The organism is Viscerimonas tarda, assembly GCF_054601255.1.
This window is the reverse complement of record NZ_BAAHWV010000028.1, coordinates 1-46,777: the sequence shown is the minus strand read 5'-3', so window position 1 is coordinate 46,777 and position 46,777 is coordinate 1. Positions and strand designations below refer to the sequence as shown.

The 46,777-nt window shown below is 43.4% G+C and carries 38 protein-coding genes and 3 pseudogenes; 21 read left to right on the top strand and 20 right to left on the bottom strand.

The features are described 5' to 3' along the window. Positions 1 to 242: hypothetical protein (locus tag ACYPWY_RS11990; protein WP_459684207.1), on the top strand; the 242-nt coding region annotated here is incomplete at its 5' end. Positions 243 to 272: 30 nt separating this feature from the next. Here the strand turns inward: ACYPWY_RS11990 and ACYPWY_RS11985 are convergent. The 3 genes from ACYPWY_RS11985 to ACYPWY_RS11975 all read right to left on the bottom strand — a co-directional run bounded on the left by ACYPWY_RS11985 (position 273) and on the right by ACYPWY_RS11975 (position 3,019). Next, on the bottom strand, positions 273 to 1,496 hold the full coding sequence (locus ACYPWY_RS11985; RefSeq protein ID WP_459685764.1) for an ABC transporter permease: 1,224 nt from the start codon (positions 1,494 to 1,496) through the stop codon (positions 273 to 275). Further along, positions 1,493 to 1,855, bottom strand: a complete 363-nt coding sequence (gene rbfA, locus ACYPWY_RS11980) for a 30S ribosome-binding factor RbfA (protein WP_459685763.1) — start codon at positions 1,853 to 1,855, stop codon at positions 1,493 to 1,495. Before rbfA ends, ACYPWY_RS11985 begins: the two co-directional genes overlap by 4 nt. 315 nt (positions 1,856 to 2,170) lie before the next feature. Next, positions 2,171 to 3,019: a helix-turn-helix transcriptional regulator gene (locus ACYPWY_RS11975; protein WP_459685762.1), complete on the bottom strand. Its 849-nt coding sequence runs from the start codon at positions 3,017 to 3,019 to the stop codon at positions 2,171 to 2,173. An 83-nt stretch (positions 3,020 to 3,102) separates the two neighbouring features. On the opposite strand from ACYPWY_RS11975, the gene ACYPWY_RS11970 reads away from it, so the two are divergent. Beyond that, positions 3,103 to 3,948 (top strand): phosphatidate cytidylyltransferase, encoded by an 846-nt coding sequence (locus ACYPWY_RS11970; protein WP_459685761.1) that lies wholly within the window; start codon positions 3,103 to 3,105, stop codon positions 3,946 to 3,948. Here the strand turns inward: ACYPWY_RS11970 and ACYPWY_RS11965 are convergent. The 3 genes from ACYPWY_RS11965 to ACYPWY_RS11955 all read right to left on the bottom strand — a co-directional run bounded on the left by ACYPWY_RS11965 (position 3,941) and on the right by ACYPWY_RS11955 (position 5,582). Further along, the gene (locus tag ACYPWY_RS11965; RefSeq protein WP_459685760.1) at positions 3,941 to 4,669 is read right to left on the bottom strand and encodes a biotin--[acetyl-CoA-carboxylase] ligase; all 729 of its coding nucleotides are present in this window, start codon (positions 4,667 to 4,669) and stop codon (positions 3,941 to 3,943) included. The genes ACYPWY_RS11970 and ACYPWY_RS11965 overlap by 8 nt on opposite strands. Further along, positions 4,666 to 5,034, bottom strand: a complete 369-nt coding sequence (locus ACYPWY_RS11960; protein WP_459685759.1) for an MmcQ/YjbR family DNA-binding protein — start codon at positions 5,032 to 5,034, stop codon at positions 4,666 to 4,668. The genes ACYPWY_RS11965 and ACYPWY_RS11960 overlap by 4 nt, the downstream gene beginning before the upstream one ends. A 185-nt stretch (positions 5,035 to 5,219) precedes the next feature. Continuing rightward, the gene (locus ACYPWY_RS11955) at positions 5,220 to 5,582 is read right to left on the bottom strand and encodes a YraN family protein (RefSeq protein WP_459685758.1); all 363 of its coding nucleotides are present in this window, start codon (positions 5,580 to 5,582) and stop codon (positions 5,220 to 5,222) included. 84 nt (positions 5,583 to 5,666) lie between these two features. On the opposite strand from ACYPWY_RS11955, the gene ACYPWY_RS11950 reads away from it, so the two are divergent. Together ACYPWY_RS11950 and ACYPWY_RS11945 are read left to right on the top strand one after the other, a co-directional pair. Further along, a complete protein-coding gene (locus ACYPWY_RS11950) occupies positions 5,667 to 5,882 on the top strand; it encodes a C-type lectin-like domain-containing protein (protein WP_459685757.1) in 216 nt (71 codons plus the stop codon). After that, positions 5,879 to 6,322: a nucleoside deaminase gene (locus ACYPWY_RS11945; RefSeq protein WP_459685756.1), complete on the top strand. Its 444-nt coding sequence runs from the start codon at positions 5,879 to 5,881 to the stop codon at positions 6,320 to 6,322. Before ACYPWY_RS11950 ends, ACYPWY_RS11945 begins: the two co-directional genes overlap by 4 nt. A 297-nt stretch (positions 6,323 to 6,619) precedes the next feature. Here the strand turns inward: ACYPWY_RS11945 and ACYPWY_RS11940 are convergent, their stop codons facing one another. From ACYPWY_RS11940 to gap, 4 genes are all read right to left on the bottom strand, one after another. Further along, positions 6,620 to 7,618, bottom strand: coding sequence for a Stealth CR1 domain-containing protein (locus tag ACYPWY_RS11940; protein ID WP_459685755.1), 999 nt, complete (start codon positions 7,616 to 7,618; stop codon positions 6,620 to 6,622). Positions 7,619 to 7,622: 4 nt separating this feature from the next. Continuing rightward, a complete protein-coding gene (locus ACYPWY_RS11935) occupies positions 7,623 to 8,723 on the bottom strand; it encodes a glycosyltransferase family protein (protein WP_459685754.1) in 1,101 nt (366 codons plus the stop codon). A 443-nt stretch (positions 8,724 to 9,166) separates the two neighbouring features. Then, positions 9,167 to 12,334 (bottom strand): glycosyl hydrolase 2 galactose-binding domain-containing protein, encoded by a 3,168-nt coding sequence (locus ACYPWY_RS11930; protein WP_459685753.1) that lies wholly within the window; start codon positions 12,332 to 12,334, stop codon positions 9,167 to 9,169. An 869-nt stretch (positions 12,335 to 13,203) separates the two neighbouring features. Beyond that, positions 13,204 to 14,208 (bottom strand): type I glyceraldehyde-3-phosphate dehydrogenase, encoded by a 1,005-nt coding sequence (gene gap, locus ACYPWY_RS11925; protein WP_459685752.1) that lies wholly within the window; start codon positions 14,206 to 14,208, stop codon positions 13,204 to 13,206. Positions 14,209 to 14,719: 511 nt separating this feature from the next. On the opposite strand from gap, the gene ACYPWY_RS11920 reads away from it, so the two are divergent. Beyond that, the gene (locus ACYPWY_RS11920; RefSeq protein ID WP_459685751.1) at positions 14,720 to 15,577 is read left to right on the top strand and encodes an energy transducer TonB; all 858 of its coding nucleotides are present in this window, start codon (positions 14,720 to 14,722) and stop codon (positions 15,575 to 15,577) included. Positions 15,578 to 15,583: 6 nt separating this feature from the next. Here the strand turns inward: ACYPWY_RS11920 and ACYPWY_RS11915 are convergent, their stop codons facing one another. Together ACYPWY_RS11915 and ACYPWY_RS11910 are read right to left on the bottom strand one after the other, a co-directional pair. Next, on the bottom strand, positions 15,584 to 16,633 hold the full coding sequence (locus ACYPWY_RS11915) for an acyltransferase family protein (protein ID WP_459685750.1): 1,050 nt from the start codon (positions 16,631 to 16,633) through the stop codon (positions 15,584 to 15,586). Between the two features lie 214 nt (positions 16,634 to 16,847). Beyond that, complete coding sequence (locus tag ACYPWY_RS11910; RefSeq protein WP_459685749.1) at positions 16,848 to 17,000, bottom strand: hypothetical protein; 153 nt, start codon at positions 16,998 to 17,000, stop codon at positions 16,848 to 16,850. Between the two features lie 276 nt (positions 17,001 to 17,276). On the opposite strand from ACYPWY_RS11910, the gene ACYPWY_RS11905 reads away from it, so the two are divergent. From ACYPWY_RS11905 to ACYPWY_RS11895, 3 genes are all read left to right on the top strand, one after another. Next, positions 17,277 to 18,305: an agmatine deiminase family protein gene (locus ACYPWY_RS11905; protein WP_459685748.1), complete on the top strand. Its 1,029-nt coding sequence runs from the start codon at positions 17,277 to 17,279 to the stop codon at positions 18,303 to 18,305. Positions 18,306 to 18,321: 16 nt separating this feature from the next. Continuing rightward, the gene (locus ACYPWY_RS11900) at positions 18,322 to 19,197 is read left to right on the top strand and encodes a carbon-nitrogen hydrolase (protein ID WP_459685747.1); all 876 of its coding nucleotides are present in this window, start codon (positions 18,322 to 18,324) and stop codon (positions 19,195 to 19,197) included. A gap of 221 nt (positions 19,198 to 19,418) precedes the next feature. Continuing rightward, a complete protein-coding gene (locus ACYPWY_RS11895) occupies positions 19,419 to 20,468 on the top strand; it encodes an MraY family glycosyltransferase (RefSeq protein WP_459685746.1) in 1,050 nt (349 codons plus the stop codon). 6 nt (positions 20,469 to 20,474) lie between these two features. On the opposite strand, the gene ACYPWY_RS11890 is transcribed toward ACYPWY_RS11895, so the two are convergent. The 8 genes and pseudogenes from ACYPWY_RS11890 to ACYPWY_RS11855 all read right to left on the bottom strand — a co-directional run. Beyond that, positions 20,475 to 20,678, bottom strand: coding sequence for a hypothetical protein (locus ACYPWY_RS11890; RefSeq protein WP_459685745.1), 204 nt, complete (start codon positions 20,676 to 20,678; stop codon positions 20,475 to 20,477). Positions 20,679 to 20,744: 66 nt separating this feature from the next. Then, a complete protein-coding gene (locus tag ACYPWY_RS11885; protein WP_459685744.1) occupies positions 20,745 to 21,614 on the bottom strand; it encodes a YitT family protein in 870 nt (289 codons plus the stop codon). A 4-nt stretch (positions 21,615 to 21,618) separates the two neighbouring features. After that, positions 21,619 to 22,779 (bottom strand): annotated as a pseudogene (locus ACYPWY_RS11880) (class I tRNA ligase family protein); the annotation flags it as partial. Positions 22,780 to 22,823: 44 nt separating this feature from the next. Beyond that, on the bottom strand, positions 22,824 to 23,114 hold the full coding sequence (locus ACYPWY_RS11875; protein ID WP_459685743.1) for a hypothetical protein: 291 nt from the start codon (positions 23,112 to 23,114) through the stop codon (positions 22,824 to 22,826). Continuing rightward, a pseudogene (locus ACYPWY_RS11870) lies at positions 23,111 to 23,934 on the bottom strand (virulence RhuM family protein). Before ACYPWY_RS11870 ends, ACYPWY_RS11875 begins: the two are co-directional and overlap by 4 nt. A gap of 71 nt (positions 23,935 to 24,005) precedes the next feature. Further along, entirely contained in the window at positions 24,006 to 25,529 is a 1,524-nt protein-coding gene (locus ACYPWY_RS11865) for a DUF1186 domain-containing protein (protein WP_459685742.1), read from the bottom strand. Positions 25,530 to 25,612: 83 nt separating this feature from the next. Next, the gene (locus ACYPWY_RS11860) at positions 25,613 to 26,068 is read right to left on the bottom strand and encodes a hypothetical protein (protein ID WP_459685741.1); all 456 of its coding nucleotides are present in this window, start codon (positions 26,066 to 26,068) and stop codon (positions 25,613 to 25,615) included. Positions 26,069 to 26,111: 43 nt separating this feature from the next. Next, positions 26,112 to 27,779, bottom strand: a pseudogene (locus ACYPWY_RS11855) (class I tRNA ligase family protein); the annotation flags it as partial. A 313-nt stretch (positions 27,780 to 28,092) separates the two neighbouring features. Between ACYPWY_RS11855 and ACYPWY_RS11850 the strand changes: the two are divergent. From ACYPWY_RS11850 to ACYPWY_RS11790, 13 genes are all read left to right on the top strand, one after another. Next, positions 28,093 to 28,401, top strand: coding sequence for a type II toxin-antitoxin system RelE/ParE family toxin (locus ACYPWY_RS11850; protein WP_459685765.1), 309 nt, complete (start codon positions 28,093 to 28,095; stop codon positions 28,399 to 28,401). A gap of 8 nt (positions 28,402 to 28,409) precedes the next feature. Next, a complete protein-coding gene (locus ACYPWY_RS11845) occupies positions 28,410 to 28,754 on the top strand; it encodes a HigA family addiction module antitoxin (protein ID WP_459685740.1) in 345 nt (114 codons plus the stop codon). Positions 28,755 to 28,869: 115 nt separating this feature from the next. Further along, positions 28,870 to 29,919 (top strand): CDP-glycerol glycerophosphotransferase family protein, encoded by a 1,050-nt coding sequence (locus ACYPWY_RS11840; protein WP_459685739.1) that lies wholly within the window; start codon positions 28,870 to 28,872, stop codon positions 29,917 to 29,919. A gap of 435 nt (positions 29,920 to 30,354) precedes the next feature. Next, positions 30,355 to 32,295: a TonB-dependent receptor plug domain-containing protein gene (locus tag ACYPWY_RS11835; RefSeq protein ID WP_459685738.1), complete on the top strand. Its 1,941-nt coding sequence runs from the start codon at positions 30,355 to 30,357 to the stop codon at positions 32,293 to 32,295. A gap of 15 nt (positions 32,296 to 32,310) precedes the next feature. Next, positions 32,311 to 32,994, top strand: coding sequence for an HmuY family protein (locus tag ACYPWY_RS11830; RefSeq protein WP_459685737.1), 684 nt, complete (start codon positions 32,311 to 32,313; stop codon positions 32,992 to 32,994). 21 nt (positions 32,995 to 33,015) lie between these two features. Beyond that, on the top strand, positions 33,016 to 33,984 hold the full coding sequence (locus tag ACYPWY_RS11825; protein WP_459685736.1) for an HmuY family protein: 969 nt from the start codon (positions 33,016 to 33,018) through the stop codon (positions 33,982 to 33,984). Next, a complete protein-coding gene (locus tag ACYPWY_RS11820; RefSeq protein WP_459685735.1) occupies positions 33,981 to 38,180 on the top strand; it encodes a cobaltochelatase subunit CobN in 4,200 nt (1,399 codons plus the stop codon). The genes ACYPWY_RS11825 and ACYPWY_RS11820 overlap by 4 nt, the downstream gene beginning before the upstream one ends. Position 38,181: 1 nt before the next feature. Beyond that, on the top strand, positions 38,182 to 38,865 hold the full coding sequence (locus ACYPWY_RS11815) for a hypothetical protein (RefSeq protein ID WP_459685734.1): 684 nt from the start codon (positions 38,182 to 38,184) through the stop codon (positions 38,863 to 38,865). 1 nt (position 38,866) lies between these two features. Then, entirely contained in the window at positions 38,867 to 39,466 is a 600-nt protein-coding gene (locus ACYPWY_RS11810; protein ID WP_459685733.1) for a MotA/TolQ/ExbB proton channel family protein, read from the top strand. Beyond that, positions 39,456 to 39,791, top strand: a complete 336-nt coding sequence (locus ACYPWY_RS11805) for a DUF2149 domain-containing protein (RefSeq protein ID WP_459685732.1) — start codon at positions 39,456 to 39,458, stop codon at positions 39,789 to 39,791. Before ACYPWY_RS11810 ends, ACYPWY_RS11805 begins: the two co-directional genes overlap by 11 nt. 564 nt (positions 39,792 to 40,355) lie before the next feature. After that, entirely contained in the window at positions 40,356 to 40,778 is a 423-nt protein-coding gene (locus ACYPWY_RS11800) for a nucleoid-associated protein (RefSeq protein ID WP_459685731.1), read from the top strand. 28 nt (positions 40,779 to 40,806) lie between these two features. After that, positions 40,807 to 41,631: a T9SS type A sorting domain-containing protein gene (locus tag ACYPWY_RS11795; RefSeq protein ID WP_459685730.1), complete on the top strand. Its 825-nt coding sequence runs from the start codon at positions 40,807 to 40,809 to the stop codon at positions 41,629 to 41,631. A 21-nt stretch (positions 41,632 to 41,652) separates the two neighbouring features. Beyond that, a partial coding sequence (locus tag ACYPWY_RS11790; RefSeq protein ID WP_459685729.1) for an FG-GAP-like repeat-containing protein occupies positions 41,653 to 46,777 on the top strand: 5,125 nt, incomplete at its 3' end.

Here is a 46,777-nt window from a genome sequence, read left to right as displayed (position 1 = left end):
TGCAGAACCGCTATGTGATGGAGGGTTGGCTCTTTGCCAACTTCTTGGCAATGATAGCTTACTACAAATTGTATTCGCGCCTGCTGCAAGCCGAACAGTTATCAAAACACTCGCCAAAAGATATTATTGAACTCTCAAAAGCAATTTACAAAATGAAGATAAGAAACCAATGGCGCCTGTCCGAAATCACCCAGAAAACACAGAGGCTGTTCGCCAAAATTCAAATAGACTACCTAAATTAAGCGGAGTTAGGGATTAAATGCACCTCTTTACTATTTCCTCAATTGTTTCTTCAAATTATCCACCGGATACAATACGGCTACAAAACCGATGAGCAGAACCGTAAGAAAAATGAAAACAACATCCATTGCTTGTACCGATACGGGGTAGGCGTCAATAATAAATGCACCGGCGGCGCTGCCGAGCTTGAGCAATCCGAAGTGTTGTTGCAGCAGGCAAAGCGTTAGTCCGATAATCAGGCCGCTCATGGCTCCTATAAAGCATATCAGCCAACCCTCGAACGAGAATATCCGCAGAATCAGCTTTTTGCCGGCGCCCATATTCCTCAGGATGTTTATATCGTCCTTCTTTTCGAGAATAAGCATCGACAACGAACCGATGGTGTTGAAGGTGGCGATGATCAGGATGAAAGACAAAATGAGGAACGTTACCCATTTTTCGATGCTGACCATGTGGAACGACTCTTCTTGTTGTTCAAAACGGTCTTTTACCAGATAATTTTCGCCCAAAATGGCTTTTATTTCTTTTTTTACCCGGTCGGACGATGCTCCGTCTTTCAGCATCAGGTTCAGGTACGAGACTTCGTTTTCGTAGCGAAAGATTTCCCTTGCCAATTCGATGGAAACAAACAGGGTCTGTTCGTCGTATTGCTGCTGATTCAGGGCAAAAATACCACCGGGGTAAGCGTATGAGATAGTGAAATTCATAGCCGGATTGGCCGTGTTTACCTTGGCATTCCGTTTAGGTACATAAATCTCCAGCGGAGTGGAATAACCGGCGCGCAGGCCCAGCGTCATAGCCAATCCCGCCCCGATTACGCTGTATTGCACATCCCCTTCTTTCAGCTTAAAATCGCCGTCGAGGAGAATATCACCGGCATTTATCTGGTCGAGAAATTCGGGCGATACCCCTTTTATTAGCGCCGGAACCTGGCGGTCGGCAAATTTAATTAAGGCGTTTTCTTCGAGCATCCCCGATGCCGATTGTATGCCTTCTGATTTTTTGATTGCCTGAATGTCCGGATCGTCTGGATTAAAAACTTTTCCTTTTGCCGGCGCTATTTGCAATTGGGGGTCGATGGCGCTGAACGACCGTGCGGCAATATCCGTAAATCCGTTGAACACCGACAAGGCGCACACCATTGCCGCCGTAGCAATAGCGATGCCACATACCGAGATCATCGAAATCACATTGATGGCATTGTGCGATTTTTTGGAGAAAATATATCTTTTTGCTATGTAAAACGAAAGATTCAATTCTTCTGCGATTTTTTATCTTTATCCGACTGGAGTAACTTGTCGATATTTTCCAAATAATCGAGCGAATCGTCGATGTAGAATGCCAGCTCGGGAACTATTCTTAGTTGTTTTCCAAGGCGTTGCCCCAAATCGTAACGAATGGCCTTGATGTTTGCCTTGATATTTTTCAAAAGTTCCGCTCCTTTTTCCGATGGGAATATACTGAGGTAGGCTTTGGCCAAGCCAAGGTCGGGGCTGATGCGCACGCTGCTGACGGAGATAAGCACCCCGTGCGTTTGTTTGGTCTGAAGCAGGAATATGTCTCCCAGTTCTTTTTGTATCAACCTGTTTATTTTTTGTTGTCTTTTCGTATCCATTTGTCGTATTTTTATATCGTGCAAAGATAGTGTTGTTTCGCGAATCTCCCTAACCACAGGGTATAAAAAAAGGAAGCCCGCCGTATCACTACGCAGACATCCCTCCCTTAACACAAACTTTACAAAACTAGAATTGATTACATATTAATTTTATAAATTCACAAAATTAATAGTACATCATAATATCATTAACCTGGGCAAGGTGTATTATCATGTTCTGTGGGACAAAGGTATTTCAAATTTTTATAAAAAACGATACAAAAACTTGCCGATAAATTATATATTACGCCCTTTATTTTAAGTCTTTGTTTAACACTATTTTAGGCTTCCCGATCGTAATTTTCCGGGAGTAAGTCCATAGTGTCGTTTGCAAAACTCAATAAAATGGGGCATGGACGAAAACTGGTATTTTTCGCAAATATCCTTAAATGGTAATTCATTTCTGTTTATCTCCTGCAAAATGTGGCTTGCTTTGTAGCTCATAATCCAACGATAGGGCGAATCGTCAAAGCATCTTTCAAATTTTTTAATAAAACCGGATGTGCTATAATTGGCTAAACTGGCCAATTCGGAAACAGTTTTAACGGTAAGCGCTTTCTCCAATACAATTTTTTTGAAAAACAGGTCTTCTTTATTCAGAATCGGGTGGAAAAATGCCGCAAGCGTCTCTTTTGTGTAATAGACGCGAAAAAGATAAAATAACTCTTGTTTTTTCAGCATGTACAAGTGACAGCAATTGACGCCATCCGAAATATAATTATCGAGTAAACACAAATAATCCTTTAGTTGCTGGTTAAATGGCAATACCGAAAACCCGGGTTTTTTGTCCGCACAATACGGATATAGTTGTATCATCGAAAAATTTTCGCACAAACTCACCTGAATATCAAAAGCCAAAGTTACAACATCGGCATCTTCAAGAATATGGATTGCAATATGATTGCTCTCGGGTAAGAATACGATATTGTTCTGTGCCACTTCTTCGTTGAAGAAATTGCCGTACGAAACACTAATACACCCTTTTTTCAAAAAAAGAAGTATGGAATCTTTCAGGGTGGTGAATTCAATTGTTTCGCCATTCTTGTAAGAAAAAGCCTTTGTCAAAGGGCTTTCCCTCTGATAATGGATACATGAAAGATGTTCACTTGCGTATAATAAACTCATAAAACCTAATAATAATATGTCTTTTATTCGGAAATAGCCGCGAATTTATTAAATTTGGACTTTCATTTTAAAACTATTTCAAATTGAAACCAGCGAAAAACCTTATTTACCGTATATTAACCGGTATTGTTTTTGTTTTCATCCTATTAGGCAGTATTTTATACAGCCAGTATTCGTATGGCATAGTATTGTGTACTATCGAAATAGTCGCTCTATTTGAGTTTTATAATCTTATTGCCAAGTCTCAGACTACAAAGATAAATAATTTTTTGACTATCTCAGGTGGTTTTTTTATTTTTGGCGGGACATTTGTCTTTTTTTCGAGTAAAATTCACTCTCTGGCTCCATTCCTGCCTTATATTTTTTCTGTTTTATTGCTGTTTATATGGGAATTGTATCTGAAAAAGGAGAATCCTATCCGGTCTTTGGCCTATTCTGTTTTGGGGCAGGTATATATTGCCGTCCCTTTTTCGTTGCTGAATTACCTGGCTTACAGTTACGACCAGTCCGGGGGCAGTTATCATTATTCTTATCTTTTGGCGCTGTTTATTGTTATATGGGTAAACGATTCTTTTGCTTATACGTTTGGTGTAACATTGGGCAAACACAGGCTTTTTGAACGCATATCTCCCAAAAAATCGTGGGAAGGATTTATCGGCGGAGCTGTTTGCGCCGTGCTTTCGGCTGTTGTTTTTGCGCATTATTTCGATGCCTTGCCCTTGGCCGGCTGGCTGGGCTTTGCGCTCATAGTCGTGGTCTTCGGCACATTCGGCGATTTGATAGAATCCTTGCTAAAGCGGACCTTGAATGTGAAAGATTCGGGTACTATTCTGCCCGGTCATGGAGGCATACTCGACCGCTTCGACAGCATGATATTCGCCATCCCCGCCTTGGTTGTTTACCTCGAGATAATTAACTGTTTCAGATAAACCGGACTTCCTTAAATGCATACCGCTTTTCCAGTCCGGCGGCGGTAAGCAGTGTCAGGAAACCGTTATCGGCAACATCTTTTATCCGGGCATCGAACTCCCCGTTCAGGTCGCTGAAACGAAAGTAGCCTTCCCTCCGGTAAAGACATTGCTTGTACCTTTCCGAAATAGCTTTTTTATTGGTTTGAGACAACTCGTAAATTTCCACCAGCTTGTCCAGTATTTCATTCAATATTTTATCTCTATCGTACTCCTGTCCAGTGATTTGCTTCAAAGAAACAGGGTTCGGAGCATCGCTCACAAACCGTATCTGATTGATATTGATGCCTGCGCCAACAATCGAAGCAGCTATTTTATCGTCCAGCAAGTCGTTTTCGATAAGTATTCCGGCTATCTTTTTGTCTTTCCAATAGATGTCATTCGGCCATTTGATGCAGATGTCGCTCACATACCTGTCCAATGCATCCTTGATGGCAAGAGAAACCAGTTGCGAGAGAATAAACTGCTCGTTTACTTTGATAAAACCCGGGTACAGCACAAAACTGAACAGCAAGTTCTTCGCTTCTTCCGACTCCCAGACATTCCCTTTTTGCCCGCGTCCGGCAGTTTGAAACTCGGCGCACACAACCGTTCCCTCCGCCAGCTCTTTCATTTTACACAAGTCCCTCAGAAAAGAGTTGGTGGATGCAAGTTCATCAACACAAATTATAATCGCATTCATAGCTTCGCCCGATAAAGTTCCCGTTGTTTCTTGGGAAGTTTTTTAATAACCTCGTCCACCGAGTGGAGAATTAGTTCCTCTATCAGTTTATCCGGCACGTCGCTCCGAAGATAGACCGAATTCCACAACAAAGTTTTACCGGCATGATAGGCTTGAGTAATACCTCGATAACGTTCGCGCAGCAGCAGGGTTTTTTCGGGATCGCATTTCATGTTCACAAAAAACTCTCCTTCTTTGGGCGTAAGCGAGAAATAGGCAAACATTTTCCCCATTACCTTGTAAACCAGCGTTGTATCGTCGAACGGCAAACATTCTTCCGCATCCTTTATCGACAGGCAAAATTCTCTAAGGCTTTCAATATTCATATTTCTTTGTTTACGGGTTTATAAAACTTGTAAGAGACGCGGCGTGCCACGTCTGTGTTTGGAGGTGGCTGTCTCAAAAGCTGTCATCCCGTGCTTGACACGGGATCTCCTAACCGAAGCTCAAAATATGTGCCTTTGTTAGGAGATTGCGGGTCGGAGCCCGCAATGACAAACCAATAACAGCTTCACACCGGTGCATAAAAAGCATCGTCGAAATGTTCGATTTCATAATTATCGTTGTTTATCAGTACCGAGATAACATCAAAACGCGCCGGTAAATCAATGCGGCTGTTCTTGATGTAATAATCGGCGGCTTCTACAATGCGCTTGATTTTTCCGTTCGTTATGGCATCTTCGGGGTTTCCCCACATGTCGGATGTGCGGGTTTTTACCTCCACAAACACAAGCATCTCGCTATCGCGGGCTATAATATCAATGTCGGTGTGCCCGAATCGCCAGTTGCGTTCGATAATGATATACCCACTCTCTGCAAGGTAGTTAGCCGCTACATTCTCGCCTTTGTCGCCTATTTTATTATGAAAAGCCATGTTTCCGTCCGTTCTTTCTTTATTTTGAGCATAAATATACAAGTTTTTGTAATATTATTTGCAATTATGATTATTTTTGTAACAATGAAACAGAAGAAAAAAAAACCGGTACTGAACCGCGACAAACATCTGGCATTTTCGCTCAATAGCGAAGAGTATGATTTCGTTTCTTCGTATATCAAAAAATACAAGATTAGCAACAAATCGCGTTGGATTCGCGAGACCGTGCTCAACCATATTCTAAAAACCCTCGATCAGGATTATCCTACCCTTTTTGGCGAAAACGAAATGCGTAGATGACACAGCTATTGGATGATGACTATTTTATGCGGCAAGCCCTCAAGGAGGCTCAAGCGGCTTTCGACAAGGACGAGGTGCCTGTCGGGGCAGTTATCGTTTGCCAAAACCGGATTATTGCCCGCGCTCACAACCTCACCGAAACCCTGAACGATGTTACCGCACATGCCGAAATGCAGGCCATAACCGCCGCCGCCAACGTGCTGGGCGGCAAATACCTGACAAATTGCAGCCTGTATGTTACCGTTGAGCCCTGCCCGATGTGTGCCGGGGCGCTTGGATGGGCGCAGATACCCCAAATTGTGTATGGCGCAAAAGACGAAAAAAGAGGCTACTCTTTCGTCTCACCCAAAGCCATTCATCCCAAAACGCGTGTTATTGGCGGCGTTTTGGAACCGGAATGCGCTGAATTGATGCAGCGTTTTTTTCGGAATAAAAGATAAACGAAGCGTTGAAGTTCAACTTGTCCAGCCGGATTTGTAATCTGGCTGTAAGGAATATTAGGATTTGTAATCCGGTTGCGATTACGGGTGCATATCGGATTGTAAATCCTTATATTCCAAGAGGGGCTGTCTCATAAGTATTTTTGAACGCAAATTACGCAGATTACGCGAATTATCGCAATTTATTTGTTGTTGAATTTCAATTAGATAAAAAAAAGATATAGTGGCTTATTTGCGTAAATTTGTGTAATCTGCGTAATTCGCGTTCTTTCGAGACAGCTCCAACTAGCGTAACAATCATTTCTCGAACACCGATTTTTGGGGTAAAATAGCCTCGAAACTGTTTTGAAGTTCCAGTTTCAGCGTTTCAAAGTCGGTGATGTTATCGCTATCGTTCAGGCAAAGCATAGTGTATTGTTGGTTGACGATAGCCGCACAAACAGACTGCTTGTTTTCGTCGCTTATATCGGTGCACAACGAGCCTTTGAGCCTGTTCACCGGATGAAAGTTCCCCTCAGCCAATTGCCAATACCTGATTAGCCACTGATTCACATCGTTATTCGTCCTGAATTTTGTTTGGCAGGTCTGATTTAGCAAATCGGGTTCGTTCTCCCAGATTTTAGTCAGGGTGGATTTGAGGAATGCATTGGGCATGTGGGGGTCGATAAAACCCGAAAACTCCACCCAGGGATAAAGCAACAGATTGCTTACCAGTCCTCTCCCGTATTTATAGTTGAACCATTTGAAGGGATTCTTTTTTATTGTCCGGTGTTTATCAAAGTGCCTGTCCAAAACGCCCAAATCGTTGATTACCATGTGAATGATGCCTCCACTAACAGGTCTTGCCGTCATTATCGCGCCATCGCAAGGAAGGTCTTTGTAAAAAAACAGCGATTCTTCCACCGGCTTGGTGATAAATGTATCGTCGTTGAAATAGACAAACTGTTCCGACAAGCCTTCGATCCGGTGCAGATTCATCTCGATGGTATTGGCGCTGAATGTCGGGAGGTATTCAGCCGGAACGTAATCCTCGTGTTTTATCCATCGAAGCCGGGGATGATTGAGGTTCAACCACTCGGGAAGTTCGCCCGATGTGATAAAATAGATGTGCCGGAACCAGGGCGCATATTTTTCAATCGACCGAAACCAATAACGCAATAAATCCCAATTGCGGAAACGGATATTTTGCGAATCGCCATCCAATCCGGCATATTGGGCAAAGCGCGCTTGCCACTGGCTGTCGGAACCGTCCACCCAGGGTAGAACGAAGTCGATTGGTTTTGTTGTTTCTTTCATAATCTCAACTGCGGCTTGTCCAAAAATCCAAATATTGTTGCGCTACTTTTTTGTAATTGTGATGCTTATCGACAAACAACCGGCTTTGCAACGATAATTCGGGAATGCGATCTTTATTCAAAACGAGTTGTTCCAATTTTGTAAATATATCCTCTTCGTTGGGCAACACATTTATTATTGGTTTATTCTCCGTTTCGTTCAGTATTTCATACGATTCGGGTTCGGCGCCTCCTACGGCAACAAGCCCTTGAGCCATTGCGCCTAAGGCATTCATACTCGGCGTGTAAGAGTATAATTGATCCAATATCACATCCGAATCATTCATTTTTTGTATGTATTCCCGGTAAGGAAGCGATTCCACTTTTTCAATCGTACATTTCTCCGAATATTTTTGGTGAATCTCCTGTAATATACGGTACAAGACATCGGTGCCTTTAATCTGCGATCTATCGGATTGAATGCCAATAAAGAAGCGGAGAAGATCGGCAACGCCTTTCTGTTTAAACGCCAATTCGTCCGTATTGACCGGTTCGGGGATGAACGTCAGTTTATCTTTGTAAAGATTACAATACGAAACATAATATTCGTACAAACAGGCAATAATCCCATCGCAGGTTTCGGCTATTTCTTCATTCAAATGCTGCTTGACTGTGCCCATCCAGTTTTTTCTGTGGATTTCGGCCATAGCGAAACCGGTGGGCTTATCTCCTGTATAATAATCGGAATAGCGGAATGTTTGTTTATCTAAACAGGTTTTAATCCAATAATAATCGGTGCCGAAAGCGCCTAAAAAAACTTTCCGGTTGTGCTTTTTCAGAAAACGGTAAAAGGACAAATTCTTTTCTGCTTTAAGGTCTAAGAAAATGGGATTCTTTATTTGAACAATATCATAATCTTTAAGCTTCCCCCGGTTTTTATAGATGTCGTACAGATATTTAACCGAATCATAAGCGCCATAACTCTTTCGAGACAAATTTATATCTCTGGGATTTCCCATCCACCGGCTACCATCCGAAACAACGGTTACATCCTGCCCCAATAACCGAAGTCCCTGGGCAAGGGTCCAATGAAGATTGCTGCATTCTCCCAACAAAAGAATTTTCATATCGAATTTCTGTAATTGTTCCCAAAGGTAATCATTATTTCACTACAAACTCAATAGCTTAAAGTTAATTCCAGGACAAACCTTAAAAAGGGTTCACCGATAACACCCCGTATTTAGTCCCGCATGGGACGACACTTTATTAACCGTATGCTTTAGCTTACGGATAGACAATCGCCTCCTGCAAGCAAGTCCCGCATGGGACGACACTTGATACAGCGTCAAAGTGCCGTCCCATGTGGGACTAAACGCCCCATTCGCGGCAACGGGCTACAACTATTTCGCTCCTACGAAACCCGTTCGCGGCAATGGGTTACAGCTATTTCGCCCCTACAATAACGCGGAATACAGACGTGGCACGCCACGTCTCTACAATGTTCAGGTTAATCAATAAAATCAGCTATAATCAACGGTTCAGACATATTCGACATCATTCCCATTCCCCATTACCGCGGCAATATCTCAAACCCGGATATTTGTGGTGCGCCCGATTTTCCGTTCTTTACTTCTATGGTGATTTTTTGTTCGTTATCAGCTACTATGCCGGGGATTTCTTTCACGAGGGCTTTGAGGATGCCTCCTGCCTCTTTTGCCACGTCCAAATCGCTCAGAACGGTTTTGCCGTTGACGACCACGTTGAAACAGCGTTTTCCGACCGGTGTGTTTTTGTCTATTTCGGCAAAGTGCAAACGCAGGGTGTAGGTTTGTCCGGCGCCTCCTTTCATCAACGATGTGTAGGAGCAAGAACCCCAGCGCACCAACCGGTAAAGTTCTTCGGGGCCTGCATTCGGCGCGCTTACATCAATAATGTCGGTGCATTCTCCCACGGCGCCTTCCAAAAAACCGGGGTCTTTTGTGAATATTCCCCTGTTGTATCCGCCACAATTGAGGTGAACTTCGCTTGCCGGTTCGGGCTTGGGCGGAATAAATCCGAATTCGCCTTGCGGCCAACCGGCAACGGCGGCATTTTTATTCGCAGCGACGTAAGTTGACGGGGCTATTTCGATGTTCCAGCCGTCTATCAGCGCCAAGGGTTTTTCGCCTTTCAACCCGGCTTCCGAAGCTTCAATAGTTATCGTTTTTTCTTCCTTTGGCGCCAGGGATATGTAGTTGTCGCTGTAATATACCGGCAATACACGTTCTTTCGATTTGTCGCGATGCAATTGCAGGTGTGTCATCAGGGCGATATGCTTGCTCGGATTGCGCAAGGTTACATCAACAAACACTTTGCCGTTATTGCTACGATAAGTTGCTTTGGTCGAAAGTTTTACAACAGGCATTGTCTCGAGTTGGGTCAGGTCGTCGGGATTGGATGCAATGCCTCGCCAATAGAAATTGTCCGAAATAAGCTTCCCCGCCGGGTCGCGCAATTCGAGTTTGACAAAATGCACAGGCGTTAAAGATGTCGGCCACTGTATATCGTCAAGTTTAGTTACCGAGCATGGCGCCGCCGATACATCATAATCGTGCTGCAAAGCAATGCTTCCATTCAGGTTGTAGAGCGTGATTTTTGCCCGTGCGCCCGAAAGTGGGGTAGCTTGATGATTAACCACCTGCACCACGCCGTTGTTGCTTTCGTTGAATTGGATATGTATCTGCTCGCAGGCTTTTTTTGTGGCAAAGTACGAGGCATTGGGTTCCAAATCGTAATGGTAGATTTGCCAGACAAAACTGGGTTGCGCCGGTTGGCTCATCCAGAGAAGAATGCCTTCCACCGGCGTGTACATCTGCCCCAAGCGGCCTTCGTACATGGCGCGGAATGCTTCGTAATTCATCAGTTGCGATTTGCGTACAAAGTCGGCCACATTCACTACTTTTCCATAGCGTTTAGTCATGGTTTTAAGCAGTTTTCGCCCGCCGCCCGCAATAAAGTTTTTCTCGGCCCAGGCATCGGTAATGCTCGTCCAATCTTTTTCGGGCATCATTCCCTGAATAGATTCCAGCGTGGGAATAGATTGTGCGCCGATTTCCGTTTTAAAAGTTTCTTTCTTGTTAAAGTTGCTTTTTTCGGAGAAGCGGTAATATTCTGTCGGCGTTACCCAATCGTAAGGCCCGCCGGAGTTACATCCTCGTCCGCCACCCGAATTGGCTTGGTACCAGCGTAAGGGGTCGAGCTTGGCCAAGAGATACCGCACCGCATCGTCCAAATATTTGGGCGGATAGGCTTCGTTGCGGCCACACCAAATAACAATGGATGGGTGGTTGCGGAAGCGGAGCGTTTTGTCCCGCACGTTTGCCATAAACAGGTCTTGGTCGAGCGGGTCTGCCGAATTAAACTGAAAGAACTCGTCCCAAAGCATGATGCCGTATTTATCGCAGAGGGCATACAAATCTTCGCTGGTACTTTGTCCGCCCCAATTCCGTATCATATTGAAGTTGGCTTCGCGATGCAGGCGAACCTGAGCCTCAAGCCGTTCTTTGGGGATTCGCTTCAATGCTTCGTCCATGCCCCAGTTGCCGCCTTTGCAGAAAACGCGCAGGCCATTTACCGTTAAGCCCAGGTTATCGCTGCCGGGTCTGTCATACGAAATTTCGCGGATGCCGAATGTTATATCCTGTGCGTCCGAAACTTTTCCATCCAGTTCAAACAACAGCCGGAGGGAATACAGATTGGGTTCGCCAAGTCCGTTTGGCCACCACAGCCTGGGATTGTTCAGTTTAAGCTGCGAAAAACTGCCCGGGTCGAAAGTGTATGTTAGTGTTTGCCAGGGGGCTATTTCGACTTGCTTTTCAAAACGGATATTATCGAAACTTCCCTTGATGAGGCCTTTTTGCAGCTTACCGGTGGTATTCTGAACAGTTGTTTGCACGGTAACAAACGCTATATCTGTTTGAGGCAATGGCAAGTCGGTTGTAATCAGCGGGTCTTTAAGTATCACCGAACCTGTTGCCGATAAATACACCTGTTGCCAGATACCGCTGTTCCGGTCGCGAATGCCCGACAACCAGTCCCAGCCGTTTGCGCAGCCGAAAGTAGGGCCATCGAGCCGACCAACGCCACCGCAAGGGCCGCCAACGCTAGCCATAATGTGCTCGAAAGGAATTCCGGTATGAGGCTGTGGCGAAATGCGAACGGCAATAGCGGCTTCTTTGCTTTGCTTCACATAAGAGGTAATATCGAATTTGCCGCGTATGAATGCCCCTTTAACAGGCCCTACACGGGTTCCGTTTACCCAAACATCGGCTTCGTAGTTAATGCCGTCGAAATTGAGCCAGATGTTTTTATCTTGATACGAATCGGGGATGGCGACAACCGTCCGGTACCACCAGTCGGTATGGCACAACGCCTCCGGTATTATTTCGGGACGGTTGTTTTCGCCATACAATGGTTCGGGATAAACGCCGTTGTTGACAAGCGTGGTCAGCACCGTACCCGGCACGGTAGCGCTATACCAATTCTTCGGCTGGTAGGCAAGTTTCGAGACTTCCCGCCCTTCTTGCGGCACTTTTGCCGAATTTACCATCTCCCAACCGGCCTCTTTCCCCTCGCGATGGACGACAGTAGCATCCTGCATCTGCCAGCCGGAAGAAAGAACAACCTTGTCCAAGCTCTGAGGCTGAACAGAAAAAACAAATAAACATGCCATAGCAATAAGGATAGCGCTTCTTTTCATGATGTATAAGATTAAAACAATAGATTTTACACAAAGAAAACCGTTACCGCTTAATAAATGGCTTACATTTTCATTAATTTTTCATTAAAAAGAGGGAATGGCCGAAAATTAATGTGCCAATGGGTAATGTGGCGCTGTCTCATAAGTCTTATTCCCGAGCTTGTCATTGCGGGCTTCGACCCGCAATTGGAGCGGAGCGTAAATCGGCCTTAGCCAATCTCCTGACAGTTACTGCACGTTTACTCTGGGGATCCCGTGTCAAGCACGGGATGACAGACTTTTGACACAGCCTCTTACGGGAATAGTGTCCTCAAATATATGCTTAATTTGCTATTCAACCAAACTGTTTACACTCTTTTTTTTACAAAATCTATTTGCCTGTTTATTGTGCAGATTCAATATATTGTTTTATTTGCCCTTGCGATAAATAATGAATATGAACATCAGGGCAAACTGCTACTGTTATGGATGAGATTCCTCCCTTTGGTCGGAATGACTCGCCTATTAGTGGTTTAAGGGAGTAGGAAGCGGCGGCGAAGCCGCCGCTTCCTACTCCCCTCTCCTAAAAAGGAGACTGTCATTCCGACCAAAGGGAGGAATCTCCTGCTCCCCTATCAGCAATTTTACCGAAAGGCGTAATTTCAAGGTTTGCCCTATAGGAACACAAATTGCGTGAATTTGCCTAATTCGCGTAATTTGCGTTCTTCCTGTGTTTGGAGATTGGCTAGGGCCGATTTACGCTCCGCTCCAATTGCGGGTCGGGGCCTGCAAAGAACATCGTTTTTTTAGGCGTATCGAAAGCCCTGAAAACAAAAAAAGGAGACGCCAAAAGCATCTCCTTTTCTATTTTTATAGTTAAATCCCGGGGATTAACCGTTGATTTTAGCCATGCTGGCGATAAGGTCAAGCACTTTGTTTGAATAACCCCATTCGTTGTCGTACCAAGATACAACTTTCACGAAAGTGTCGGTCAAAGCGATACCTGCTTTTGCATCGAAGATAGATGTGCGGGCATCTCCAAGGAAGTCGGAAGAAACTACTGCGTCTTCGGTATATCCAAGAATACCTTTCAATTCACCTTCTGCAGCAGCTTTCATAACAGCACAGATTTCGTCGTATTTAGCCGATTTAGCCAGGTTAACTGTCAAGTCAACTACCGATACGTCCAAAGTAGGAACGCGCATTGACATACCTGTCAATTTTCCGTTCAATTCGGGGATTACTTTACCAACTGCTTTTGCAGCGCCTGTAGAAGAAGGGATAATGTTGCCCGAAGCAGCGCGTCCACCTCTCCAGTCTTTAGCCGATGGGCCGTCCACTGTTTTTTGAGTAGCTGTTGTTGAGTGTACTGTTGTCATCAAACCGTCGGTGATACCGAATTTGTCGTTCAATACTTTAGCGATAGGGGCCAAACAGTTGGTAGTACAAGATGCATTGGAAACGATTTGAGTTCCTTTTACATATTTGTTGTCGTTTACACCACAAACAAACATGGGGGTATCGTCTTTAGAAGGAGCTGACAGAACTACATATTTAGCGCCGGCATCAAGGTGGCCTTGAGCTTTGTCCTTGGAAAGGAACAAGCCGGTAGATTCTACCACGTATTCAGCGCCCACTTCGTTCCATTTCAAATCAGCAGGATTCTTTTCGGCAGTTACACGGATAGCGTTTCCGTTTACAACCAGTTTACCGTCTTTAACTTCTACTGTTCCATCGAATCTTCCATGGATAGTATCGTAACGCAACATGTACGACATGTATTCTACGTCGATAAGGTCGTTGATACCTACAATTACAATGTCTTTTCTGCCTTGAGCCGCGCGGAATACCAAACGTCCGATGCGACCGAAACCATTAATACCTACTTTAATCATTTTGTCTTAATTTTATATTGGTTAAAAATAAATTTTGCTTACTTTTCTGTCTGTCTGTCTCTACCGGCTAAAAACTAAATAGTTTCTTCAATTTCCGGTTCCCGGAATTATGTTTTTAAACATAAATTATTTCCGGCGCACAAAATTACAAAAAAAGATTTTGCATGTTATAATATTTTGTAATCATTTCTAACAACTTATCGGCGAATTAGTGTTTTTTAATTGTGTTTTGCTTAGCCCGGTTTACAAATCACCCCGAATCGGTTTAAAACTGTTATCGCGGGCGTGAATAAGGGTTTCTGTTGATGCAGGGATTATAGGATGAAAGATGTTTGAGCCTGCTCGTAAGGCATGGTCGTAAGGTTAAGGCTGAAAGCCTTAGCTTATTCGGACTTTTTTCAAGGTTTGCCCTAACGATTCCTGTTAAAAAATTTTGAGGGGTTTGTTTTTTTAGCTAATATTACGCCTTGCTTAGGGCTGAAACGCCTGTTGTTATTAACTTTTAATTCGCATGATAAACAAACATTCATTTACAAAATACATCCGGCTGATTCTGACCGGAATAGCATTCATGGCCGTAAATACCGTACACGGATTGCCAAACTCGCCGGAGACACCATCCGGTCAGGCAAGCGATAGTGTCTATTCTTTTGTTGACGAGATGCCGCAATATCCGGGTGGGGCGGCGGAGATGATGAAATTTATAAGCCACAACCTGATATATCCCGAAACCGGCCTCGAAAATACCCCGGGAACGCGTGTTGTGCTCCGTTTTGTGGTAACGAAGGAGGGGACGCTTCGGGAGGCCTCTATTGTAAAAAGCATATCGCCGGAAATGGATTCCGCCGTATTGGAGGTAGTGAACAAAATGCCTCAATGGATACCCGGCAAACTACAAGGCAAATCGGTGGATGTTTATTTTACCCTGCCGGTGGCGCTTGAGTTTCGGAAAGAGGCTGAGGCTGAGGTTGAGCTTGTTGAGCCAAAACCTCAATTCGATAAAGCAGCCCTAGATTCTTTGGATGAAAAACCCCAATTCCCGGGTGGGATAGCGCAGTTGAGAGCATTTTTAAAAAACAATCTTCGGTATCCCAAACAAGCAGTTAAAGATAAAGTACAAGGGGATGTTTTTGTTTGTTTTGTTATTGGCAAAGATGGATCGATTACAAATGCAGCCATTGCGATTGGTTTATCGCCCGAAACCAATGCCGAAGCCTTGCGTGTAGTGAAAAAGATGCCCAAGTGGATACCCGGAAAGAAAAATGGTAAACCTGTGCGGGCGCTTTCTACCTTGCCCATCAAGTATAACCTTAGAGAACAGCTGATGGAGGGTGCAAAGTTTGTTCGGCGGGCGAACGGAATAAAATAACCTGCCTTATTCCCAAAAACGCCCTTTGCCTGTAATAAACGGCACATACCGGTTTATCAGGTAAGCAGGGATAAACAGCAGGAGCATTACAAGGGCTGCTAGAATGAGATTGATGCCATAGCTCAGCTCGGGAAAACCGGCTCCGGCAGGAGTGGCTACCAACAGCATAACAATAGCCTGTATGCCGCGTATAACGTAGGTATGCCAGCCCAATACAACCACCGAATTTGTTGATATATAGTCGATGTATTTTCTTTTTCCCAGAAAATCGGCCACAATTTTAATGAGCGTACAACCGGCAAAAATAATTGTTATACTGCCGCCTATTTTGATATAGACTCCTGCAAACGGATTCGTAAGTTCATCCGCCAAATACAAAAACAGCAGGTGAAACAAGAACAAAATCAATGCCACTGCATAGCGTTTCTTTTGTTCAAAAAACGCAAATATCTCTTTCCTGAAAAAGCAGGCCACTCCATAATAGGGCATGTAATTGCACACTCTATCAAGTTTCCACGGAGCATTTTGCATGTCTATCAACACAGGCAACAAAGGGAAAAGCAAGAGGATAAAAACGGCTAAAAATTTGTTCTTTATTTTTTTGAAAAACAAGTAAAATATACATTGCAAAGCAAACAAACAAGCTAAAAACCACAGAGGCCACAGAATGAGGTAGGGAGTACCACATAAATACTCCAGCACAGGCTCGTAAAGCGACAAAGAAGCTTGTCGGTCGGCCGAAATATAGAACTGCTTGGCGCCCAAAAGCCAAAAGACGTAGGCAATGAAGAAAAAGCAAAAATACGGCGCCAATATTTGTTTGGCACGGTGTTTTACAAATCCGGGGAAAGCCGGATATTTCTCGAAGCGGAACAACAATCCCGAGATAAAAAAGAAGCAGGGGATGCGGAAAAGCCTCAATGTCTCATCCATCACCGAGTCGGGCCGGAAAGGAATATGAAAAAAAACGACCAAAAACAAGCAGGTAAACCGGGCATAGTCGGCCCATAGATAGTGGGTTGCTGCTTTCGGTTTCTCTATTTTTGTATCTACCATTGATTCTCGTACAATAAAACGTGCCAAATGTACGCAAAATTATGATGAGAATAATGTGGCGACGGGAATAATGTAGGGTCGTGGCGTGCTGCGACCATTTTTATTTTTGTCATTGCAGGCTCCGACCCGCAATCTCCTAACATTCAGCTGATGTTTGTTAGGAGATCCCGTGTCAGGCACGGGATGACAGATTTTTGACACGCCATTCTTTCCTTTACTGTTTTTTTGTTTTGACAACAATTACGCCATCTTTCACTTTTTCGCCATATGTCTCTATGGCTGTCTGATCGTTTAATACGGATATTGATTCAATCGTTGTCGGATCCATCGTTTTCAGATAATCCGGATCGTGCTCTTCTCCGTCCACAATAACCAAAGAAGGATTTACAAAACACAGGCGAATAATGAGGTCGCATCATTCAATTTAACACATTGCTACTAAGGTTGTTTTGTAATTGAAATTAGGTGAAAATGAGGTTATAATAAAAAGCACAACGGACACAACATATCCGCGCCCTTACATTATTCACATTGGCATATTGGCACATTATTCTTTCATCACATTCTTTCAAAATATCACATAATCCCCAAAAAGATTTGCCGCAATATCATAAAAAAGCTATTTTTGTGAAAAATGTTATCTATGGCTCAGATTTTCTTCCCCCCCGAATGGTATCCGCAGAGCGCTGTGCAACTCACATGGCCGCATGAGGACACGGATTGGGACTATATATTGGAAAAAATAACAGCTTGTTATGTAAGCATCGCTCAGGAAATATTGAAGAGGCAGAAACTGATTGTTGTCTGCAAAAATCCCGATTTGGTCGGCTATTGCCTGGGAAACGATTTTCCGGCAGCGAATCTGCAATTGGTCGAAATTGCCTCAAACGATACTTGGGCGCGCGATCATGCACCTGTATCGGTACTGATTGATGGTCAACCGGTTCTCTACGATTTCACATTCAACGGCTGGGGATTGAAGTTTGCATCCAATCTCGATAATCAAATCAACAAAAAACTTTTCTCGGCGCAGGTTTTCGATAAACGTGTTCTTTACAGGAATAGGAAGAACTTTGTGTTGGAGGGCGGAAGCTTGGAAACCGATGGAAAAGGAACTTTGCTCACCACTTCCGAGTGCCTCTTGTCGCCGAACAGAAATCCCTACTTGTCGAAAGACGAGATAGAAGATTATCTGAAAAGAACCTTCGGTTTAAAGCGCGTTTTGTGGCTGGACCATGGATATTTGGCCGGAGACGATACCGATAGCCATATTGATACCTTAGCGCGTTTTTGCGATGAAAAAACGATAGCCTATGTTAAATGCAACGACCCCTGCGACGAGCATTTCGAGGCGCTTCAGGCGATGGAAAAGCAATTGCAGTCTTTTGTCGATTTTGAAGGGAATCCCTATAAATTGCTCCCTCTGCCGATGGCCGAAAAAGTAATTCTGGACGGAGAAAGATTGCCTGCCACTTATGCCAACTTCCTGATAATGAACAGAGCAGTATTAGTTCCGGTCTATAATACGCCGAGAGACAGGGAAGCCATTGAGCAGCTTACAATTGCTTTTCCCGAAAGGCAGATTGTGGGGATTGATTGCTCTTCCATCATTACGCAGCATGGTTCTTTGCATTGTATAACAATGCAATATCCCGAAAAATTTATTAATTGAAAACAGTGCAAGGAAAATGAAAATAGGGATAATACAACAAAAAAACAGTCGGCATATTGATTCGAATAGAGCGAATCTGAAAGAAAAAATAACGCTTTTGGCCAAACAAGGCGCCGAACTGATTGTTTTGCAGGAGCTACACAATTCGCTGTATTTTTGTCAAACGGAAGATACCAATGCCTTTGAACTGGCAGAGTCGATACCTGGCAAATCGACTGATGATTTCGGAGGCTTGGCCAAAGAGCTGCATGTGGTCATTGTTCTCTCGCTGTTTGAGCGCCGCGCGCCCGGCTTATACCACAATACCGCGGTGGTGATTGAGAAAGACGGAACAATTGCCGGAAAATACCGGAAAATGCACATTCCCGACGATCCGGCATATTACGAGAAGTTTTATTTTACACCCGGCGATTTGGGCTTTCGACCAGTTGAAACATCGCTGGGAAAGCTTGGCATACTGGTTTGTTGGGATCAATGGTATCCCGAAGCCGCCCGTTTGATGGCTCTGGCCGGAGCCGATTTACTCATTTACCCCACAGCCATAGGTTGGGAATCGACCGATAGCGAGGAGGAGAAGAAAAGGCAGCTGGATGCATGGACTGTTTCGCAGCGCGGACATGCCGTTGCCAACGGACTGCATGTGGTATCGGTGAACCGGATTGGCCACGAAGTTGACCCATCGGGGCAGACAAACGGAATTGAGTTTTGGGGTGGCAGTTTTGTCGCCGGGCCTCAGGGGGAAATACTGTGGCAGGCTTCAAATTTGCAGGAAGAAACGGCTGTTGTTGAAATCGACCTGAAACGCTCGGAAGAAGTTCGCCGGATATGGCCGTTTTTCAGGGACAGAAGGATAGAAGCATTTCAGGATATTGTAAAAAGATTTATAGATTAGAGTAAATTGAGGCTCGGAAGTAGAGCTCAAAATATCAGCCAGTTAAACACATTGAGGGATATAAATTGCGTTGAATAGCCAAATCAGGGACGAATCGGATTTAATATTTTTTTGATTTATTGAAAAATATCCCTACTTTTACAGAACTATATCATCAGGATATGAATAACATTTACTTTAACATACTAACTTTAGTTGGGGTTTTTGCAATAGCTGTCATTATGGAGATGATAATATTGCCTCGTTTGATTTATATTGCCAAAAAGAAACGATTATTTGATGTTCCCGACTATCGAAAACTGCACGCTTGTACGATTCCCCGGTTAGGGGGAGCTTCGTTTATGCCTGTTATATTACTAATCACTTGTTTTTTGCTATTTGTAAGAAATGAATTTGGCATATCGGACGATTTGCTTTCGAAATCAGCCCTCAATGTATGGCTTCTTCTTGTCTGTGGAATGCATCTGATTTATCTGGTCGGCATAAAAGACGACATAGTGGGCGTTAACTACAGGGTAAAATTCCTGATTCAACTTATCGCCGCAGTCTGCGTTGTTTGTAGCGGGGTATATATCAATAATTTTTACGGATTGTTTGGCCTTTACGAAATTTCGGATGTGGTTGGAATTCCATTAACTGTTTTGGTCATTATGTTTGTTACCAACTCCATCAATCTGATAGATGGGGCCGATGGACTGGCCTCGGGGTTGAGCTCCATTGCGTTTTTTGTGTATGGGGTATTGTTCTGTATGTTCAATATGTGGACCTATGCCAGCATTGCATTCACTGTTTTGGGGACATTAACGGTTTTCTTTTATTATAATTTTCTTCATCCCACCCGAAAAATATTTATGGGCGATACCGGTTCCCTGACTTTGGGGTACTTACTGGCTTTTATGATGATTCACCTGATTAGTAGCGCCCAAGCTATTGAGATAATGCCGTCCGGATTTCCGCTATTGGTTCTGGCCGCATTATTCATTCCGCCGTTAGATGCTTTCAGGGTGATGGTTTTACGGATGGCAAAAAAACGGGCTCCTTTTTCTCCCGACAGAAGCCATGTACATCACATGTTGATTGATTTGGGTCTGTCCCGAAAAAGAGCTGTTTTCGTGCTTATTTCAGGCGGTGTGCTGTTTTTTGCTTCAAATGCCCTTTTACTTCTCTACATCAACTGCAATATTGTGTTGGCACTGGATATAGTAGCATGGGTTGGCATCACGGCTCTTTTATACAAACTTATAGACAGAAAAGGTAGGGCAAACGCATGAAAAATTTTACTGCTTGTGCCTTTCAGTAAAGTTGCTGATATGAGCAGGAGATTCCTCCCTTTGGTCGGAATGACTGTCTCCTTTTTGGGAGAGGGGATGATGAGGTGGCGGCGAAGCCGCCACCTCATCATCCCTTAAATCACCAATAGGCGAGTCATTCCGACCAAAGGGAGGAATCTCATCCGTAATAGTGGTTCTAAATCTTTTCAAGGTTTGCCCTAACAGAAAAGGAGTTTGCCTTGAAGAGAAACACAACCAAACGGTAGCGTAATAGTTTTATCGTAATCTATCGAATCCTTCGCCATACACCCCTCTGACCGTGCTTTGCGAGATAAAGGCCTTTTCGTCAATGCTTTTGATTAAACGAAACATCTCTATTGACTCGGTGCGCTTAGCCAGTACAACAATTACTTTTGCCGGTTTTTTCGAGTACCATCCTATTCCGTCAAGAACGGTACAGCCTCTTTTTAGCTCTTTATTAATGGAATTGGCAATGACTTCGTATTTCTCCGAGAAAATAAGGAATTGTACCGATTGCCGGAATCCGTTGATAACCATGTCAATTGTATAAGTTGATACACCCATAACGATGAGCGCGACAACAATCTTGCTGTAGTCCTGAAATACAAAATAAGAGGAGCTGATGATAACAAAGTCGCACAGCAATATTCCTCGCCCAAAAGCCAAATTGCGGTATTTGTTAATCAACGCAACAATAATATCGGCGCCTCCCGTACTTCCATTCACACTGAAAACCAGTCCTATTCCCGCACCGCACATCATCCCGCCAATTACGCCCGAAAGGATAGGCTCTTCGGTGATAAGCGGCCGGGTAATCAGCATTCGGAGCAGGGTTAAGAGTATGGTTAAAATGATGACGCTAAAAATAGTTTTGACAATGAACTTTGCGCCAAGTATCCTGAATGCGATGACTAAAAGCAGGCAGTTGACCAGAAAATAGGTGTTTTGCAGCGGAATTTTCCCTTCGGTAGCATATTCTATTAACAGCGAAATACCGGTTAACCCTCCGGTTACGATTCCGCCGGGTTTGATGAATCCAATCAAGCCCACCGCATAAAGTACCAGTCCGACAAGTATTGTCAGGTAATCTTTCCAGTAGAAATTCTTTAAATATATCTTAGTCATAGCTTTATAAAACTACATTGACTATCTTCCCGGGCACAATAATTACTTTCTTGGGTGTTTTATCTTCCAGCCACTTAACCGAACCGGGGTGTTCCAATACGGTTTTTTCTATTTCCTCGTTGGTGGCATCGGCGGCAAACTCAATGCTGAAACGGGCTTTCCCGTTGAAAGAAATGGTGTAGTTGACAACATCTTCCTTCAAGTATTCTTCGTTGTGCACCGGCCACCGGGCATCGCATACCGAAGCGCTGTTGCCCAGCGAATGCCAGAGTTCTTCGGTGATATGCGGGGCAAATGGAGCCAGCAAAACAACCAAATCCGTCAAAATACTGCGCTTATGGCACTTCAACGAGGTCAATTCGTTGGTACAAATCATAAATGCCGATACCGAGGTGTTGAAAGAGAAGTTTTCGATGTCGAAGGTTACTTTCTTTATCAATTTGTGAAGCGATTTCAGTTCCTCCTTGCCCGGTTCCTCTTCCGTAACCAGAAAGCTTCCGGCGTTGTAAAACAAACTCCAGAACTTGCGCAGGAAGCGGTGTACGCCATCAATGCCGTTGGTATCCCAAGGTTTGGATTGCTCGATAGGGCCTAAAAACATTTCGTACAAACGCAAAGTATCGGCGCCGTATTTTTCGACAATATCATCGGGATTAACTACGTTATACATCGACTTCGACATTTTTTCGACACCGTAACCGCAAACATATTTGCCGTCCTCCAGAATAAATTCCGCATCGGCAAACTCAGGCCGCCATGCCTTGAATTTATCCAAATCCAGCACATCGTTCGATACGATATTCACATCCACGTGAAGCGAGGTGGTTTCGTACCGGTCCTTCAGGTTGAGCGAAACAAACTTATTTGTGCCGTTGATGCGATACACAAAATTGCTTCGTCCCTGAATCATCCCCTGGTTAATCAACTTCCTGAAGGGTTCGTCCTCGCACGAAACGCCAATATCGTAAAGGAACTTATTCCAGAACCGGCTGTAAATCAAATGCCCGGTAGCATGTTCCGTCCCGCCGATATACAAATCCACATTGCGCCAGTATTCATCAACCTCTTTGGCCACCAAAGCCTCCTCGTTATGCGGATCCATATAGCGCAAGTAATACGCCGATGACCCGGCAAATCCGGGCATGGTATTCAGCTCGAGCGGGTATTTTTCTGTTGTTTTTTTATTTGTCATATTCTTTTTATTTTTTTTTATTCTGTATAAAATTTATCGTTTAACCATCCAAAGGGATTTGATTCAATGTATGATCCCGATTCACAATTTGAACGTTCACGTAGGGGTCGAATATTTTCGACCCTTGTATCCACAATTACATCCTTTTCGGGTCGAAAATATTCGACCCCTACGTCTTCGGTTATTGCAATTATTCCATGAAAATGATTTGGCATAATAACAAATTCGTCCAGTTCAATATTAAAATAATGCATTGGTAATTCATTCCAAACGTCTTTAACAACTTTTCCATATTTATTTAAAATCATTTTCCCATCAACTCCTCTATTCTCATCTCCATTTTTGTAAACGCAAAAAGTTTTTTTCCTAAATCTTTGAGCGAGGCGCCTATATGATAAATATCATTGTCTATCAACAGAAACCGATCGTGAATACCTGTCTTTTCATTTATCGTTATTGGCGGATATTGAGCGCGTTGTGTTTTGACAAATCAAGTTGTAATTGAGCCGAAACTTTTGCCGTGTAGATAGTAGCGCCAACACCTGCATCGCGTTTTGATAATAGTGTCAGAACACTTTCATCCACATAATTATCAATTAAAACTATTGTCTTTTTAGCTCTCTTTATCAGTTCTGCAACAAATTTATAAGCATCAAATATTTGCCCATCAAAAAAAACGCCTTCTACTGGAGGCAAAGCCGTTCTTACAAAAAAATCTATCTTTTTCTCATTCTCCGTCATTCGATATTCCAAGCGTTCAAAACGCTGGCTTATGGCATAACCGCGTAAGATATAATCTTTCAATACACTATTTGCCCAAGATCGGAATTGAATGCCATGACTTGATTTTACGCGATAGCCAACCGACAAAATCATATCAAGATTGTAATAATCAACTTGGTAAACTTTTCCATCATTAGCAGTTGTCGCAAAATTTGCGACAACTGAAAAATTTGCCAATTCTTCTTTTAAAGCATTGTTAATATGCTTGCCAATGGTCTTAATATCCCTGTCGAAAAGCAATGCCAATTGCTGTCGATTCAACCAAACCGTTTCATTCTCCAACCGAACCTCCAAATTTACTGAATTATCGGGCTGGTAAAGTACTATTTCATTTTTATCAGTCATGCCAACTCAAAGTTCTTTCATTCTTTCCTATACACCCAGTCCTTTGCCCATCCCAGTGGTGGCAAACCTCTCTATTCACCATAAAAATCGTATATGGATTTAATTTTGTAATTTCCCTCGTGTTCAAGCATATTTTCCTTCATTTCCTTTTCTACACTGGAATACGGTCCGCAGGGCATCTCATCCACCAAGCCTGTTTCGTACAGCTCTTTAATTTTAGGTAGCAGTTCTTGGGCGCAAATATCCAGCAGATCAGACATCATCATCCCCACAAAATTGGCATCGTAATAGGCGGTGTCAGTTATATTTTCGTAGTAAAAATCCAACAAGTTGCCATACCATTCAATTACTTCGGCTCTCCTTTCGGGCGTATGATAAATTATCGTTGCTACGGCAGACGAAACGGCGATTTTCAGAAAGATATACAGGTTTGGCTCTTTGGCAAACGAATGCAGCACAGGTAGCTGATTTTGCCCAAGCTGATACAGCACAGGCCGCAATGTCTCCATCGCCATATCTCCAAAGAAGAAATGGTGAAATTCTTCATTTTGCCGTAAAACCTCCAACACTACCGGTAAACTTTCTTCGGCTTTCAACTCAGCCAGCAGCCACAGGGCGTGCGTCAGACTGCCGTAACTATTGTCTTCGTCATTTTTTTCCGAAATGCCTCTACAATTTTGCCCGATTTCGTACAAAATGCAGTTGTTTAAGTCTTTAATCAACGTCTCTCGGGGTAACGACAATATTTTATCAATCAACTGTTTATCTAATCTTTCGTTGTTTTCGGGCAGAAAAAGCGCATTTAACTCTTTATGCGTCAAATCTAACGATTGCGGATAGTTGGGATATTGATAATTGTAGGGAGTATGTGGAAGCGATCGGCTTTTCTTCAACTTTTCCTGAAAATCACTCATTTTTTCCAAGAATACCTCCTTCTCTCCATCCGAAAGACTTTCAAAAAATTTCGTTAACTCATTAGAAACCTCATCAGGAACTTTATCTAAGACATCATCATCTATTTCATCGTCATCATCTACTTCATTGTCAATGAAGTAGTCGAAGTCTCCACCGGTCGATTTTTCAAGCGTCGGCGCATAGCGAGTATATTCGGCGCGGGTCTTGACCATCAGCATAGGTTTGCCGTTGTACCCAAATTCATACTCTATCAGCGGTATGGCATCGCTATCCTCTTCAAGAATGTACTGTGTAACTGCAAAGTCCTTATCGGGTCTAAAACCCAGTTCTTCGGCATACGCATACGCTCCATAAATAATATTGTGTACTTCTTCGTAGCTTACCGATTCTAATTGCTCAAAATAATCTTCCTTAATTTCTTCAAAATCTGTTCCCGGAGTATTGAACTTGTAAAACGACTCCTTAATTCCCAAACAATATGTATCAACAAGATAACAGCCAAACGTATAATTGCCGTTCGTGTGCTGTCGTGCTACGATAATATTACATTCGCCACAATCTTGCCATTCCGGTGTAATAAGACATTCGACAATGGGTAAACTTCGGGCTTTAGTGCGGATGTAATTATCAGGCGACAAAAACTGTTGCTTTACTGTATTCTTTTTGTTCTTCTTCGACATATTCTTAATATATTTTGTTTTTATTCTTCTTTTCCGCACTCCCAATCTTTTGCCCATTTCGGTGGGGAAAATAGAGCGGACATTTACAATAAATCGCCGCTCCAACCGTGTCCGAGTTCCCAATGCTCGTCAACAAATTTTTCTACGGGTTGGTTTTGCAAGTCAAATTCATCAATTACCAAATCCATGATATGTTCGGTCATCCAACTGCTGCACATTATTTCAAATACATTGCCGACTTTGCGCTGAAAAATTCGGCCACGCGGTATTTTTGTGTAATCGTCTTCATAAATCGGATTTTTTTCTTTTCCGGCACGATAGCGCATCTTCTGCTTTGTCCACCAACTTTTATGCAGACTGCTTACCGTTTTACGGGTCATATTGCCAACATAAGCCACGTCCCTGGCATCGGCTTTTACCACGCCGAAAAGTGCGTCTTCATTTTCGTCATACCAAAAAATTCCAAGTTTCGGTTCTTCCTGAAAATCGAAATTGTCTTCCATCAATTTCATCATTTCATCACGTTCTTCATCACTCATATTCTTCGGTTTTTATTTTTATTCTTATTACTCATTCTTCCCCATATTCCCAATTCTTAGCCCGTCCCAGCGGCGGTTCCCCTGTTTCGGTCGGCAAGAATTTATCTACATCGGGCAGTTCGAGGGGCAGTTTATCCAATGGCAGCATGTAGGGCAGGTTGTCCTTGTAATATACGGGGAAAGGTTCGCCCCAGTAGCGTTGGCGCGAGAAGATGGCATCCCGCAACCGGTAATTTACTTTTACGCGACCAATACCTGTTTCTTCGATGTATTCCTTGGCTTTTTTGATGGCTTCTTTGACAGTCAAGCCGTTTAAGAATCCCGAATTGATGACGATACCTTCTTTGGCATCGTAGCTTTCTTCCGACACATCGCAGCCTTCTATCAAGGGGATAATCGGCAAGTTGAAATGTTTGGCGAAAGCGTAGTCGCGACTGTCGTGTGCAGGAACAGCCATAATGGCGCCCGTACCGTAACCGGCAAGCACATAGTCGGCAATCCAGATAGGAATTTCTTTGCCATTCAACGGATTAATAGCATACGAACCCGAGAATACCCCCGATACTTTTTTATCAGCCTGACGCTCGCGTTCGGTACGCTTTTTAGTTGCGGCAATATAGGCCTCAACCTCCGGTTTTTGTTCGGGGGTTGTAAGCTGGGCAACGTACTCGCTTTCGGGCGCCAGTACCATAAATGTTACGCCAAAAATGGTGTCGGCTCGGGTGGTGAAAATAACCACCCCTCCCCGGCCCTCCCCCAAGGGGAGGGAGACGCTCGTATTCCGATCGTTTTCACAATCTTTGGGATTCCCAGCTATCCCCCCTCTTTTGGAGGGGGCCAGGGGGAGGTGTATTTCCGCCCCTTCGCTTCTCCCAATCCAATTCCGTTGGGTTTCTTTAATGGATTCGCTCCAGTCTATTTTGTCCAGTCCATCGAGCAGGCGTTGGGCGTATGCCGAAACGCGCAGGCACCATTGGCGCATTTTCCGCTGTTCTACCGGATAGCCTCCACGTTCCGACAAGCCGTTGATAACTTCGTCGTTGGCCAGTACGGTGCCCAGCGCGGCACACCAGTTCACCATGGTTTCGCCCAGATAGGCAATGCGGTAATTCAACAAAATTTCGTAACGTTCTTTTTCGGTTTTGGCGTTCCACTCTTCGGCGGTGAACGACAATTCTTCGCTGCAGGCAATGTTCAGGCCTTGTGTGCCTTTTGTTTCAAAAACCTTGATTAACTCCTCAATAGGACGGGCTTGTTGCATACCGTAGCAATAATACGAATTGAACATCCTGATAAAAGCCCATTGTGTCCATTTATAGTATGTAGGGTCGCAGGTACGAACTTCGCGGCTCCAGTCGAAAGAGAAGCCTATTTTATCCAATTGCTCGTGGTAGCGGTTGATGTTTTGTTCGGTAGTAATGGCGGGATGTTGCCCTGTTTGTATGGCGTATTGTTCTGCCGGCAAACCGTAGGCATCGTATCCCATCGGGTGCAGCACGTTGTAGCCTGTCAGCCGTTTGTAGCGCGCAAATATATCGGATGCAATATAGCCCAGCGGATGCCCTACATGCAAGCCGGCTCCCGATGGATAGGGAAACATGTCCAGCACATAATATTTAGGTTTGCTTTTGTCTTCGGTTACTTTGTAGGTATTGTTTTTTAGCCAATACTCCTGCCATTTTTTCTCAATGTCCTTAAAATTGTATTCCATGATTTTTATCCGGTGTTTTTTTTGAATCGCAAAGTTAGTTATTTCTTCAGATTTAAACTAAGCTAGCAGAGCTTTTTATTGTTTTTACAAGCATAACAACATCAATTAGTTATATAGATTGATAGTTAAAAATGGGATGTCCGTTTAAAGTAATCTTTCATTTTGGATAAAGTGTGTTTACTTGCATTCTCATTGTACAAGGAAGCAGAAGCACGGATAGTCAATTAATTGGACAATAGTTTTTGCTTGAGCATAATTCATTTTTTGCTAATATCGAAAATTAGCATTACTTTTGCTTTAGAGAAATTGACCAATTTTTGAAAAAGAATACTTGTGTGAGTTGTATGAGGATGGTAAGACAACCGATAAAAAGCATCGGTTTCAGCCTGAAATCGTGCGAAAATATAAACGTTGTATAGATCTAATGTCCGATCTCCCTGACTCAAATGCACTAACAAAGTACAATGGATTGAATTATGAAAAGTTGCAAGGCGATAAAAAAGGTCTCGAATCTATCCGAGTGAATGATAAATATCGAATTGAATTTGAAACTAAAGAAGAGTTTGGCGAGACTATCACAACTATTTGCAATATAGTAGAATTGTCAAATCATTATAAATAAAAAGGATTATGATACACCTTAAAGGGTTTGATCCCGGAATGATAGCAAATAATCTTACGCCGTTTGAACCAACGCATCCAGGCGAAATTCTTAAAGATGAAATAGAATATCGCGGTATTTCGCAGCGTAAACTTGCCTCTCAGATGGGAGTTTCATATACACTTCTGAATGAAGTACTGAATGCCAAGCGTCCAATGGATGTTGAATTGGCTTTTCTTTTTGAAGCAGCGTTAGGAATTGATGCTGAGCCACTCATCAAAATGCAAACACGTTATAATATACAAGTTGTAAGCAAAAACAAAACATTTGCCAAGCGCCTCGCAGAAGTGCGCAAAGTGGCGGCGATACTTTGACATCTCGTCTTTCTCTCACCTATTTGAATAAACACAATATCTAAAAAATTGAAATAGATTCTATTCTGCATTTTTTTTAATATTTTTGCTCTCAAGATAAAATAGATTTTATTTCATGAAAAAATACCTGCTTTTCGTTTCACACTCGTATGCCTATTCCATTTTACGCCCTATTCAAGCCGAAATATGGCGCAGGGGCGATGATGCGGCCTGGTACATCGAAGATACCTCTCCGCTGTTTTTACACGAAAGCGAGAAGCGCCTGAAAACGATAAAGGAAGTGATGGACTACAATCCGGTGGCAACTTTTGCTCCCGGCAATCACATCTACGATTTTTTCCCCGGCATTAAGGTGGAAGTGTTTCATGGCCTGTACTTCAAGCGTGCCGACTTGGGCGATCACTACAAAATCAGGGGATTGTTCGATTTGTATTGCACGACCAGCAGCCTGTTTACGCCAACCTTCAAGGAACTGGAAAAGAAGTACGGCTTTTTTAAGGTGGCCGAAACGGGTTGGAGCAAGTTCGACGGATGTATGCCCGAACAAGAGCCCTCATTGCCCAACAAAAAGCCGGTGATTATTTACGCCCCCACATTCACGAAAAAACTAAATTCTCCAGCCGACTTATACGAAAAGATTGCCGGTTTAGTGAGAACCAAAGATTGGGAATGGCTATTCTCTTTTCACCCGAAAATGGATGCGGAAACCAACGAAAAGTACCGGGAACTGGCCAAGCAATACTGTCATGTCAGTTTTTGCGATACCGAAGATAAAACGCCCCTGTATCGGCGGGCGGATGTGATGCTCAGCGATAATTCCTCGGTGGTTTACGAATTTTTGTGGTTCGACAAACCGGTCGTTACCTATAAAAATGCCTTCCCCGATACCCATCTGATTAATATTAGCGACCCCGCTCAATTGGAGGATGCCATCCAAAAAGCCTTGTCGCGTCCTGCCGGTTTAATGAAAAGCATTCGGGCGTTTATGAACCGGGTTCATCCCCTGCGCGATGGAAAAGCCTCGGCAAGGATACTGGATGCCACCGGTAATTTCATCGAAAACTACCAAGGCAAACTGAAAAGGAAGCCCCTGAACCTTTTTCGCAAGCTGAAACTCAGGAAGAAGGCGGGGTATTTTCCGTTTGGAGGGTGGTATAGGAGTTGAGATATTACTTCGCCTATATCTCTTAGCCCCAATTCAGGCTGGCGCGGACATGTTGTCCGTGTCTTGTGTACCAGCAAATGGATGTCCAATTCGTTGTTGGACACAGGCTGCCAGCCTGATCAATTTTCCCTGCCAAACCGCACTTATTTTTACGACGATTGTCCGTAGGACATCCATATCAATAGAAAAATAGCATTCCGATTCGCCATTTTCCCCGCAGGGGATACACCAATGAGCAGGTGAATGTCCTACGGACAATTTATGAGATGAGCCTGTTTTCTATTGATATGTAAGCCCGATGGGCTATGATTTCGGGTAGCCATCACACATAATGCTACCTACTAATAATGAATAATCATTACCAAAATCCCCATATTTGACGATTGCGCCACTTTACTAAATCTTCGACCTTTGCATCGTCAAATAATTAAAAAAATGTCGAAACATTGTATATTATTTATCCTTGTTTTCTTTCTGTGGAATTATGCACTTCGGGCGCAAAACAATGTTTCCGCACCGGATACTCTCCTGGCTAGCTTGTTGGAAGAAGTCGTCGTTACCGGAACATTCACGTCCCGTGCGCTGAAAAATACACCGGCGCTGACTAAAGTTATTTCCGGCAATGCTATTCGCGAATCGGGAGCGACAACGCTGGTAGAAGCCTTGGAGAACTTTATCCCCGGCGTCAGTTTCGACCCGAATCAGGCTATGGGAGACAACATTCAGATACAAGGATTGGACAATAAATACGTTTTGATACTTATCGACGGCGAGCGTTTAGTCGGCGAGCGCACAGAGAAAGTCAATCTCTCGCGCCTCAATACGACCGACATCAAGCAAGTGGAAATTGTCAATGGCGCATCATCGGTACTATATGGCTCCAATGCCATCGGTTCGGTCATCAATATTATTACGCGCGATGTGGACAAATCCTTACAAGGCGACCTTCGCTTGCGTCTGTCCAACTACCTGACTGTATATGATGCCAATCTGGGATTCAAAATTAAGTCGTTTTCTTCTAAAACTTCCTTTTCGCGGAAAGATATGCAAACCTACGATGTAAAAGAAACCTCCTATACAGCAGACCCTTACGAGGATTACAGCATATCCCAGTCGTTCAAATACAAAAAAGAAAAATGGAATGCCGAACTGAAAGGAAATTACTACAACCAAAGGAACTGGTTGTTGCAAAAAAATCAAACGCGCACCGACAAAAATTATACTATCGGCGGCAAGGCGAATTACGTTTTTTCTCCAAAGAACACACTGACATTAAGCGGAAACAGCGATAATTATAACGGTTATTTGGATTATAAGCTAACAAATGCCTCCACGCTCCACACAAATGGCTCTCAATACAATTCTTTCAAATTAATCAATGCTTGGAATATAACCGGTAAAATGCAGGTAATAAGCGGAACGGAAGTGAATTTTGAGAAAACTTTCAGCTACAATCAGTTCGGCAATGAGCCTGATGAAAGAAATGCCTCCAATTGGAACTTGTTTACGCAAGGGGAATTTAAAACGGGATTCGGATTGGATGTGTTAGCCGGAGCGCGTTATACTCGCCATTCGCAATTTGGAGGATATTTGTCGCCCAACGTATCGTTGATGTACCGCCTTGAGCAATTTCGTTTCCGCGGAAATATCAGTAACGGCTACAAAACGCCAACATTAAAGGAAATGTTTATGGAATTTCCCCATTATATTGGCAACGATTTACCCTTCTGGGTCATTGGAAATCCCGGCCTGTCTCCCGAAAAGTCGTGGTATAAAGCCCTTTCGGCAGAATACATCATCAATGATGTAAATGCTTCTGTTACGTTTTACGACAATGCTATCAAAAACAAAATCAATACGCTTTCGGTTTTCAACACAACCGGAAACCGTTCGGAAATGAGATACGAAAACCTGGAAGAAGCGCAGATTTCGGGCATTGACCTGTCCCTGCAATGCTCTTTCCTGAAATATTTCCGCTTGCGAGGCGGATATGCCTTTACAAATGCGCTTGACAGAGCTACCCGCCGACAATTATCGGGCAATAGCAAACATACGGCAACGTTGAATTTACAGCTCGTTCAGGAACATTTGCCGTTCTTTCCGTCCGCTTCCCGATGGGCTTACAATTTATTATTGTCGGGCAGGGTTATGTCGCCGCGCATCGTTTATTCGGAAAACAGCGGAGAACTAACGGAATCAGCCACCGGAAATTACTATATCGCCAATTTCGTTTATACCCAATATTTTCCCATATATAAAGATTTAAAAGGCGACTTCCAGTTCGGCATAAACAATCTGCTGGATTACATCAACAAGGATTTTGCCAGCTATAATCCCGGAAGAACCTTTTTCACAAGTTTAAGCATTCAATTTTAATTAAGTACAAAAAATATGAATACAAAAAGAACATTTCAATCAATCACACTCGCCTTGCTGGGTTTGGGCTGTTTCCCGTCCTGCGATAACAAGGATGATTTATTTCAAAAAACCGAACCGAAAGAGGGCTTGGCGATAGTAGATTGCACCAGCTATACGCAATGGAATTTCTTTTCCTTTTCCAAAGGGGAAATCATCGGAACTTGCGATGCCGGCAATGATGCCGACAACGAAGTGTGGCGCAATCGCTCCGACTGGGATTTGGCCTTCCACCGTCAGGATGTAAAAACCAACAGCGGCGTATCGGGAACCGGAAAAGCTGGAATCCTCGAATATAATTTCGATAGCCAGCCCTTTGATTTTGAGCGCGTAACCCTTGCGCCTGAGGATGGCTATCTGGTAGATGTTCAAGACTCTATCATCTACGACATGAGCCAGATGATGCAGGGAAAAATCGGCTATGTTCATACCGGGCTAACCCAAGTAACCAAAAGATGGGCGGTATTGGAAGATATGCAGAACAGCAAATGGGTGTATGCCCAAAAAGTATTTATTGTCCGCACTGCCGACGGCAAATATGCTAAAATTTATCTGAAAAACTTCAAAAGCGATGCCGGAGCTTCAGGCGTAGTAACGATGCAGTATGTATATCAGCCGGACGGAACAAGGGATTTGGATATAACGAAAATAAATAACTAATTATAAATCATTTCATTATTTATGAATATCAAAAAAATTACTTTTCTACTGTTGAGCCTTTGCTCAATAACAAGCGTTAGCCTTAAAGCCGGCGAGTTTGCTTACAACAATTTGTATGCCGGACAAGTGAACGTAATGGCTGCGCCGATGGAGCTGCCCGATTTGGGCAGGTGGCATTATTTTGCTTTCGACGAATGGCAAGGCGTTGTATTCAAGGGAACAAGCGACTTTGAACTCGAAAATGTTACTCCGGGTAAAACAGGAACAGAAAAAATCAATACCGGATGGCAAGCGCGTTCCGATTGGGATTTCGCTTTCCATGCCTACGACTTTCGGACAAACAGCGGATTAGCCGGAAACGGAAATGCAGGAGCCATTTTTATTGCCGATGCCGCTTCGGCACAGGGAAGTTCTTTGGATGCCATATATGCCGCATTAACGGAAGCGCCGGTAACAACTTATGCGGGCGATGCCGTTGTGAACGGGACATTCTACCTCAGTTTGACGCAGGGAATGCCGCCTTTACGCGCCACATCGCTTTCTGTTAATTCCGCTACCCGTAGTAGCGCTAAAGCTGCATCATCCGATTTTTCCACCTTGGCAATGGCCGGAGGAGCGACCGACAATCCGATGATTATCGTACTTAAGACCACATCGGGAAAATATGTCAAGGTTTATTTGAAACAATTTGTTGAAGACGGCAAGCCGGGTTTTCTGAAATTTGAGTATGATTTTATTCCACTGGAAACAACAAGCGGCATTTCTGTTGCAGAAACATCAGAATTAGCAATATTATCCGACGAATTGCAGGTAAATTTATCCGAGAATGCAGATATAGCTATTTATAACCTTACCGGCTTGCCTGTAAAACAGGTAAATGCGCAATCGGGTTTGGCTACCATTCCTGTTCACGGTTGGGTAAAAGGAACATATATCGTGAAAATAACTTCAGGCAAAGGATGCCGTATTCAAAAAATAAGCATAAGATGACAAGAAAAAAAATAGGAGCTGTTATTGCTATTGTTACCGTTTTATGCGGGGCATATATTTTGTGGGGGAAGCTGGCTTCTCCCACAAAAATTGCATTAGTCAATTTCCAAGCCTTTCAAACGGCAAGCATCGTAAAATCCAATGCCGATGAGTTTATTGAATACGAAGAGGCGCCACTCGAAGAATTACATAAGCTAAAACGTTACGATTTTGTGCTTGGTTTTGGTATGGGCATGAATATCACCGCTGAACAGCGGAAACAGGTACAACTTGCGGCAGAGAAAGGCGTCCCTGTCCTCATATACGGAGCGACAAATCCCGAAAATAACATTTGCAACCTCGACAGCCTGCAACGCAAAACGATAGAGGGCTACCTCAATAACGGGAATAAGCAGAATTATCAAAGCCTTGCACGGTATATCCGGCATGATATTGACCGGAAAACATTTTTTGTTCAAACGCCCGGCGCCATATTTAAAACCGCATCCGATGTGCTGTATCATTTGGATGAAAATGTTTGGTTTGATAAGGTAGATGTGTATGAGGGTTACTTGAAAAGCAAGCATTTTTATACGGATAATGCGCCCAGAGTAGCTATTGTCGGCGGATTGAATGAACCTTTTGGCGGTAACCGCGCCAATATCGACAGCCTGATTGTTTCCCTGCAACATGCAGGGTTGAACGTTTATCCGGTATCTTCCTTTATGAAACGCCTGGATTTCCTCCGGAAAATACAGCCTGATGCCGTTATTTACTTTGCGCATGGACGTATGGCTATGGGACAAAACGATGCCGCCGTTGATTGGCTGAAAGAACAAAATATCCCTGTATTTGCTCCGCTTTCGCTGCTGCAAACGCAGGCCGGATGGGAAGCCGACCCGATGGGCATGTCCGGCGGATTTATGTCGCAAAGCATTGTGATGCCCGAATTGGACGGAGCCATTTATCCATACGTGCTGAATGTGCAAGAATTAGACGACAATGGCATTTATCTGTTCAAAGCCATTCCCGAACGACTGAAAAATTTCACACAGATTGTGGCTAACTTCATCAAATTGAAACGAAAAAATAATGCCGGCAAAAAACTTGCCATATATTATTTCAAAGGCGCCGGACAGTCCACGCTGACTGCTCAGGGCTTGGAGACCGTTCCGTCGCTGTATAATTTTCTTAAACGCTTGAAAAGCGAAGGATACAAGGTAGATAATCTCCCCGCCGATGTCAAAGGCTTTGAGAAAATGCTGATGACGCAGGGTGCGGTGTTAAGCACGTATGCCGAAGGCGCTTTCGACGATTTCTTGAAGAACGGACAACCCGCCCTTATTGAAAAAAGCGAATATGAGTCGTGGATTAATCAAGCCTTACCCGAAGAACTGTATGCCGACGTGGTAAATACCTACGGTGAAGCGCCGGGACAATATATGGCTGTGCAGAAAAATGATAAGGCCTATCTTGCCGTTGCGCGTATTCAATTCGGAAATGTCGCCCTGCTTCCACAACCGATGGCAGGCTTGGGCAGCGATGCTTTCGCCATTGTTCACGGATCAGAATCTGCGCCGCCACATACTTATATCGCTTCCTATATGTGGTCGCAGTATGCTTTCAAGGCCGACGCCCTGCTGCATTTCGGCACACATGGAAGCTTGGAGTTTACGCCGCAAAAGCAAGTTGCGCTGAGCAATTACGACTGGCCGGACAGATTAGTGGGTAATCTGCCGCATTTCTATTATTATACCATCGGCAATATCGGCGAAAGTATGATGGCAAAACGCCGCGCGTATGCGACAACCATTTCTTACCTCACGCCTGCCTTTATGGAAACCGAAATGCGTTCGCAGTTCAAAGATTTACAAAATAAAATTCAGCATTACTATAAATCCGATGGGAATGCACAGGAAAGATTATCTTTGGATGTAAAGAAAATAGCTGTACAAATGGGGCTGCACCGCGATTTACGTCTCGACAGTATGCTGTCGAATCCATATACGAATGAAGAAATTGAGCGCATAGAGAATTTTGCAGGGGAAATTGCTAATGAAAAGATGACAGGACATTTATACACCTCCGGCATCCCTTACAGCGAGGAAAAAATCCACTCAACTGTTTTGGCAATGAGCGCCGAACCTATTGCATACAGTCTTGCAAACTTGGATAAATTAAACGGGAAAGCAGCTGAAAAGCAAATTAAAAACAACGTTTTCTTCACGCAAAAATATTTGGATCCTGCCCGGCAATTAGTCAATCAAATAGCAGGCGGGAAAACGGTAAATGACGACTTGATTTGCACAATCGCGCATATCACGCCAAAAGATCTGGAAGAAGCAAAAATCATTCTTGCACCTCCCCGCCGGACGATGCCCGCTATGATGTCTTCGGATGCAAAGGCTTCCGGCGCGAAAAAAACATCCGGCGGCGGTCATCCGGCATGGATACCGAAATTCGGTAAAAAACCGGATGAGGCGAACCATCAGTCGAAACCGGCAAGCATGACAGAAAAGCCAAAACCCGAATATACACCCGAGCAGAAGAACCGCGCAAGATCTATCTCTGAAATTGAGCGCGCCATACGCAATATTTCAACGTATAAAAAAGCCTTGGAAGAAAGTCCCGAACAGGAATTTCATTCCTTGCTGAATGCTTTATCCGGCGGTTATATAGCTCCTTCTTCGGGCGGTGATGCCGTTGCCAATCCCAACGCCGTACCCACCGGACGGAATCTCTATTCCATCAATGCCGAAGCTACGCCCTCCGAAGCGGCATGGGACAAAGGCGTTGCATTGGTAAATGCGACCTTGGAGCAGTACAAGAAACAGCACGGCGACTATCCCCGTAAAATAAGCTACACTTTCTGGAGCAGCGAGTTTATCGAAAGCGAAGGGGCAACCATTGCGCAAGTCCTCTACATGCTGGGCGTCGAACCGGTAAGGGACGCTTTCGGTCGCGTGTCCGACTTGCAGTTGATACCCTCTAAACAATTGGGTCGCCCCCGTATTGATGTAATCGTGCAAACATCCGGCCAGTTTCGCGACTTGGCTGCTTCCCGGCTTGCCCTGCTTAGCCGCGCCGTAGAAATGGCAGCCTCGGCAGAAGGCGATGAGTACGACAATCGTGTTACGGCAAGTGTTGTAGAAACCGAACGACTGTTAGTCAAACAGGGTATTTCTCCGAAAGATGCCCGCGAAATGTCCACACAACGAATATTTGGCGGTGTGAACGGCATGTACGGAACAGGCATTCAAGATATGGTAACAAGCGGCGACCGCTGGGAATCGGAAAAGGAAATTGCCGATACCTACATTCATAACATGGGGGCGGTATATGGCAACGACAAAAACTGGGGACAATATCAAGATGGTTTACTTCGCGCCGCACTGCATAATACCGACGTCATTGTTCAACCCCGCCAAAGCAATACTTGGGGTGCATTGAGCCTCGACCATGTATATGAATTTATGGGCGGCATGAACCTCGCTATCCGTAACGTAACCGGCAAAGACCCGGAAGCCTATTTTGCCGATTACCGCAACCGCAACAATGTACGGATGCAGGAACTGAAAGAAGCCATCGGCGTGGAAGCCCGTTCCACTATATTCAATCCGGCATATATCAGGGAAGTGATGAAAGGCAATGCTTCGAGCGCTGCTCAGATTACCGAAGTGATAACAAACACTTACGGATGGAATGTAATGAAACCCAATGTGATAGATAACGAGATGTGGGACAAGCTCTACAACGTGTATGTAAAAGACGAATACAACATGGGAACAGAAACATTCTTTCGCCGCGAAAACCCGCAGGCTTTGCAGGAAATTACCGCAGTAATGCTCGAAACAGCTCGCAAGGGAATGTGGAAAGCAACCGGACAGCAATTAGCCGACATTGCCGAACTGCATACAAGGCTGGTAAAAGATTTTGGTTCGGGCGCATCAGGATTTGCCGGAAACAATGCGAAGTTGCAGAATTTTATCGCCCAAAAAGTAGATCCGTTATCAGCAAATGAATATCGGAAGCAAATTGAAAAAATGCAGACAACTGCCGCCGACAATCATACGCAAGGCCTGAGACTGAAAAAAGACGAAATGAACCAACCGGAAACGGGCGAAACAAATACGCTGAACGGATTATTTGCTGCTGTTGCCGTACTGGTTATTTTTGTTGTTTTGCTTGCTGTTTTGCGGCAAAAGAGAAAGAAATAATATGGAATATATTCTTCAGATATTAATTCTTTTTATCCTGATAAGCTGCCTGCTGAAATTCAGTTTTTGGAAGTTATGGCAGGTTGCGTTATTTGGTTTGGTATGCGCCGTTTTTATTGTCGGAACGTGCCAATGGGCTATTCTGCAATCGAAAACGCAACTGACAGACTTTCTTTATAATACAAAGATTATGCAAGACGGCGCCGTGCTGATTACCATTGAGGCGGCGCTTTGTTTTGCCTTTTGCTTTGCGGAACTTCGGGCAATGTCCGGCATAAAAAAAGAAAACAGGTGGAAGCCCTTACTTTATTGGTACCCCGGATTATTGGCGCTTCCTGTTTTGTTTTACCTGCAAACGCAATTGATTTTCGGGATGCCCGGAACAGACTTCACGGCGCTGTCATACATGCTTGCTTTAGCGGTATTCATCGCATTGCCGCTGTTGAGCCGTTTCTTCAAATGGCTGTGTCCCGAAAAAGAATTGCGGTTGGAAATCTACTTTTTGGTCAATTTGTTTGTTTGCATAGTCGGATTGATAACAACTGTAAATGGAACTACGACTTACGCCACAGTAAAAGAACCTGTCAATGTAAAAGCCGTATTATTGTCGCTTGGCATGTTTGCCGTCTTTTTTATGACAGGAATGTTAGGACACAAATATAAATGGAAATTAAAAAAACAATAAAATGGAAATCATATCAAAAGCATTATTTTGGGTGGCAAACAGCCTTTTAATCCCCGATATTATTATTCTGCTGTTCCTTTTCGGACGGTCGCTGCTGCTCGCCGGAAGTTTTTACAATCAAGTGATGGTAAAACGCCGCAATGATGTACTGTTCGGTCGGAAAATAAAGGAACTGTCCACTACAACGATTGCTGAACTAAAATCCTTGTTGCCGGAAAAGGACAATTCGCTGTTTGTCAAATACCTGCGCGACCTACTGTCTTCATCATCCGGAGAAGCCTATTCGGATTATCTTTTGTCCAATCTCGAAAATGAGGCGGATAAAGACCTGTCATTCTCCAAGTTGTTGGCAAAAATGGGGCCTGTATTGGGACTTATCGGTACGCTGATAGCCATGAGCCCGGCATTGGTCGGCTTATCAACAGGCGATATTTCCGGTATGGCGTACAATATGCAGGTGGTATTTGCCACAACCGTTATCGGATTGGTAGTCAGCGCTGTTGGATTAGTAACTTTGCAGTTTAAGCAACGCTGGTATGCCAAAGACATTTATAATCTGGAATATGTATCACGAGTAATCAACAGCAGAAATGAGAAATAACAGGCGTTCCGGCAAATTTTTCAAGGAAGAGGATACCGACCCGCTAAGTGTGGTAGTCAATCTGTTCGACGTGGCGATGGTATTTGCCGTCTCCCTGATGGTTGCCATGGTTATGCACCTGAATATGACGGAAGTATTTACAAAAGAGGATTTTACGATTGTCAAAAATCCCGGTAAGGATAATATGGAGATCATCACCAAAGAAGGTAATAAAATAAACAAATACACGCCTTCCGACGAACAATCGTCGGAGAAAACAAAAGGGAAGCGCGTAGGCGTTGCTTATGAATTGGAAAACGGCGAAATTATTTATGTGCCGGAATAGAGGATTATGGAAAGGAGGAATGTATGCAACCAATAACACAAAAGAGCTACGAGTAATCGTAGCTCTTTGTCTGTGAAGTGGTCCGTCAAATAAATAGCTAATTATGTGTTTTTTAGTAGGTAGCAGTGGCTGGCGTTTTTTGTATCGCAACTACCTATCCAATTAATCACATTAAAGATAATTTGAAACTACTGTCTCCAAAGACAATACTGCTTTCTCATTTTATTGCACATTTGAATCAATACATGCTATAAAACATATTGTTTTATTTGTATATATCAGAATTATTATGATAGTTTGCATAAAATATCATATTAAAACGGATAGCGCATATCGGTTATTTGTATTTGTTGGCGTACATTGAAAAATGGAATCTCTTTAGAAAATAATCAAAGTGAAACTGCATCAAAAGCGGGAGGGTTGGCATCCAAACGGTAATACATTTGATTATTACTTACATCGGTTTGAATAGCAAAAGCAGAGTCCAAACAAGTTTGGCTCCTGTAATTCTCTAATAAACAAGTAAATTTTTAAACCTTAATTTACTCACCTAAAATGAATAATATGAAAACTCATTTCCGGATTTTTTTAATTAGCGTGTTTTTTATTGGTAGCCTGACTGGAGTAGTTTACGGAAATGTTCCTGTAGATTCTACATCACTAGTACAAGTGGCGAATAAAACGGTGGCAAAATGGACATCGGATGTTCAATTGACAACAGAACAACAAGCTCAATTGCGAGAAAAGATAATGGAATATTTGATAAATAGACAGGCTGTTTTTGGCAATGAAGATAAGCCGGCGAGATTATCGAATGAGCAAAAAACATCTCTGAAAGGAATAGGAGATACTTATCGGGGAGGTATTGAGACCATCCTGACAGAGGAACAAAAAGTAATAGTTGAAACAAAAAAGGAAGAACGTAAAGCTGAGGCTAAAGAAAAAGCCACGAATGCGGTCAACGAAGAGCTATCGAAGAGCAAATAACAGCATGTTACATTTTAATTCAATTATCATGAAAGGTCATATTTTCAAACAAATAGTATTCCTGTTCATCCTTATAAGTTATGTGCCTGTCGTTCAATCGCAAACTTGGATAACAGAGGATGATATGGAATATTCCCCTCAAGATTATCAATATGATACACAAGAACTTTGGTATGTAGATTTGGGTAGCAATAAGTTTGTTCAAATTACCTATACTTTGGACGGGCGACCGTCAGGCGATAGTTTTTATGTGTACAATGTAGATGATAATTGGAACATCGTATCAACTGCTTTTTGGGATTTTGATTACAGCAATGGGGTAATCACTACCGTTATCCCGAACGGAAAAGCGCTTATTGTATATGACATGGGGGATGATTCTTACGGCAGTTTTGACAATTATAGTGGGTTATTATTCTATATACTTGGGTACAATAGTGGAGGAATGTCATATGTTTACGATGCCTCAGGAAATCGCGTATCCCGTACCATCATATTTGCAACAACGAATAATTCATTAAGATCAGCTATGCGAAAAGAAGTTCCCGAAGAAGAAGTTGTGTATGAAGAACAGATAGATTATTCCGATGGTATTGAGAAAAAAGAAGCCACAATTCTTATTTATCCCAATCCTACTCAGGGGGTATTTGCCGTTGAAATCAGGAATGTACCCGAAGAAGAAATATCAGGAGAGATTTATTTATTGAAAGCCAACGGGCAACTTATAGATAAAAAAGGTATTGTAAAGGATAGCAAAGTCGAATTTGATTTAAGCAGGGAAGCGTCGGGAGTTTACCTGGTTAATATACATTTGGGAGAAAATATTTCATCCTGGAAAATAATTAAGAAGTAAAAATCAATAAAGCATACAATTATGAAAAATCACGTATCAGATTATAGGAAGCAGAATTATTTTTTGCGGATTTTCTTTGCCTTATTTTTGTTTACTTGTATTGTAGTAGAAACGCATGGACAAAGCGAAGAAGGCGACAGTATGTCCAATCCCATTGTTGTTGGTGAGCACGGCGACAGTTTCAGCTTTTCCAGTATAAAAGGTACTGCTCTTTTCACTGACCAATATACAGTACGAAGTCAAAAAGACATTATTTATAGATTTACGATAACCAGGCCAATGATTATGACACTCTCTCATTGCGGTTCTTCTTATGTGCTGGATACTTATATGCATTTATTGGATAGTAGTGGTGATTATATTCAGACGAGTGATTATTCTTTCGGCGATGGAGCGTGTTCATCCTCTCAACAAGCTTTTATACAATTACCACTTAACGCAGGAACCTATTACGTAGTATCGGAACTGGGAGATGAGAATGAGGAAGGCTCCGATGGAGTTATAAAAACTAATATTGACGGTTATTCGTATGATTTTAATTATCAGAGTGCACCTAGTGGATATAGCACAGATTTGGAAGCCGTAGGCTCTATTAATGGGGCATTTGATGTATCGGCTATGGGAGGCGCTACTTACTCAATCCCTATTGATGTTCCACAGGGTGTAGGCGGGATGCAACCGGGTTTAGCCCTTGTGTATAACAGCCAAGCCGGTAATGGATTGGCCGGTTGGGGCTGTAACTTGTCCGGAATATCTGTTATCACCCGTGCCCCGAAAGATATTTATCATGATGGGGCAGCCAAAGGATTGACACACATGGCGAATGAAGCTTACTTGCTTGACGGGCAACGTTTAATATATGTTTCAGGTACTGCCGGACAGAATGGCGCTATTTATTCTCCCGAATCCGACCCATTCACACAGGTTATTGTACATGGAACAGATACTGTCTGGTTTGAAGTACATGCTTCCAATGGTATGAAATACTATTTTGGAAATACAACTTCTGCCCGTCAGAGCTATACGGCAGGCAGTTCTTCGAGAATCAATGCGTGGTATTTGGATTATGCGGAAGATCCGCTGGGCAACTATATGGATTATACATATCAGATGGCAGGTTTTTTTGTATATCCAAATTCCATTATTTACGGGAAAAACCAAAATGTAACCGGCAGTTTTCAAAATACTGTTACATTCACTTATGAATCCCGAAGTGATTCCACTCATTTTGTCCTTGAGGGAGTTAAAGGGTCAATGGGTAAGCGACTGAAAACTATTACATGCAAAACGGGAAACGAAGTATATCGAACTTATAATTTACAATACAACAATACGGGTGATGCCTCAACAACTAAGTTCTCACGCCTGATAAGCGTAACAGAAAAGAACGGTGCAGGCGAGGCGCTTAAACCGACTGTGCTTAACTGGTCGTATTTGCCGGCGTTTTCACAAGACGTATCTGCTACAACCGTAACTAATGGAGGGAGTGTATCATTCGATAATCATTCGTTTATTGCTATGGATCATAATGGCGATGGCTTAACTGATATGACAGGTTTTTTTACCTCCGGTACCCGTACTGTGGCACGAGTATATTTGGCTTCGTTGGACACTTATGGAAATGTACAGTTTACCGCCAATGGTACATCGAATGATTATAATGTTGGCCCCAGTGATAGAATTATGGCTATACTTAAAAGTCTGACAGATAAAGATTATTTGCTTACTGATTTCGATGGAGATGGTGTGAGTGAATTAATATTGACGGAAATGGGTAGTAGAATAATTCATTGTACCCGCCTTGAGGATGCAGATGAAGGTAATTCTCTTTATATAGATTATCGGCAATCTCGCAGCGAAATACCTTTGTTTGCAGCTGAGGATCTGAATAATGATGGAAGAGGTGAAATTATTATTTTAGAAAGAAATCCCAATGGGCCAACGCCTTGTACGATCGTTAATGTGCAAGACACCATATTTCTAGGTTTGTCATTTCCTTCCAAACCAGATAAGATGTTTGTGTCTGATTATAACGGAGATGGACTGAAAGATATTTTGGTGTTTTATGGCGGAGGAAAATCTGCTGTTAAAGGCTATACTATTTTTTGGAATCAAGGCGATGGGATTTCCAGTACAACCTTTTCCGATAGCCATAAGACGATAGGGACAAACATTGCTTACGCATGGATGATACGGGAAGGCGATTTTAATGGTGATGGCTTGCCTGATTTTATTATGAATGCTTCTTATACTAATCAGTGGTATTTTGCATTAAACAACGGAAATGGGACATTTACCAAGCAATTAGCATGCACTTTGGAAATATATGACCAAGGGACTAGCAGCGATAACGATAAATTTACCTGTCTTGTCTATGATTTTGACTTTGACGGCAAGTCGGATGTTGTCATTAACAAAGCAATGTATGGTACAACACCTGTAACACATACCTATTGGATGCGTTCGAATGGGGATTCGCTGAATGTGAAAATTCATTCTACATCCAACAGGGATGTGGATGCGAAATCATCACATTATGTATTGGGAGACTTCAATGGAGACGGCCAGGTAGAATTGGTGAATTACGGTTATAATTGTGCATCCGGCACAAATAATACCAATCCAAGTTCATCATGGCATCTGTACAAAAATAGCAACTACAATGTCAATAGAGGTAAAATAACAAGTATTACTAACGGATATGGAGCTACAACAACGATAAACTATGCTTCGCTTGCTAATGGAGGTATTTATACAAAAGGCTCCGGCAGTACATATCCCATTGTCGATTATACCTTGCCGGTTCATGCCGTGAAAACGGTAACAGCCAACGGTATGACTGTCAATTATCGGTATGGTGGCATTAAAGCGCATTTGCGGGGAAGAGGACTGATTGGAATGATGTCTCAAAAAGCGACGAACACTACCCTCAATACGGTAACAGAATCGGGTATCAGCGGGATAAATGTTTCTTTCTATCTTCCTAACGAAACATATACGAAAACAATTGTAAATGGCGATACAGCCAAGGTTACTACCCAAATAACTTTTGCACCTAAAGGGACAACAAAGTATTTTGCTTATCCTTCGAGCAAGACAGAAAAAGATTTGGACGGAAATATTAACTATACCACTTACCAATACAATACCGCTTATGGCTATATAACGGAAGAGAAAACCCGGTATAATACGAATAATGACCAAATGCACAAAACCATCCAATATGGCAATTACGTGTTAGCCGGTGGAGCGTATAAACCCCGACTGATTATCCAGACACAAAGACATGCGGATGATACAGCCACTTTTACCCAAAAGAAGTACATCACATACGACACAACGAGAGGCTATCAAACCCAGGTTATCGAAAATTACGATACGTCCTTGCCTTTGACAACCAATTACACTTACGATGACTTTGGCAATGTGTTGACATCTCAAACTACCGGCTCGGGTATTACGCCCATTACCAATATCGTAGAATACGATGCAACCAAACGCTTCGTTACCAAAACCTATACCTCTCCGGCTTCGGAAGTGCAAACATACACTTATAATATCTGGGGTAATGTATTGACGGAAAACGATGAAACCAATACTTCCAATATCCTTACCACAGCGCATACCTACGATAACTGGGGTAACCGCAAAACCACTTCCTTTCTCGATTCCCTGAGGATAAGCTACCATTCGGGATGGAATAATAATAACAGCAAGCGGTTTTTCACGCTGATACAAAAGAAGGGTCAACCTTGGGTAAAGACATGGTACGACAACCTGGGGCGTGAAGTCTTAACAGAATCACGCGGGCCCAAAAGTATGATCATCAAAACAGCTAAAACCTATAACAACAAGGGGCAGCTAACGCAGGAACAAAACCAACAAGGAAACCTGACGATTACGCAGAGCTATACTTACGACATCTACGGACGTGTGGCATCCAGCAGTAGTACTGCCGGACAAAGTGCAACATACGGCTATGGCAACCGGCGAGATACGGTTACTACCAACGGTCGTACCTATATAAAAACTTATGATGCCTGGGGAAATATCAAGACCTCGAGCGACCCGGCTTCGTCGGTCAGCTATACCTACAACTCGCAGGGAAAACCGAAGACTGTTACAACAGGGGGAGCCACTTTCTCCATGACTTATTACAATACAGGCTTGCAACACACACTGGTTGACCCCAATGCCGGAACCACCACTTATGTTTATGATGCGGCAGGGCGAATGACACAGCAAACGGACGGCAGGGGGAAAGTAACAACCAATACCTACGATGCCTTGGGACGGCTGGCTTCATCGATGTGCGGAGGCGCATCGGGCCTTGTTAATTATACCTATGGCACATCAGGGAATGAGAAGTTGCGCCTGACCAGAATACAGCAGGGAAGTTACTATATAGCTTATACCCACGACAGCCAGGGACGCGTAGTAACGGAAAAGCGAAAGGTACCCGGTATTACTGCGACTTTGGATTTTTCGTATGCCTACAATCCGGCGGGCCAAGTAAGCAGCATAACTTATCCCGAGGGGGTACAAATCAGCCGCCAGTACGATTCCTACGGCAATCTGGAAAAAGTAAAGTATGGCACACAGAATATTTGGGAACTGATTGGCGCTACGGGCAGGGTTACCACCACCAAGCTAGGTGGCACAATGACCTCGACAAAAACCCTCAGCACGCAGGGCTTGTTGACCGGCCAACAAACGGTTCTCGGCTCAAATACACTTCATAACATGACCTATGTGTTTAATGCCGCTACCGGCAACCTGAGCTCGCGCACAGGTATGACAGGAGCAACAACAACCGAAGGCTTCACCTACGATAACCTGGACAGGCTCACAACTGTTACCCACAACGGTGCGTCCGTAATGGATATTAGCTACTATGCCAATGGCAATATTGATTTCAAAACAGGTTTGGGCGAATACAGCTATCTGGCCACAAAGCCTCATGCCTTGAAATCGGTGGATAATACGGACGGGTTGGTGCCATCCACAAGACAGTCTATCTCATATACAAACTTTAACAAGGTATCCAGCATCTCCGAACTGGACGAAAAGGCAAACGGAGGCGTTTACAGTATGACTTTCGACTACGGCCCGACACGGGAGCGCTGGCGGACAATATTGAACAGCA

Bases quoted from the DNA above. Each gene is read 5' to 3' on its own strand.
- ACYPWY_RS11955 (WP_459685758.1), bottom strand. From the start codon at position 5,582: ATGGCTTTTCATAATAAAATAGGCGACAAAGGCGAGAATGTAGCGGCT.
- ACYPWY_RS11795 (WP_459685730.1), top strand. From the start codon at position 40,807: ATGAAAGGTCATATTTTCAAACAAATAGTATTCCTGTTCATCCTTATA.
- ACYPWY_RS11815 (WP_459685734.1), top strand. From the start codon at position 38,182: ATGGAATATATTCTTCAGATATTAATTCTTTTTATCCTGATAAGCTGC.
- ACYPWY_RS11835 (WP_459685738.1), top strand. From the start codon at position 30,355: ATGTCGAAACATTGTATATTATTTATCCTTGTTTTCTTTCTGTGGAAT.
- ACYPWY_RS11840 (WP_459685739.1), top strand. From the start codon at position 28,870: ATGAAAAAATACCTGCTTTTCGTTTCACACTCGTATGCCTATTCCATT.
- ACYPWY_RS11895 (WP_459685746.1), top strand. From the start codon at position 19,419: ATGGAGATGATAATATTGCCTCGTTTGATTTATATTGCCAAAAAGAAA.
- ACYPWY_RS11820 (WP_459685735.1), top strand. From the start codon at position 33,981: ATGACAAGAAAAAAAATAGGAGCTGTTATTGCTATTGTTACCGTTTTA.
- ACYPWY_RS11805 (WP_459685732.1), top strand. From the start codon at position 39,456: ATGAGAAATAACAGGCGTTCCGGCAAATTTTTCAAGGAAGAGGATACC.
- ACYPWY_RS11800 (WP_459685731.1), top strand. From the start codon at position 40,356: ATGAAAACTCATTTCCGGATTTTTTTAATTAGCGTGTTTTTTATTGGT.
- ACYPWY_RS11915 (WP_459685750.1), bottom strand. From the start codon at position 16,633: ATGGTAGATACAAAAATAGAGAAACCGAAAGCAGCAACCCACTATCTA.
- ACYPWY_RS11885 (WP_459685744.1), bottom strand. From the start codon at position 21,614: ATGACTAAGATATATTTAAAGAATTTCTACTGGAAAGATTACCTGACA.
- ACYPWY_RS11940 (WP_459685755.1), bottom strand. From the start codon at position 7,618: ATGAAAGAAACAACAAAACCAATCGACTTCGTTCTACCCTGGGTGGAC.
- ACYPWY_RS11930 (WP_459685753.1), bottom strand. From the start codon at position 12,334: ATGAAAAGAAGCGCTATCCTTATTGCTATGGCATGTTTATTTGTTTTT.
- ACYPWY_RS11825 (WP_459685736.1), top strand. From the start codon at position 33,016: ATGAATATCAAAAAAATTACTTTTCTACTGTTGAGCCTTTGCTCAATA.
- ACYPWY_RS11965 (WP_459685760.1), bottom strand. From the start codon at position 4,669: ATGAATGCGATTATAATTTGTGTTGATGAACTTGCATCCACCAACTCT.
- rbfA (WP_459685763.1), bottom strand. From the start codon at position 1,855: ATGGATACGAAAAGACAACAAAAAATAAACAGGTTGATACAAAAAGAA.
- ACYPWY_RS11945 (WP_459685756.1), top strand. From the start codon at position 5,879: ATGACACAGCTATTGGATGATGACTATTTTATGCGGCAAGCCCTCAAG.
- ACYPWY_RS11860 (WP_459685741.1), bottom strand. From the start codon at position 26,068: ATGAGTGATGAAGAACGTGATGAAATGATGAAATTGATGGAAGACAAT.
- ACYPWY_RS11935 (WP_459685754.1), bottom strand. From the start codon at position 8,723: ATGAAAATTCTTTTGTTGGGAGAATGCAGCAATCTTCATTGGACCCTT.
- ACYPWY_RS11900 (WP_459685747.1), top strand. From the start codon at position 18,322: ATGAAAATAGGGATAATACAACAAAAAAACAGTCGGCATATTGATTCG.
- ACYPWY_RS11920 (WP_459685751.1), top strand. From the start codon at position 14,720: ATGATAAACAAACATTCATTTACAAAATACATCCGGCTGATTCTGACC.
- ACYPWY_RS11950 (WP_459685757.1), top strand. From the start codon at position 5,667: ATGAAACAGAAGAAAAAAAAACCGGTACTGAACCGCGACAAACATCTG.
- ACYPWY_RS11875 (WP_459685743.1), bottom strand. From the start codon at position 23,114: ATGATTTTAAATAAATATGGAAAAGTTGTTAAAGACGTTTGGAATGAA.
- ACYPWY_RS11975 (WP_459685762.1), bottom strand. From the start codon at position 3,019: ATGAGTTTATTATACGCAAGTGAACATCTTTCATGTATCCATTATCAG.
- ACYPWY_RS11810 (WP_459685733.1), top strand. From the start codon at position 38,867: ATGGAAATCATATCAAAAGCATTATTTTGGGTGGCAAACAGCCTTTTA.
- ACYPWY_RS11845 (WP_459685740.1), top strand. From the start codon at position 28,410: ATGATACACCTTAAAGGGTTTGATCCCGGAATGATAGCAAATAATCTT.
- gap (WP_459685752.1), bottom strand. From the start codon at position 14,208: ATGATTAAAGTAGGTATTAATGGTTTCGGTCGCATCGGACGTTTGGTA.
- ACYPWY_RS11830 (WP_459685737.1), top strand. From the start codon at position 32,311: ATGAATACAAAAAGAACATTTCAATCAATCACACTCGCCTTGCTGGGT.
- ACYPWY_RS11905 (WP_459685748.1), top strand. From the start codon at position 17,277: ATGGCTCAGATTTTCTTCCCCCCCGAATGGTATCCGCAGAGCGCTGTG.
- ACYPWY_RS11865 (WP_459685742.1), bottom strand. From the start codon at position 25,529: ATGTCGAAGAAGAACAAAAAGAATACAGTAAAGCAACAGTTTTTGTCG.
- ACYPWY_RS11960 (WP_459685759.1), bottom strand. From the start codon at position 5,034: ATGAATATTGAAAGCCTTAGAGAATTTTGCCTGTCGATAAAGGATGCG.